Origin of the sequence: Kocuria sp. HSID17590 (assembly GCF_003989485.1) — a bacterium.
Classification (GTDB): domain Bacteria; phylum Actinomycetota; class Actinomycetes; order Actinomycetales; family Micrococcaceae; genus Kocuria; species Kocuria salsicia.
Window position 1 is genome coordinate 1 of the sequence record NZ_RBMB01000025.1, and the last position, 52876, is coordinate 52876.

At 71.4% G+C, this 52876-nt stretch carries 44 protein-coding genes, 3 tRNA genes, 1 pseudogene and 1 riboswitch; of the genes and pseudogenes, 10 read left to right on the forward strand and 38 right to left on the reverse strand.

The annotated features are described in order from the left end of the window. Nucleotides 1-213: hypothetical protein (locus D8M39_RS12685; protein ID WP_162604308.1), on the reverse strand; the 213-nt coding region annotated here is incomplete at its 3' end. Here D8M39_RS12685 and D8M39_RS13245 point away from each other — a divergent pair. Continuing rightward, nucleotides 173-814 (forward strand): annotated as a pseudogene (locus D8M39_RS13245) (recombinase family protein); the annotation flags it as partial. The gene D8M39_RS12685 and the pseudogene D8M39_RS13245 sit on opposite strands and share 41 nt — an antisense overlap. Before the next feature lie 264 nt (nucleotides 815-1078). Here D8M39_RS13245 and D8M39_RS09465 read toward each other — a convergent pair. The 13 genes from D8M39_RS09465 to D8M39_RS09525 form a co-directional block, all read right to left on the reverse strand. Continuing rightward, the gene (locus D8M39_RS09465) at nucleotides 1079-1342 is read right to left on the reverse strand and encodes a hypothetical protein (protein ID WP_126874896.1); all 264 of its coding nucleotides are present in this window, start codon (nucleotides 1340-1342) and stop codon (nucleotides 1079-1081) included. Between the two features lie 91 nt (nucleotides 1343-1433). Then, nucleotides 1434-1509: transfer RNA gene (locus D8M39_RS09470), tRNA-Ala, on the reverse strand. A 159-nt stretch (nucleotides 1510-1668) separates the two neighbouring features. Further along, nucleotides 1669-2073 carry a ribosome silencing factor gene (rsfS, locus tag D8M39_RS09475; protein WP_055083901.1) on the reverse strand — a complete coding sequence of 135 codons (405 nt, stop codon included), beginning with the start codon at nucleotides 2071-2073 and terminating at the stop codon, nucleotides 1669-1671. A 34-nt stretch (nucleotides 2074-2107) separates the two neighbouring features. Further along, complete coding sequence (locus D8M39_RS09480) at nucleotides 2108-3139, reverse strand: hypothetical protein (RefSeq protein WP_094394108.1); 1032 nt, start codon at nucleotides 3137-3139, stop codon at nucleotides 2108-2110. Then, the gene (gene nadD / locus D8M39_RS09485) at nucleotides 3136-3828 is read right to left on the reverse strand and encodes a nicotinate-nucleotide adenylyltransferase (RefSeq protein ID WP_238694039.1); all 693 of its coding nucleotides are present in this window, start codon (nucleotides 3826-3828) and stop codon (nucleotides 3136-3138) included. The genes D8M39_RS09480 and nadD overlap by 4 nt, the downstream gene beginning before the upstream one ends. A 101-nt stretch (nucleotides 3829-3929) precedes the next feature. Next, nucleotides 3930-4187 (reverse strand): hypothetical protein, encoded by a 258-nt coding sequence (locus D8M39_RS09490; protein WP_055083897.1) that lies wholly within the window; start codon nucleotides 4185-4187, stop codon nucleotides 3930-3932. Nucleotides 4188-4266: 79 nt separating this feature from the next. Then, nucleotides 4267-5562, reverse strand: a complete 1296-nt coding sequence (locus tag D8M39_RS09495; RefSeq protein WP_238694037.1) for a glutamate-5-semialdehyde dehydrogenase — start codon at nucleotides 5560-5562, stop codon at nucleotides 4267-4269. 107 nt (nucleotides 5563-5669) lie between these two features. Further along, the gene (proB, locus tag D8M39_RS09500; RefSeq protein WP_232300258.1) at nucleotides 5670-6944 is read right to left on the reverse strand and encodes a glutamate 5-kinase; all 1275 of its coding nucleotides are present in this window, start codon (nucleotides 6942-6944) and stop codon (nucleotides 5670-5672) included. Continuing rightward, a complete protein-coding gene (gene obgE / locus D8M39_RS09505; protein ID WP_055083894.1) occupies nucleotides 6937-8547 on the reverse strand; it encodes a GTPase ObgE in 1611 nt (536 codons plus the stop codon). The genes proB and obgE overlap by 8 nt, the downstream gene beginning before the upstream one ends. Before the next feature lie 152 nt (nucleotides 8548-8699). Beyond that, on the reverse strand, nucleotides 8700-8954 hold the full coding sequence (rpmA, locus tag D8M39_RS09510) for a 50S ribosomal protein L27 (protein WP_012398199.1): 255 nt from the start codon (nucleotides 8952-8954) through the stop codon (nucleotides 8700-8702). Between the two features lie 45 nt (nucleotides 8955-8999). Further along, nucleotides 9000-9311 carry a 50S ribosomal protein L21 gene (gene rplU / locus D8M39_RS09515; RefSeq protein WP_055083891.1) on the reverse strand — a complete coding sequence of 104 codons (312 nt, stop codon included), beginning with the start codon at nucleotides 9309-9311 and terminating at the stop codon, nucleotides 9000-9002. Nucleotides 9312-9554: 243 nt separating this feature from the next. Next, a complete protein-coding gene (locus D8M39_RS09520) occupies nucleotides 9555-11129 on the reverse strand; it encodes a bifunctional hydroxymethylpyrimidine kinase/phosphomethylpyrimidine kinase (protein WP_126874898.1) in 1575 nt (524 codons plus the stop codon). After that, nucleotides 11117-11212: riboswitch (TPP riboswitch) on the reverse strand. It overlaps the preceding gene by 13 nt. 87 nt (nucleotides 11213-11299) lie before the next feature. Next, complete coding sequence (locus D8M39_RS09525) at nucleotides 11300-14818, reverse strand: Rne/Rng family ribonuclease (RefSeq protein WP_126874899.1); 3519 nt, start codon at nucleotides 14816-14818, stop codon at nucleotides 11300-11302. Between the two features lie 445 nt (nucleotides 14819-15263). Between D8M39_RS09525 and D8M39_RS09530 the strand changes: the two genes are divergently transcribed. Continuing rightward, the gene (locus D8M39_RS09530; protein ID WP_232300257.1) at nucleotides 15264-15911 is read left to right on the forward strand and encodes a vitamin K epoxide reductase family protein; all 648 of its coding nucleotides are present in this window, start codon (nucleotides 15264-15266) and stop codon (nucleotides 15909-15911) included. 185 nt (nucleotides 15912-16096) lie between these two features. On the opposite strand, the gene ndk is transcribed toward D8M39_RS09530, so the two are convergent. The 5 genes from ndk to nirD form a co-directional block, all read right to left on the reverse strand. Then, entirely contained in the window at nucleotides 16097-16510 is a 414-nt protein-coding gene (gene ndk / locus D8M39_RS09535; protein ID WP_055083885.1) for a nucleoside-diphosphate kinase, read from the reverse strand. Between the two features lie 174 nt (nucleotides 16511-16684). Beyond that, the gene (locus tag D8M39_RS09540) at nucleotides 16685-17128 is read right to left on the reverse strand and encodes a DUF4233 domain-containing protein (protein ID WP_055083883.1); all 444 of its coding nucleotides are present in this window, start codon (nucleotides 17126-17128) and stop codon (nucleotides 16685-16687) included. Between the two features lie 45 nt (nucleotides 17129-17173). Then, complete coding sequence (locus D8M39_RS09545) at nucleotides 17174-18544, reverse strand: folylpolyglutamate synthase/dihydrofolate synthase family protein (RefSeq protein WP_126874900.1); 1371 nt, start codon at nucleotides 18542-18544, stop codon at nucleotides 17174-17176. Next, the gene (gene ileS, locus D8M39_RS09550) at nucleotides 18541-21852 is read right to left on the reverse strand and encodes an isoleucine--tRNA ligase (protein WP_126874901.1); all 3312 of its coding nucleotides are present in this window, start codon (nucleotides 21850-21852) and stop codon (nucleotides 18541-18543) included. The genes D8M39_RS09545 and ileS overlap by 4 nt, the downstream gene beginning before the upstream one ends. Nucleotides 21853-22162: 310 nt before the next feature. After that, on the reverse strand, nucleotides 22163-22576 hold the full coding sequence (gene nirD / locus D8M39_RS09555) for a nitrite reductase small subunit NirD (protein ID WP_126874902.1): 414 nt from the start codon (nucleotides 22574-22576) through the stop codon (nucleotides 22163-22165). A 118-nt stretch (nucleotides 22577-22694) separates the two neighbouring features. On the opposite strand from nirD, the gene nirB reads away from it, so the two are divergent. Further along, nucleotides 22695-25346 (forward strand): nitrite reductase large subunit NirB, encoded by a 2652-nt coding sequence (nirB, locus tag D8M39_RS09560; protein ID WP_126874903.1) that lies wholly within the window; start codon nucleotides 22695-22697, stop codon nucleotides 25344-25346. A gap of 155 nt (nucleotides 25347-25501) precedes the next feature. On the opposite strand, the gene cobA is transcribed toward nirB, so the two are convergent. The 7 genes from cobA to D8M39_RS09595 form a co-directional block, all read right to left on the reverse strand. After that, the gene (gene cobA / locus D8M39_RS09565) at nucleotides 25502-26731 is read right to left on the reverse strand and encodes a uroporphyrinogen-III C-methyltransferase (protein WP_126874904.1); all 1230 of its coding nucleotides are present in this window, start codon (nucleotides 26729-26731) and stop codon (nucleotides 25502-25504) included. Between the two features lie 359 nt (nucleotides 26732-27090). Continuing rightward, nucleotides 27091-28137 (reverse strand): siderophore-interacting protein, encoded by a 1047-nt coding sequence (locus D8M39_RS09570; protein ID WP_126874905.1) that lies wholly within the window; start codon nucleotides 28135-28137, stop codon nucleotides 27091-27093. Then, nucleotides 28134-29003: an ABC transporter ATP-binding protein gene (locus D8M39_RS09575; protein WP_055083871.1), complete on the reverse strand. Its 870-nt coding sequence runs from the start codon at nucleotides 29001-29003 to the stop codon at nucleotides 28134-28136. Before D8M39_RS09575 ends, D8M39_RS09570 begins: the two co-directional genes overlap by 4 nt. Next, the gene (locus D8M39_RS09580; RefSeq protein ID WP_055083869.1) at nucleotides 29000-30055 is read right to left on the reverse strand and encodes an iron chelate uptake ABC transporter family permease subunit; all 1056 of its coding nucleotides are present in this window, start codon (nucleotides 30053-30055) and stop codon (nucleotides 29000-29002) included. Before D8M39_RS09580 ends, D8M39_RS09575 begins: the two co-directional genes overlap by 4 nt. Further along, nucleotides 30052-31122, reverse strand: a complete 1071-nt coding sequence (locus tag D8M39_RS09585) for an iron ABC transporter permease (protein WP_238694038.1) — start codon at nucleotides 31120-31122, stop codon at nucleotides 30052-30054. The genes D8M39_RS09580 and D8M39_RS09585 overlap by 4 nt, the downstream gene beginning before the upstream one ends. An 11-nt stretch (nucleotides 31123-31133) precedes the next feature. Continuing rightward, nucleotides 31134-32192, reverse strand: a complete 1059-nt coding sequence (locus tag D8M39_RS09590) for an ABC transporter substrate-binding protein (protein ID WP_055083867.1) — start codon at nucleotides 32190-32192, stop codon at nucleotides 31134-31136. 121 nt (nucleotides 32193-32313) lie between these two features. After that, on the reverse strand, nucleotides 32314-33114 hold the full coding sequence (locus D8M39_RS09595) for an SDR family oxidoreductase (RefSeq protein ID WP_094394134.1): 801 nt from the start codon (nucleotides 33112-33114) through the stop codon (nucleotides 32314-32316). Between the two features lie 144 nt (nucleotides 33115-33258). Here D8M39_RS09595 and valS point away from each other — a divergent pair, with 144 nt between their 5' ends. The 3 genes from valS to D8M39_RS09610 all read left to right on the forward strand — a co-directional run bounded on the left by valS (nucleotide 33259) and on the right by D8M39_RS09610 (nucleotide 38232). Then, a complete protein-coding gene (valS, locus tag D8M39_RS09600; protein ID WP_055083863.1) occupies nucleotides 33259-35907 on the forward strand; it encodes a valine--tRNA ligase in 2649 nt (882 codons plus the stop codon). Nucleotides 35908-36062: 155 nt separating this feature from the next. Beyond that, nucleotides 36063-37100 carry a hypothetical protein gene (locus tag D8M39_RS09605; RefSeq protein ID WP_055083861.1) on the forward strand — a complete coding sequence of 346 codons (1038 nt, stop codon included), beginning with the start codon at nucleotides 36063-36065 and terminating at the stop codon, nucleotides 37098-37100. Nucleotides 37101-37200: 100 nt separating this feature from the next. Beyond that, nucleotides 37201-38232, forward strand: a complete 1032-nt coding sequence (locus D8M39_RS09610) for an alpha/beta fold hydrolase (RefSeq protein ID WP_055083859.1) — start codon at nucleotides 37201-37203, stop codon at nucleotides 38230-38232. Nucleotides 38233-38404: 172 nt separating this feature from the next. On the opposite strand, the gene D8M39_RS09615 is transcribed toward D8M39_RS09610, so the two are convergent. The 6 genes from D8M39_RS09615 to D8M39_RS09640 all read right to left on the reverse strand — a co-directional run bounded on the left by D8M39_RS09615 (nucleotide 38405) and on the right by D8M39_RS09640 (nucleotide 43604). Beyond that, the gene (locus D8M39_RS09615) at nucleotides 38405-39007 is read right to left on the reverse strand and encodes a DsbA family protein (protein WP_055083857.1); all 603 of its coding nucleotides are present in this window, start codon (nucleotides 39005-39007) and stop codon (nucleotides 38405-38407) included. Between the two features lie 30 nt (nucleotides 39008-39037). Continuing rightward, complete coding sequence (gene clpX / locus D8M39_RS09620) at nucleotides 39038-40333, reverse strand: ATP-dependent Clp protease ATP-binding subunit ClpX (protein ID WP_126874906.1); 1296 nt, start codon at nucleotides 40331-40333, stop codon at nucleotides 39038-39040. Between the two features lie 149 nt (nucleotides 40334-40482). Beyond that, a complete protein-coding gene (locus D8M39_RS09625) occupies nucleotides 40483-41145 on the reverse strand; it encodes an ATP-dependent Clp protease proteolytic subunit (protein ID WP_055083853.1) in 663 nt (220 codons plus the stop codon). A gap of 50 nt (nucleotides 41146-41195) precedes the next feature. Further along, entirely contained in the window at nucleotides 41196-41798 is a 603-nt protein-coding gene (locus tag D8M39_RS09630; protein ID WP_055083911.1) for an ATP-dependent Clp protease proteolytic subunit, read from the reverse strand. A 297-nt stretch (nucleotides 41799-42095) separates the two neighbouring features. Beyond that, nucleotides 42096-43430, reverse strand: a complete 1335-nt coding sequence (tig, locus tag D8M39_RS09635) for a trigger factor (protein ID WP_161971389.1) — start codon at nucleotides 43428-43430, stop codon at nucleotides 42096-42098. 101 nt (nucleotides 43431-43531) lie between these two features. Continuing rightward, nucleotides 43532-43604: transfer RNA gene (locus D8M39_RS09640), tRNA-Pro, on the reverse strand. A gap of 198 nt (nucleotides 43605-43802) precedes the next feature. On the opposite strand from D8M39_RS09640, the gene D8M39_RS09645 reads away from it, so the two are divergent. Beyond that, nucleotides 43803-43873 (forward strand) — tRNA-Gly (locus tag D8M39_RS09645). 135 nt (nucleotides 43874-44008) lie between these two features. Here the strand turns inward: D8M39_RS09645 and D8M39_RS09650 are convergent. Then, nucleotides 44009-44932, reverse strand: coding sequence for an Fpg/Nei family DNA glycosylase (locus D8M39_RS09650; protein WP_126874907.1), 924 nt, complete (start codon nucleotides 44930-44932; stop codon nucleotides 44009-44011). 10 nt (nucleotides 44933-44942) lie between these two features. Then, complete coding sequence (locus D8M39_RS09655; RefSeq protein WP_055083846.1) at nucleotides 44943-45455, reverse strand: ribose-5-phosphate isomerase; 513 nt, start codon at nucleotides 45453-45455, stop codon at nucleotides 44943-44945. A 241-nt stretch (nucleotides 45456-45696) separates the two neighbouring features. On the opposite strand from D8M39_RS09655, the gene pepN reads away from it, so the two are divergent. Continuing rightward, complete coding sequence (gene pepN, locus D8M39_RS09660; RefSeq protein WP_126874908.1) at nucleotides 45697-48291, forward strand: aminopeptidase N; 2595 nt, start codon at nucleotides 45697-45699, stop codon at nucleotides 48289-48291. Nucleotides 48292-48416: 125 nt separating this feature from the next. Then, nucleotides 48417-48827, forward strand: coding sequence for a globin (locus D8M39_RS09665; RefSeq protein WP_055083909.1), 411 nt, complete (start codon nucleotides 48417-48419; stop codon nucleotides 48825-48827). Nucleotides 48828-48962: 135 nt separating this feature from the next. Here D8M39_RS09665 and D8M39_RS09670 read toward each other — a convergent pair whose 3' ends face one another. Both D8M39_RS09670 and D8M39_RS09675 read right to left on the reverse strand, forming a co-directional pair. Further along, nucleotides 48963-49685: a hypothetical protein gene (locus tag D8M39_RS09670; RefSeq protein WP_126874909.1), complete on the reverse strand. Its 723-nt coding sequence runs from the start codon at nucleotides 49683-49685 to the stop codon at nucleotides 48963-48965. Further along, nucleotides 49682-50149 carry a thioesterase family protein gene (locus D8M39_RS09675; RefSeq protein WP_055083840.1) on the reverse strand — a complete coding sequence of 156 codons (468 nt, stop codon included), beginning with the start codon at nucleotides 50147-50149 and terminating at the stop codon, nucleotides 49682-49684. The genes D8M39_RS09670 and D8M39_RS09675 overlap by 4 nt, the downstream gene beginning before the upstream one ends. Before the next feature lie 44 nt (nucleotides 50150-50193). On the opposite strand from D8M39_RS09675, the gene D8M39_RS09680 reads away from it, so the two are divergent. After that, a complete protein-coding gene (locus D8M39_RS09680) occupies nucleotides 50194-51084 on the forward strand; it encodes an acyl-CoA thioesterase II (RefSeq protein ID WP_126874910.1) in 891 nt (296 codons plus the stop codon). Between the two features lie 66 nt (nucleotides 51085-51150). Here D8M39_RS09680 and D8M39_RS09685 read toward each other — a convergent pair whose 3' ends face one another. Together D8M39_RS09685 and D8M39_RS09690 are read right to left on the reverse strand one after the other, a co-directional pair. Continuing rightward, entirely contained in the window at nucleotides 51151-51906 is a 756-nt protein-coding gene (locus tag D8M39_RS09685) for a 4'-phosphopantetheinyl transferase (protein WP_202975513.1), read from the reverse strand. A gap of 224 nt (nucleotides 51907-52130) precedes the next feature. Further along, nucleotides 52131-52876, reverse strand: a 746-nt coding sequence (locus D8M39_RS09690; protein ID WP_148111760.1) for an ABC transporter ATP-binding protein, incomplete at its 5' end; no start/stop codon positions are given.

Here is a 52876-nt window from a genome sequence, read left to right on the forward strand (position 1 = left end):
TATCACCGCCGCCGTCGACAGGCCCGTCTGGGTCGATTGACCCCCATCGAATACGAGACCATCATGAACCCCGCCGTGAGCCTCGCGGCCTGACACCCCAACTGTCACCTGTTCGTGCGGCAGTCCCATCATCCACGCGACGCTTCGGGATGCGAACATCAGCTTGGTCTCCGTGACGGAGAACATCGACGAGACGCCCTCAAGGATGCTCATGCACGGCATCCTCGCCTCCATGGCCGAGTTCTACTCACTGAACCTCGCTCAAGAAGTCCTCAAAGGAATGACCCAGAAGGCCAGCATGGGCGGCACTCCTGCCAAAGCACCCCTCGGGTACCTGAACGTGCGCACCACCGACGCGAAGGGCCACGAGATCCGAGACGTCACCGTCGATCCCGAGCGGGCCGACCTCATCACGTTTGCCTTCACCGCCTACGCCACCGGCGACTGGACCCTCTCCTCCCTCGCCGCCGAGCTGGAAGCCCGAGGACTCACCACCAGGCCGACGCCGTCCTTCCCGTCGAAGCCCGTGACGACGAAGGCGCTGCACAAAATCCTCACCAACCCCTACTACCAAGGCAGCGTCATGTTCCGCGGCGTCACCTACGACGGCGCTCACGACTCTCTCGTCGACACCGAGACATGGCTACGGGTCCAGACCGAACTGGCTGCCAAGAACCAGCGCGGCGAGAAGCCCCGCACCCACGACCACTACCTCAAGGGAACGCTCTACTGCTCGTGCGGGGCGAAGATGATGATCGAATGCCCCACCGGCAAGTCCGGCATCACCTACGAGTACTTCACCTGCTCCGGGCGCCGCAAGAAGAACGGCTGCACGCGGTCCGCCATCCTCATCGACCGCATCGAGGACCGCATCGACTCCACCTACGGCACCAACGGCCTCACCCCCGCCGAGGTCGATCGTGTCCGCGAAGTGCTCGGAGCCGTCTTCGACCAGCTCGAAGCCACCACCGACCACGAACGTGCACTCCTGACCACCCAGAAGGAGAAACTCGACGCCGAGCGACTCAAGCTCGTCCAAGCCCACTACGCCGACGCCATCCCGCTCGACCTCCTCAAGTCAGAGCAAGAGCGCATCCGCACCACCCTCGACGCCATCGAACACCGACTGGAGAACCTCGCCACCAGCTACGAGGACGCCCGTGAGGGCCTCGACCAGCTCGCCGACATCCTCACCGATCTCGGCGACGTCTACACGCGGTGCGAACCTGCTGAACGCCGCATCCTCAACCGAGCCCTCTTCGACAAGATCATCCTTGACGACGAGGAGACCGTCCGCTACCAGCCCGACCAGGCAGCGTTGGACTGCGTCATCCCTGGTCACGCACCGATCGCCGAGGCCGAAGCATCCGACCCCGAAGACACTTCGAACCCTGCCCGCTTGTCTGCGGGGCAGGGTTCGAAAATGTCACTTTTGGTGGAGCTAAGGGGACTCGAACCCCTGACCCCCTGCATGCCATGCAGGTGCGCTACCAGCTGCGCCATAGCCCCGTGCGACTCGGAAAACTTTACCACGCCCGGCCCGCACGCGTTCACCCGGGAGTCTCTCCCGTGTACCCGCTGTGGTGCTGTGCGCTTCCAGTTCCCCGGAACGACTCGACCATCCTAAACAGTCAGGACGGACAGGCGCAAATTGTCGCGGTGGCCGGTTCAGACGGCCGGCGAGGCGGCGTCATCGGCGGTCACGGGCGCCTCCGGCAGCTGCACGTCGATGGCCGGCGAGTCGCCCCAGAGCCGCTCGAGGGCGTAGAACGCGCGGTCCTCGTCGTGCAGCACGTGGATCACGGCGTCGCCGTAGTCGAGCAGCACCCAGCGGCCCTCGCCCTTGCCCTCACGACGCAGGGGGCGGCGGTCGAAGCGCTCGATCAGCGCGTCCTCCACGGCGTCCACCACGGCGGCCACCTGGCGGTCATTGGGGGCGGAGGCCACCAGGAAGGCCTCGGTGATGGCCAGGCTGTCGCTGACGTCGAAGGCCACGACGTTCTCCGCCTTCTTCTGGTCCGCGGCCTGGGCGGCGGTGCGGACGAGGTCGATGGATTCTGTGGTTGCAGTCACGGAGGCGTGCTGTCCTTTCGCAAGGGTGTGTGTCTTACAGGATGAACATGATCAGGACCACGGCCAGTGCCGCGACCACCAGGAGCAGCAGCACCAGCAGCCACCGCATCCAGCCGCCGCGGCTCTTGTACGCGCCGGGCTCCAGCAGCTCGAGGCCCTCGGCGTCCACGGCGCGGACGGGCCGGCCGGGAGGGGCGTGGTGGGAGTCCTCGACCGACGACGACGCCGCGTCACCGGGCGCGCGCTCCCCCGCCGTGTTCTCGCCCGCTGTCCTTGCACTCGCCGTGCTCCCGGGGGCGGTGTCGGCATCGCTGCCGGACGCGGCGCTGGTGCCCGCCGCAGCCCGCGTACCGTCGTGATCGGAAGTGGCCAGCGTGGGAGCGCGCTCCCCCTCCGAGGACGGCCGTGCCTGGGACACAGGAGACTCCGCGTCCGAGGCCGGTCCGGGCCCGGCTGACGCGGTCGCCCGTCGTTCCGGTGCGGTGTAGATGGGGATCTGGGTGGTGGCCGGGCCCGGCCCGTAGTCCACGGGACTTGCGGGCCACGACGTCGCCGCGGCATCCGGGGCAGCGTCGACCAGCGCCCCGGTTGCGGGATCCGTACCGCGAGGAGCCCCGGCGCGCGGCGTCGCCGTCCCGGGAACCACGGCCCCGGGAGCCGCAGCTCCGGAGGCTTCAGACCCGGAAGCTTCAGGGCTACCGGCGTCTCCGCTCTGCGCCAGCGCGCGCTGGGCGGCATCACGGTCCTGCTGGTTTGCCGCCGCGGCCCGGACCGCGAGGTCCGCGAGCCGCTGCTGTTTGGCGAGCAGGGCGTCGTCGACCCCCGTGCTCCGGTTGGCGCGCTCGGCGTCCTGGATCTCCCGCGCGTGCTCGGCCATCTCGCGCTGCAGGCGCGCGAGCCGGCGGGGACCCAGCGGCTTGACCGGCTCGGAGGACACGGGCGAGTCCAGCTCGATCATGGGCGCGGGCGGGGCGAGCCGTTCGTGCTCGCCCGTGGCGGGATGGGTGGCCCAGGGGCAGTTCTGCGGGGTGCCGGGGCCGTCGTTCTTCTCGGGGGGTGTGCTCACGCGGTGCTCCTGTGTGCCGAGTGGGGGGTCTCGGTGGACTCCGTGGGGGCGGACGCCGGTGAGGAGATGTCCTCCGCGGCGGGCGGCTGCGCGGAACCGGCGGAGGACGCGCCCGCGTCCGCGCGCCCGGAGTTCCGGTAGAGCCCGTACTTGTTGATGTACTGCACCACGCCGTCCGGGACGAGGTACCACACGGGCTTGCCGGCGGCCACGCGGGCCCGGCAGTCCGTGGAGGAGATGGCCATGGCGGGCACGTTGAGCAGGGACACGCTCTCCGAGCCCACGGGAGCCGAGAGGACGTGGCCCGGGCGGGTGACGCCCACGAAACGGGCGAGGCGCCACAGCTCCGCCGCGCCCTTCCAGGTGATGATCTCCGCCATGGCGTCCGCGCCGGTGATGAAGAACAGCTCGGCGTCCGGGCGCAGCCGGTGCAGGTCCCGCAGGGTGTCGATCGTGTAGGTGGGCCCGTTGCGGTCGATGTCCACGCGGGACACCGTGAACCGCGGGTTCGACGCCGTGGCCACCACAGTCATGAGGTAGCGGTGCTCGGCGTCGGAGACGTCCTGACCGGCCTTCTGCCACGGCTCGCCCGTGGGCACGAAGACCACCTCGTCGAGGTCGAAGACGGAGGTCACCTCGGACGCCGCCACCAGGTGACCGTGGTGGATCGGGTCGAAGGTGCCGCCCATCACGCCCAGCCGGAGCCGGCCGGGTGTGCGCGGGGGGATCTTCAGGTCGTCAGGGGGCGTCACCGAGGGGGCGGGGGCGTTCACGCGGGCCGATCGGTCGATCAGTGGCGGACGGGTTCGCCGACGCCGGCCAGCATGGCCCGCTCGTCCGCGGGCAGCTGGGACGGGTCCTCGTACTCCCCGATCTCCGGCGCGGTGCCGCGGGAGGAGAAGGACATGGCCGCCATCAGCATGACGATGAACAGCACGAAAGCAATGCCGCCGAAGACCGGGGCCATCGCGTGGAGGCTCTCGTTGACGGAGTGCCCCTCCTCGGCGGCGAGGACGGTGGCGGTGGACAGCAGGTGCAGCGAGCTCATGCGTTTCCCTTCTCGTGCCGGCGGGGCCGGTCTGTGGCGGTGACGGACCTCCCGGGGGACGTCCGTTCCATGGTACGTCTCAGTTGCGCACGTGGCCGTCACCCTGGACGACCCACTTGGTGGTGGTCAGCTCCTCCAGGCCCATGGGCCCCCGTGCGTGCATCTTCTGCGTGGAGATCCCGATCTCCGCCCCGAGCCCCAGCTGCCCACCGTCCGTGAAGCGGGTGGACGCGTTGACCAGCACGGCCGCGGAGTCCACCTCGGCGGTGAAGCGCTCGGCGTTGGCGAGATCGTTGGTCACGATGGCCTCGGTGTGGCCCGTGGAGTAGCGCCGGATGTGCTCGAGCGCCTCCCCCAGCCCGTCCACGACCTTCACGGCCATGTCCTTGTCCAGGTACTCGGTGGCCCAGTCCTCCTCGGTGGCCTTCAGATGGTTCGAGCCCGGGGGCAGCAGGGCCGCGGCGCGGTCGTCCACGTGCAGCGTGACCCCGGCCTTGTCGAGCGCGGCCAGCACCTCACGGGAGGCCTCCGGGGCGCCGCTGTGCAGCAGCAGCGTCTCGGCGGAGTTGCACGTGGAGGTGCGGTGGGTCTTGGAGTTCACCACCACCTTCACGGCCATCTCCGCGGGGGCGGACTCGTCCACGAACACGTGCACGTTGCCCTCGCCCGTCTCGATCACGGGCACGGTGGCGTTGGTGACCACGGACTGGATCAGGCCGCGGCCGCCGCGGGGAATGAGCACGTCCACCTTGCCGCGCGCACCCATCAGCGCGTTGGCGCCCTCGCGGCCGTAGTCGTCCACGGTCTGTACGCAGTCCACGGGCAGCTTGGCGTCCGCCAGCGCGTCCCGCAGCACACCCACGAGCGCGCGGTTGGAGTCGAAGGCCGCCGAGCCGCCGCGCAGCAGCACGGCGTTGCCGGACTTCACGGCGATCCCGGCGATGTCCACGGTCACGTTGGGCCGCGCCTCGTAGATCACGCCGACGACGCCCATGGGCACCCGAATCTGCCGCATCCGCAGCCCGTTGGCCAGCGTCTGCCCCCGCACCACGGATCCCACGGGATCCGGCAGCGCGGCGAGCTCGCGCAGGGCGTCCGCGAGTCCCCTGATCCGCGCGGGGTCCAGCTTCAGCCGGTCCAGCAGCGCGGCGGAGGTGCCCTCCTGGCGTCCGCGCTCCAGGTCGCGCGCGTTGGCCTCCAGGATGCGGTCCCGGCGGGACTCGATCCGCTCGGCCATCAGGTTCAGGGCGCGGTCCTTCCACGCGCGCGGCGCCCGGGCGAGCGCTCGGGCGGCGGTGCGGGCGTCGTCGGCCATCAGGCCCACGCCCGTCACGGGGTCGTCCCCGAAGGTCTCCTGCGCGGTCAGCACTGACATGTCCTCGGCCACTGTTCCTCCTGCTTGTCGAGGGATTCCTGGGGAGCTGGACGACGTCGTGCCGTCGGCTCGTCGAGCGTGTCGAACGGGTGCGGTGGGCGCCGCGCCTACGGCTTGAGCTTCGTACGGACGGAGCGGCGGCGCAGGTTCACGAGGTTGTCCACGTGCACGAGCTCGCGGGCGTAGTCCTCGCCGAACTCCTCCCCGAGCTCGTCGGTGCGCTTGCCGAGCATCCCGGGGATCTCGTCCGAGCCGTAGTTGACGAGCCCGTGGCCCACCTCGTTGCCCTCGGAGTCCACCATGGACACCGGGTCCCCCGCCGTGAAGGTGCCACTCACGGCCGTGACACCCGCCGCGAGCAGGGACCGGCGGCCGAGGATCGCGTCCACGGCGCCGTCGTCGAGGGTCAGGGTGCCCTTGATGTCCGCGAGGTGGGCGAGCCACAGCAGCCGCACGTTGCGGCGCCCGCCCGTGGTGGAGAACCAGGTCCCCACGTCCTCCCCCGCCAGGGCGCGCTCGATGTTCGCCGCGGACGTCACGAGCGCCGGGATGCCGGACGCCGCCGCGATCCGCGCCGCCTCGACCTTGGTGACCATGCCGCCGGAGCCCACCCCGGCACGGCCGATCGTGCCGATCTCCACACCCTCGAGGTCCGTGATCGGGTCCGTGACCGTGGCGATCCGCTCCCCGCCGTCCTGGGGAGGCTTCGTGTAGAGCGCGTCCACGTCCGAGAGCAGCAGGAGCGCGTCCGCCTTGATCAGGTGCGCCACGAGCGCGGCGATCCTGTCGTTGTCGCCGAACTTGATCTCGTGGGTGGCCACGGCGTCGTTCTCGTTGACGATCGGCAGGATCCCCAGGTCCAGCAGCCGCTCAATCTGACGGTGCGCGTTCTTGTACTGGGAGTGGCGCATCAGGTCCTCTGCCGTGAGCAGCACCTGCCCCACGGTCACGTGGTAGCGCGCGAAGTACTCGGTGTACCGGGAGATCAGCAGCCCCTGGCCCACGGACGCGGCCGCCTGCTTGGTGGACAGGTCCTTGGGCCGCCGGGAGAGCCCCAGCGGCTGCAGCCCGGCCGTGATGGCACCGGAGGAGACGAAGACGATCTCCACGCCCTGCGCCTTGACCCGCCCCAGGGCGTCCACGATGCCGCGCAGCGCGTTCTCGTCGATCGAGTTCTCGATCGAGGTCAGGGAGGACGAGCCCACCTTCACGACGACGCGGCGGGCCTTGGGCAGCTGCTCCCGGCTCGTGATCGCGGAGCGGCGGTTCTTCCCGCGGCTCTCGGTACTGAGCTGGATCGCGGACTTCGAGGCCTGCTGCTCCACGGCGGAGACGTCGATGGTCGCGGTGGGGGTCTTCTCGCGGTGCGGCTGCTCACTCACTGTCGCCCGACTCCTTCGTCTCGCCGGATCCGCCCTCGCGGCGGCGGGACCGCGCCTCGTCCACGGACTCGGTCCAGACCCCGGCGCGGCGCTCCTCCTCGAGCTCGGCGCGCGCCTCGGACTTGGCGTCCATGCGGTCGTAGAACTGCTCGCGCTTCTCGCGGCGGGTGGGCCGGGAGGTCTCCTCCATGCGCAGGTCCGTGCCGCGGGGACCGCCGAGCAGCTCGGCGCCGCCCACCATGGTGGGCTCCCAGTCGAAGACCACGCCGTTCTCCTCCGGCCCGATCAGCACCGCGTTGCCGGGCTTCGCGCCGATCCGGAACAGTTCGTCCTCGATGCCGAGCTTCGCGAAGCGGTCCGCGAGGTAGCCCACGGCCTCGTCGTTGTTGAAGTCCGTCTGCAGCACCCACCGCTCGGGCTTCTCGCCCCGCACGTGGTACAGCGGCTCCTCCGCCCGGTCCTCGCGGGTGATCACGAACTCCTGGCGGTCCCGGCCGCGACGACGTCGCGTCGGCTCCGGCTGCAGGACCGTCACCGTGCGCTGTTCCTCCGCACGCTCCTCCTCCTGCTCCCGCGCCTCGGAGACGAGCGCCGCCATGGCGAAGCCGAGCTCCTTCAGACCTTCGTGGGAGGCGGTGGAGACCTCGAACACGGGGTAGCCGCGCTGCTCGAGCTCCGGACGGATGAAGTCGGCGAGATCCCGGGCGTCCGGCACGTCCACCTTGTTCAGGACCACGAGCCGCGGGCGCTCGGTGAGCGGGATCGCGGTGGGGTCCTCGTCCCGCACGGCCTCCGCGTAGTGGGCGAGCTCCTCCTCCAGGGCGTCCAGGTCCGTGAGGGGGTCCCGGCCGGGCTCCAGCGTGGCGCAGTCGATCACGTGCACGAGAGCGGCGCAGCGCTCCACGTGGCGCAGGAACTCCAGGCCCAGGCCCTTGCCCTCGGACGCGCCGGGGATCAGGCCGGGAACGTCGGCGACCGTGAAGCGGGTGTCCCCCGCCTGCACCACGCCCAGGTTGGGGACGAGCGTGGTGAAGGGGTAGTCGGCGATCTTGGGACGGGCGGCGCTCATGGCGGCGATCAGGCTGGACTTGCCAGCGGAGGGGAAGCCCACGAGGGCGATGTCCGCGATGGACTTCAGCTCGAGCTCGACCTCCTGCTCCTCGCCCGGGGTGCCGAGCAGGGCGAAGCCCGGTGCCTTGCGCTTGGGCGAGGCCAGCGCCGCGTTGCCCCGGCCGCCCATGCCGCCGGCGGCCAGCACGTACTCGCTGCCCTCCCCCAGCAGGTCCGCGAGCACATTGCCCTCGCGGTCCTTGACCACGGTGCCGTCCGGGACGGAGAGCACGAGGTCCTGGCCCTTGAAGCCGTGGCGCATGTCCCCCTTGCCGGGCTCGCCGTTCGGGGCCTTCTGGTGCGGGGCGTGGTGGAAGCCCAGCAGCGTGGTGGACTGCCCGTCCACGCGCAGGATCACCGACCCGCCGTCACCCCCGTTGCCGCCGTCCGGTCCGCCCAGGGGCTTGAACTTCTCGCGCTTGACGGACACGCAGCCGTGGCCGCCGTTGCCGCCGGTGGCGTGCACGACGACTCGATCAACAAAACTGGCCACGTGGCTCCTCGGGATCTGGGCGGCCCGCCGTGTGCGGGACCCGTTGGTCTCTGGTGAAAAGACTAGAGGGTGAGCGCGTAGAGCGCCCACCCTCTAGTGGTCGTCACCGCACGAGTCGGCGACGGGTGGACCCTGGGGTCCGGAAGAACTGACTACTCGGCGGTCTGGATGTTGACCACGCGGCGGCCACGGCGGGTGCCGAACTCGACGACACCGGCGGCCAGGGCGAACAGCGTGTCGTCCTTGCCGCGACCCATGTTCAGGCCGGGGTGGAAGTGCGTTCCGCGCTGGCGGACGATGATCTCGCCGGCGTTGACGGACTGGCCGCCGAAGCGCTTCACGCCCAGGTACTGGGCGTTGGAGTCACGGCCGTTGCGAGTGGAGCTCGCACCCTTCTTGTGTGCCATGGTGTGTGCCTACCTTCGTTGAAAATGTATCGGGGACCGGGAGGATCAGGCGTTGATGCCGGTGATCTTGACGGTGGTCAGTTCGGCGCGGAAGCCCTGACGCTTCTTGTAGCCGGTCTTGTTCTTGTACTTCATGATCGAGATCTTGGGACCGCGCAGGTCCTCGATGATCTCGGCCGTGACCTTGACGTCGGCCAGGGTCTTGGAGTCGGAGGTGACCTTGTCCCCATCGACCAGCAGCAGCGCAGGAAGCTCTACGGTGCTGCCTGCCTCGCCGGCGACGCGGTCAAGGGTCACGAGGTCTCCTACGGAAACCTTCTCCTGGCGGCCGCCTGCGCGGACAATCGCGTACACCACTTGGGAACTCACTTCTCTCGACATCTATGGACTGCGTGTGTGGGTCGGGCGGACTCCTGGATGCTGCGAATGTCGAGTCAGCCCGCTGCGGTGGTCGAGGACCGACCGCGTGCCACGTGGCTGTCGCATCAGAACAGGGTGTTCGCCCGAGTGTGCCGCCCTCGCGTGCGGATCATGGATATGACGCACAGCGATGCCCGGCACCGACAGCCCAGACTACCCGATGCGGGGAAGTCACGCCAATCACCCCTCCGTGCCGCTCCCCCGCGCGGTCTGGGCGAAGAACGCCAGTTCGAGCCGGCACGCCCGCAGGAACGCACGCCGCATCGCGGAGCGGGTCGCGGGGTTGGCCACGGCGGCCGCACGGTCCACGGCGCGGCGCACCGTCTCGGTGGCCGCCTGGAACCCCGAATCGCTGTACGTGGCGAGCCAGTCCGCGTACGGATGCTCTTCCCACCCCACCGCGCGGGCACGCTCCATGAGCTCGGTCCCCACGTGCGCGTAGAGCCAGTAGCACGGCAGGATGGCCGCCGCTCCCACGGCGAAGCCGTCCTGCCCGGTGCGGGCCAGCAGGAAGTCCGCGTAGGCGCTCGTGGTCTCGGACGGCTCGTGGGGTGCCCGCCCACCCAGGCGGGCCCGGTGCAGGGCGGACTCCGCGGTGACCACCGATGCCGAGGCGGACGCGAAGTGCTCCCGGGTGTCCTCGTCCGGTGCGGCCGCCGCGAGCAGGGCCAGTGCGCGCGAGTAGTACTCGAGGTACTGCATGTCCTGGTCCAGGTACCACTCGAACGCCTCGCGCCCCAGGGTGCCGTCGCCCAGGCCCCGCACGAAGTCCAGCTGCGCGATCTGCTCCCTGATATCGGCGCTGTCCGCCCACAGCGCGTCCGTGAACCGCTCGCCCAGGACCGCTGCCGCGTCGTCGTCGGCGGCGTCGTCGTCGGCGCAGGCCGCGGCCAGGAACTGCGGGTCCGTGACCAGGGCCTGGACGTGGTGCATGTGGTGCACCGGGCCGTTGCCGTGGCCCACGTGCAGGGTGTCCGCTGTGCGCAGCGCGCCGCGCAGCCACGCGCGGGCCGCGCCGATGCCCCCGGCCCAGTCCCCCGTGCGGGCCACCACGGTGGCCACGGCGGAGGAGAGCGAGCAGCCCGTGCCGTGGGTGTTGCGGGTGACCACGCGCAGTCCGGTGAACTCGGCCACCGGCTCGTGGACGCCCGGGACCACGAGGGCGTCCGGGGTGAGCTCGCCGCCCAGGTGACCGCCCTTGACGAGCACGCGCGTGCCGAAGGTATCGGCGACGGTGCGGCCCTGCGCGAGCGCCTCGTCCCACGTGGTGGCCACGGGGCGCTCCGCGAGCACCGCCAGCTCCGGGAGGTTCGGGGTGATCAGGTCCGCGGCTGGCAGGAGGCCGCGCAGAGCCTCCTCCGCCTCGGGCTCCAGCAGCCGCCCGCCCGCGGTGGCGACCATCACGGGGTCGACCACGACCACGGGGGCGCGACCGGCCGCGAGCCACTCCCGGACCGTCTCGATGACGTCCACGGAGCCGAGCATCCCCACCTTCACGGCGTCGAGCTCGACGTCGTCCGAGACCGCGTCCAGCTGCGCGCGCAGGACGTCGACGGGAGGGGTGTGCACGCTGCGCACGCCCTGCGTGTTCTGGGCGACCACGGCGGTGACGACGCTGAGACCGTAGCCGCCCATCGCGGCGATCGACTTCAGGTCCGCGGCGTGGCCGGCACCGCCGGTGGGGTCCGTCCCGGCGATCGACAGGACGCGGGGAACGGTGAGGACGGGTGTGCTGGAGACGGGCGTGGTGGCCACGACATTCCCTTCGCTAGTGCGAGCTAGATCAGGTTCGACGGGTGTGTTCTCAGCCGCGTGGCGCGGCACCCCGTGTGTGCTCCACCGATCATGCCACAGGGGCGCCCGGATCCCTCCGGACGCCCCTGTGGCATCGCGTCACCTCCCGCACCCGTGGGGCGCGGCGGCGCTCACTCGCCCTTGCGGGTCATCGTGATGTCCTGGGCCTTCACGCCCACGCCCACCACGGTGGGCTGCCCGTCCGTGGCCACGGCCTTCTTCGAGCCGGTGGCCGCCGCGGTGAAGCGGCTGACGGTGGACTTCTGCGCCTCGTACTCCTGGGTGGTCACGCTCGCGGTGCCGGGAGCCGCCGCCGGTGCCACCGCTCGGCGCGAGCCACGACGACGCCGCGCCGGCGCCGGCGTCTCGGCCGTCGGCTGGGCGGTGGTGGCGGTCCGGTTGCCCGAGGTGCCATTGTCCGAGGCGCCGATGTCCGAACGGCCGCCGGAGGGTGCGGTGGCCGCCGAGGCCTTCGCGTCCGCGTTCCGACGATTGCCCTTGTCGGCGCCGCTCTCCTGCGCACCGTTGCCGCGGCCGCCGGTGCTCCGGTCGGCCGTGTCGCCGCCGGCAGTGTCACGACCGCCGTTGTCCCGACCGGTGTTCTCACGGGACCCGCCGTCGCGTCCTCCACGGCGGCTGCCCTGGCGAGACCCGCCCCGGCTGTTGGACGAGCGGCTGCGGGAGTTGCCCCCGCGCGAACCGGAATCCTCGGAGCCCTTGCCCTCGGAACCGTCGGAGTTCTCGGAGTCCGGCGCACCGGATCCGCCGCGGTTCTTCCCCGACGGCGCGGAGTCACCGGAGGTCTCCTCCGTGAACGCCGCCGTCAGCGAGTCCAGCGAGAGCGATTCCGAGGAGTCTCCGTCCGCGCCGGAGCGGTCTTGGCCGGACTGTTCCTGCGGGAGCTCGATGACCTCGCCGTGGATCGTCACGCTGGAGGAGCTGTCGGCGTCCTCGGAGGAGTTCCCGGCATCCGCCGAGCTGTCCTGCTGGTTGCCGTTCTCCTCGCCCTGGGGCCCGCGGCCCCGGCTGCGCTTGCCGCGGCGCTTCTTCCGGCGGCGGCCGCCCTCGGACTCGCCGTCCGAGGTGCCACGGTGGTCCGAGTTCCCGTGGGTGTCCCCGGAGCCGTGGGCCTCGGACGTACCGTGCGTGTCCGAGTCCTGCCGGTTCTGCCCGCCACCCTGCTGGGTGTCCTCGGCACCGGAACCGTGCTGCGCGGCGTCGTCGTCCTCGTGCGCGGACGCGGAGGCGATGCTCGCGAGCGCGGCGCGGGTGGCCTCGGCGCGGGCCTGGTTCTCCTGCTCCTCGGAGCCGCCGCCGCGGTTCTGGGACCGGGAACGGTCCTGCTGCTGGTTGCCCTGGGGCTTGCCGGAGCGCGAGCGCTTGCGCTCGTTGCGGTTGCCGCGGTGGTCCGCGGGGGCGGCGCTGGAGCGGCCCTTGAGCGGGTGGTCGTGGACGACGACGCCGCGTCCCGCGCACTCCTCGCACGGCTCCGAGAAGACCTCGAGCAGCCCGGTGCCCATGCGCTTGCGCGTCATCTGCACGAGACCCAGCGAGGTCACCTCGGCCACCTGGTGCTTGGTGCGGTCCCGGCCCAGGCACTCCACGAGCCGGCGCAGCACGAGGTCGCGGTTGGACTCGAGCACCATGTCGATGAAGTCGACCACGATGATCCCGCCGATGTCCCGCAGCCGCAGCTGGCGCACGATCTCCTCGGCGGCCTCCAGGTTGTTCTTGGTGACGGTCTCCTCGAGGTTGCCGCCGGAGCCCGTGAACTTGCCCGTGTTGACGTCCACCACGGTCATGGCCTCGGTGCGGTCGATCACCAGGGAGCCGCCGGAGGGCAGGAACACCTTGCGCTCCAGTGCCTTGTGGATCTGCTCCTCCACGCGCATGTGCTCGAAGAGGTCCTCGTCCTCGGTCCAGCGGTGCAGCCGGTCCAGCAGGTCCGGGGCCACGTAGGTCACGTAGGCCTCGATGTTGTCCCACGCCTGCTCGCCCTCGACCACCATGGCGGTGAAGTCCTCGTTGAAGACGTCGCGGACGGTCTTGATGGTCAGGTCCGGCTCCGCGTAGAGCATCTCCGGGGCGAGCGTCTTGGTGGACGCCGCCTTCTCCTGGATCTGCTCCCACTGGGACCGCAGCCGGTTGATGTCGTTGGTCAGCTCGGTCTCGGAGGCGCCCTCCGCGGCGGTGCGCACGATCACGCCCGCGCCCTCGGGCAGCCGGTCCTTGAGGATCTTCTTCAGCCGCTGGCGCTCGACGTCCGGCAGCTTGCGGGAGATGCCGGTCATGGAACCACCGGGCACGTACACGAGGTAGCGGCCGGGCAGCGAGACCTGGCTCGTCAGGCGGGCACCCTTGTGGCCCACCGGGTCCTTGGTGACCTGCACGAGGACGGTGTCCCCGGACTTCAGGGCGTTCTCGATCTTGCGGGGCTTCTTGCCGAGCTCGGCGGCGTCCCAGTCCACCTCACCGGCGTAGAGCACGGCGTTGCGGCCGCGCCCGATGTCCACGAACGCCGCCTCCATGGACGGCAGCACGTTCTGCACCTTGCCCACGTACACGTTGCCGATCAGGGAGTCCTGCTGCGTGTGGGAGACGAAGTGCTCCGCGAGGATGCCGTCCTCCAGCACGCCGATCTGGATCCGGTTCTCCTTCTGGCGCACGAGCATCGTGCGCTCCACGGACTCGCGGCGCGCGAGGAACTCGGCCTCTGTGATCACGTGGCGCTTGCGGCCGAACTGACGGGACTCGCGGCGCCGCTGGCGCTTGGCCTCCAGGCGCGTGGAGCCCTTGACGCCCACGACCTCGTCAGGGCCGGTGCCCTCGGAGCCGCCGCGGGGGGCGCGCACGCGGGTCACGGAGCCGTCGGAGTCGTCCACGAGCTCCATGTCCTCCTCGCCACGGCGCCGACGACGACGCCGCTTGCTGGAGGCGCTGCCCGACTCGTCCTCGTCCTCGTGGTCGCCGCGGGCGGCACGCTCGGCCTCCCGCTGCGCCTCGCGCTCCTGGGCGGCCTCGCGCAGGCGGGCGGCCTGCGCCTCGGCGGCCTTGCGGATCTCGTCCGGGTCCGGGGCGTGGAACATCAGGGACGCACCGGGACCGAAGGCGCCGAAGTCTTCCTGCGTGGGGGGCTCGGTCTCCTCCTCGGACTCCTCCTCAGTGACCTCGACGGTCACGTTCTCGACGACCTCGACCGTCTCGGCCGCCTCACACTGCTGCGCGGACTCCGACGGCGTGGCCTCGCCCTGAGCCGCACCAGCGTCCGTGGGCGTTGCCGCGGGCTCCTGCGACGCGGCACCGAGGGCGGCGGCGGCCTTGGTGTCCCCCGCGGGGACCTCGCCGACCGTGGCCGGGGCGGCGCTCTCCTCGTCGGTGGCCTGCGCCTCGGTGGCCTGCGTTTCGGTGGTCCGCCCTTCGGTGGCCTCGACGGAAGCCGTCTCGACGGCAACCTCAGCGGCGGCGTCATCCGCATCGCTGGGCTCCGGCGCGGTGCCCTCGGGTGCCGGAGCCGAAGGCTCGGCGGCGACCGCGGCGGCGTCGTCCGCCACAGAGGCGGCGGGCTCGGGGCTTGCGGCGGCGTCCTGTTCAACGGGGGTGGAGGCCGCGGCCTCCAGCGGGGACTGGGAGTTTTCCTGCTCAGATTCCATGTGTGGTTGTGCTCCTGCTCGGGGCACCGCCCGCACCCGGGCCCGAGGTGTGCTCGGTCGGTCGAGCCGGTGTTCTCCACGCGGCCGCCGGAAGTCGAGTTCGTACCCGCGGGCGCGGCGTGTGTCACGCGCGCCGTCCACGGGCCGGCGGATGCCCGAGCCGCTGGGTCCTGGGGACCGCGGACTTGACCGGTGCGGACGCGCTCGATCCTCTGAGAGCCGCGGGTCCGCGCCGATGACGATCGGTGCTCCTGCCGGGCCGGGTCCTCATGTGCGGCTGAGGGCCGACCACCTGCAGTATCTCACAGTCGTCCCCGTCACCGCGCATTCCGCGTGGCCCAGCGCACACGTTCGTCCTGGGCGTGATCCCGGCGGCGGGCACTGCCCACCCGGGACCGGCGGTGCGCCGAGGGGACCCCCACGCGGGTGGTCTACCATCGGGCGCGTGAGCTCAACATCCCCCGCACCAGCCGCACACCCCCACGATCCGGTCCGGGACCACGTGCCCGTGCCCGTTCCCCGGGCGGACCGCGCCTGGGCGTGGCTCGCCGTCGTGTGCTCCGTGGTGGGCTTCGCCGCCTCCGCCGTGCTCGTGGCCGAACGGCTGGCGATCTTCCAGGACGCGGGCCACCGCTCGAGCTGCGACTTCAACTCGTGGCTCTCGTGCGGCACCGTGATGCGCACCCCGCAGGCGGAGCTCTTCGGCTTCCCCAACCCGTTCATCGGCATCGTGGCCTACGCCGTGGTGCTCGCGGTGGCCGTGGGGGTGCTCGCCGGCGCCCGGTACGCGCGCTGGTACTGGGTGCTGCTGTGGCTGGGCACCGCGGCGGGCTCCGTGTTCACCCTGTGGCTGTGGTGGCAGACCACCTTCCACATCAACGCCCTGTGCCTCTACTGCATGATCGTGTGGTGCGCCCAGACCCTGCTGCTCGCGCACACCACCGCCCGGATGCGCCAGGCCGGGATCCTCGGCTCCTCCCCGCGCGGGATGGACTCCGGACTCTCCGCGTGGGCGTGGTTCAGCGGCATCGCCGCCCTGGTGGTGGTCTTCGGCGTGATCGCCGTGCGCTTCGCCACGGTCATCTTCGGCTGAGCACCCCGAACACCCGAGCGCTCTCTCGACCTGGGCGCCCTGACCACCTGAGCACCCCCGCTGGACGCCCGACACCGGACGACGACGGCGCGCCGCGAGCTCCCGGAGCATGTCCAGGGGGCCGCGGCGCGCCGTCGTCGTCTCTGCGGACCGGGGTCCGCGTCCTGTCGGCGGGTGAGAGCCGGTCAGCCGAACCAGATGCCGATCTCGCGCTCGGCGGACTCAGGCGAGTCGGAGCCGTGCACGAGGTTCTTCTGAACCTTCTCGCCCCAGTCGCGCCCGAGGTCGCCGCGGATGGTGCCCGGGGCGGCCGTGGTCGGCTCGGTGGCGCCGGCGAGGCTGCGGAAGCCCTCGATCACGCGGTCGCCCTCGACGACCGCGGCCACCACCGGCCCGGACATCATGAACTCCACGAGCGGCTCGAAGAACGGCTTGCCCTGGTGCTCGGCGTAGTGCTGCTCCAGGACCTCGCGGGTGGCCGTCACGCGCTTGAGCTCGGCCAGGGTGTAGCCCTTGGCCTCGATGCGGGCCAAGATCTGGCCGGTGAGTCCGCGCTGGACACCGTCCGGCTTCACGAGGACGAGGGTGCGCTGCGTCATGAGGATCTCCTTGCTGGTCACGGACTCGCGGGGAGTCCACTGCGGTGCACCGCGCTCTGTGCCTCTCAGCTGCAGGGCGCTGTCGGTGCCGGGTGGTCGGGTGCTGTGGCGAGCCTATCCGCCCGGGCCGGGGGTCCGGGAACGCGGCCCGGGACAGGGCTCGCCCCGGGCGGTTCAGGTCTGCGGGTGGGCTTCCTCCCAGCGGCGCTGCTCTTCCGCGCGCTGGGCGTTCTCCCGGTCCATGCTTCCGCCCTTGACCACGGCGTACCACCAGGCCAGGGCGCACATGGCACCGATCACGAACATGGCCGGGACCACGAACCCGGTGGCGATCAGCACGAGCTGCAGCACCCACCCCGCGGCGTAGCCCCACGGCCGGCGCAGCACGGCACACGCCATGACGAACACCGCCGCGAGCACCACGGCCCCGACCATCAGCCAGACCTTCGCGGGAGTGCTCCAGTCCCGTGCCACCAGTCCGAACGCGGCCAGGGCGGCGAAGAAGACGATGAACGCCTCGATGCTCAGCACGCTGGACGCGAACATCGTCTTGACCGAGCCCTTCTTCTTGGGCTGTCCGGGGCGCCACTCGCGCTGCGCCTTGCTCATGCGGGCCATGCGGTTCCTTCCGAGGGTCGGGGGTGGTGGGTTCTGGCGCGGGGGTCACAGCTCGAGCAGCGCACGCGCCTCACCCACCACGGTGATCGACCCGGTGATCAGCACGGCCCCGTCCGAGGCGTGGCGGTCCACGGCGTCCTGGACGGCGGCCGAGCAGGCGTCCTCCAGTCGCGGTGCCACGCGCACGGTGTCCTCGTCGAAGCCCATGTCCACGGCGATCTCGGCGAGCTCCTCCGGGTCCATGGCCCGCGGGGACTGCGAGCGCGTGCACCACAGGGTCACGTCGAACTCGCGGTACTCGTCCGCGAGCACGCGGAACATGGCCTCGGAGTCCTTGTCCTGGAGCACGCCCACCACGAGGTTCAGGGTGGTGAACGTGAACGCCTCGCGCAGGGCGGACGCGGAGGCGAGCAGCCCGTGCGGGTTGTGGGCGGCGTCGAGCAGCACGGGCGGGGCGGTGCGCACGAGCTCGAGCCGGCCCGGCGAGGACGCAGCGCCGAGCCCGGCGGCCACGAGCTCCTGGTTCAGCGGCTTCTCGCCGCCCCCGAGCAGGGCTTCGACGGCGGCCACGGCCACCGCGGCGTTCTGCGCCTGGTGGGCACCGAACAGCGGCAGCATGAGGTCCTCGTAGCGCGCGGCGAGGCCCTGCAGGGTGATCACCTGCCCGCCCACGGCGGTGGTGCGCTGCTCGACCCCGAACTCCACTCCCTCGAAGCGGAACGGGACGGAGAGCTCCGTGGCGCGTTCCAGCAGCACCTGGGCGGCCCCGGGCTGCTGCGCGGCGCTCACGAGGAACCCGCCGGGCTTCACGATCCCGGACTTCTCCCCGGCGATCTCCTCGACGGTCTCGCCGAGCATCCCGGTGTGGTCGAGGTCGATGGGCGTCACCACGGACACCGCGGCGTCCGCGACGTTGGTGGCGTCCCACGAGCCGCCGATGCCCACCTCCAGGACCATCACGTCCACGGGCTCGTCCGCGAAGACCGCGAACGCGAGCACCGTGAGGGTCTCGAAGTAGGTCAGCCGGGGGGCGCCGTCCGCCTCCAGGTGGCGGTCCACGAGGTCCAGGTACGGGGCGATCTCGCCGTAGATCCGCACGAAGGTCTCGTCGGAGACGGGTTCGCCGTCGATGCTGATCCGTTCGGTCACGCGCTCCAGGTGCGGGCTCGTGTAGCGGCCCACGCGCAGGTCGTGGGCCAGCAGCAGGGACTCGACCAGCCGTGCGGTGGAGGTCTTGCCGTTGGTCCCGGTCACGTGCACCACGGGGGCGCTGCGGTGCGGGTCCCCGAGGGCCTCCACGGCCAGCTGCACCGCGTCCAGGCGCGGCGCCATGCGGTCCTCCGGCGCGCGGGAGAGCAGGTGCTGGTAGATGTCCTCCACGGACGCGAAGTTCTCGTGCTCGCTCGCCGCGCTCATGCGGACACCACCTCCACGCTCACGCTCAGGTCCGTTGCGGGGACCAGCTCCAGCTCCTCGGACAGGGTCTCCCCCGCCACGAGCTCGCGGTTGGCCTCCACGGCCGCCACGGTGGTGGCGTCCGCGGCCACGCGGGTGCGGATCCGGTCGGAGACGTTCAGCGCGGCGTCCTTGCGCGCCTGCTGGATGGCTCGCACGACGTCGCGGGCCACGCCCTCGGCGCGCAGCTCGTCCGTGAGCTCGGTGTCCAGCGCCAGGAAGCCGCCGCCGGGCAGCACGGTGACGGCGCGCGCGGAGCTCGCCGCGGCGTCGTCGACCACGGTGACGAGCTCGTACTCGCCCTCCTGCAGCTCGACCCCGCCGGCGACGACGCCGCCCTCCTCGGTCACGGACCAGTCGCCCGTCTTCGTGGCCTTGATGACCTGCTGCACCTGCTTGCCCAGGCGCGGCCCGGCCGCGCGGGCGTTGACCTTCAGCTCCTGGGAGATGCCGTACTCGGCCGCGGAGACCTCGTCCGAGTCCTCCAGGGTCACGGAGCGCAGGTTGAGCTCGTCCGCGACGATCTCCTCGAACGTGCCCTCCAGGGCGTGGGCGCCGGGAACCGCGACCGTCATGCCGGCCAGCGGCTGACGCACGCGCAGGCTGTTGGCCTTGCGCAGCCCCGAGCCCGCCGAGCAGATGGCGCGCGTGCGGTCCATGGCCGTGACCAGGTCCTCGTCCCGCGGGAACAGGGACGCGTCCGGCCAGTCGGTCAGGTGCACGGAGCGCCCGCCCGTGAGACCGCGCCAGATCTCCTCGCTGATCAGCGGCAGCAGGGGCGCGCTCACGCGGCACACCGTCTCCAGGCACGTGTAAAGCACGTCGAACGCCTGGGTGTCCTCCTCGAAGAACCGCTCGCGGGAACGGCGCACGTACCAGTTGGTGAGCGTGTCCATGTAGCTGCGCAGCCGCTCGGCCGCCGCCCAGATGTCGTACTCGTCGAACAGCCGCTTGGTGTCCGTGACCAGGGCACCGGTCTCGGCCAGGATGTAGCGGTCCATCACGTGCTCGGCGTCGTAACGGGGCTGGGCGTCGTAGCCCGCTCCCCCGTTCGCAGCGTTCGTGTAGAGGCCGAAGAAGTGGTAGACGTTCCACAGCGGCAGCAGCATCTGCCGCACGCCGTCGCGGATGCCCTGCTCGGTCACCACCAGGTTGCCGCCGCGCAGGATTGGCGAGGACATCAGGAACCAGCGCATGGCGTCCGAGCCGTCCCGGTCCAGGACCTCGTTGACGTCCGGGTAGTTGCGCAGGGACTTGGACATCTTCTGCCCGTCCGAGCCCAGCACGATGCCGTGGGAGATCACGTTGCGGAACGCCGGGCGGTCGAACAGCGCGGTCGCCAGGATGTGCAGCGTGTAGAACCAGCCGCGGGTCTGGCCGATGTACTCCACGATGAAGTCACCGGGGTTGTGCGTCTCGAACCACTCGCGGTTCTCCATGGGGTAGTGCACCTGGGCGTAGGGCATGGACCCGGAGTCGAACCACACGTCCAGCACCTCGGGGACACGGCGCATCACGGACTGCCCCGTGGGGTCGTCCGGGTTGGGGCGCGTGAGGTCGTCGATCCACGGCCGGTGCAGATCCACCTCCCCGGAGGCGTTGCGCGGCAGCCGGCCGAAGTCCCGCTCCATCTCCGCGAGCGATCCGTAGACGTCGCGGCGCGGGTGGTTGGGGTCGCTGGACTCCCACACGGGGATGGGCGAGCCCCAGTAGCGGTTGCGCGAGATCGACCAGTCGCGGGCGTTCTCGAGCCACTTGCCGAACTGGCCGTCCTTGACGTTGCCCGGGATCCAGTTGATCTCCTGGTTCAGCTCCACCATGCGGTCCTTGAACGCGGTGACGCTCACGAACCACGAGGACACCGCCCGGTAGATCAGCGGGTTCCGGCAGCGCCAGCAGTGCGGGTAGGAGTGCTCGTAGGAGGCCTCGCGGACCAGCACGCCGCGCTCGCGCAGGTCGCGCACCACGGTGCGGGTGACCTCCCTGTCGAACACGTTCAGCCCGGCCAGCGCGGCCAGCGGGGCGCCCTCGGCCAGCGACTCGTCCGTGAGGAACGGGTAGAACCGGCCGCTCTCGTCCACGGAGAGCACCACGGGGATGTCGTGCTCCGCGCACGTGAGCTGGTCGTCCTCGCCGTAGGCCGGGGCCTGGTGCACGATGCCCGTGCCGTCCGTCGTCGTCACGTAGTCCGCCACGAGGACCTGCCACGCGTGCTCGGTGCCGAAGCGCTCGGCGTCCGTGAAGTAGTCCCACAGCGGGGCGTAGCGGATGCCCGCGAGCTGCTCGCCCGTGTAGTGCGCCGTGACCGCGTCCCGCACGGCGGCGGCCGGGTCCTCGGCGTCGCCGTAGCCCAGGTCCTTCGCGTAGCCGGGTGCCAGCTCCGCGGCCACGAGGAAGCGGCGGCCCGCCAGCTCCCCCGCGCCGGGCACCAGCGCGTAGTCGATCGCGGGCCCGACGGCGAGCGCCTCGTTGGTGGGCAGGGTCCAGGGGGTGGTGGTCCAGGCGATGGCCTCGGCGCCGGCGAGCTCCGCGGCCACGGCGGGCTCCGCGGCCCAGGAGGTGTCGTCAGAGAGCCGGAACGCCACGGTCACGGAGGTGTCCTGGCGCATCTTGTAGACGTCGTCGTCCATGCGCAGCTCGTGGTTGGACAGCGGCGTCTCGTCCTTCCAGCAGTACGGCAGCACGCGGTAGCCGGAGTAGACGAGGCCCTTGTCGTCGAGGGCCTTGAACGCGCTGATCACGGACTCCATGTAGTCCGGGTTCAGCGTCTTGTAGTCGTTGTCGAAGTCCACCCAGCGGGCCTGGCGGGTGACGTAGTCCTGCCACTCGCTGGCGTAGGTGAGCACGGAGGAGCGGCAGGCGTCGTTGAACTTGTCGATGCCCATCGACTCGATCTCCTGCTTGTCCGTCATCCCGAGCTGCTTCATGGCCTCGAGCTCGGCGGGCAGACCGTGGGTGTCCCAGCCGAAGCGGCGCTCCACGCGGCGGCCCTGCTGGGTCTGGTAGCGGGCCACGAGGTCCTTGACGTAGCCGGTGAGCAGGTGCCCGTAGTGGGGCAGGCCGTTGGCGAAGGGAGGGCCGTCGTAGAAGACGAACTCGTTGGAGCCGTCCTCGCCGCGCTCACGCTGGTCGATGCTGGCCTGGAAGGTGTTGTCCCGCTTCCAGTACTCGAGCACCCGCTCCTCGATGAGCGGCAGCCGCGGTGCGGGCGGCACGCCCTGCGCGGCGGGGTCGGTGCTCGCCTTGGGATACACGAAAGAGTCGGTCACGGTGCTCCATCCTGAGATGACAACGGTTTCAGGATGCGAGGACGCCCGGGCGCACGGGGCGCCGGTGGCGCGGTACCACCTCGCTTGTCCGCCGCCTCGTCGACTGGTGCCGACGACGCCGCGGGCCGCTCGTTGAGGGCTGTCACGTGCCCGGGACGTCCGGTTCTACTGGGGCCGCTGGCGGCCGGTTCTTCCGGAGGGGCTCCCCGGTGATGGCCGGATCAGCGCCCGCGCGCACGAGGCGCACCCGTCCATGATAGCGCGCCGGGCGGCGTCGTCCTCCCCCGGTGCTCCCCGTGCGTCCAGGCCCTCAGACCGCGGGCTGGAACTGCACGCGGCCCTCCTGCACCCGCACGGGATACACGGGCAGCGTCCAGTCCCCGCCGGCCATGCACTGCCCGGTGGCGAGGTCGTAGGTCTCCTTGTAGAGCGGTGAGGCCACCGTGTGCTGCTCGCCGTGGCGGCCCACGATGCCGCGGGCGATCACGAGCGCACCGGAGCGCGGGTCCCGGTGGTCGGTGACGAACACGCGGTCGTCGTTGGTGCGGAACACCGCGTACTCGTGCCCGGCCACGATCACGGCCTCGCCCCAGTTGACCTCCAGGTCCTCGAACGCGCACACGTCCACCCAGCCTTCCGCGTCCGGGGCGGACGGCCGCCGCGCCCCCTCGCCGTGGGCGGCCGGAGACCCCTGCGTGGTGCCCTGCGACGTCGTGCTGTCCATGGAAAACCTCCCACCGCGCCGCGCGGGCGCCCAGATAATTCGCATTCTCGGCGCTAATCTAGCAGTGTCGCGTCCGTCACGGACGCGGGACGCCAGCCGGACCCCGGAAGGACACCCCATGACAACGCTCTCCGATCGACCCGCGGCCGAGAGGCCCCGGTCCGTCCTCGTCCTCGGTGGAGGCCCCGCCGCGTTCCGCCTGGTCCGCGCACTCACGGAACGGGCGGAGGAGCCGCTGAGCATCACCGTGCTCGCGGAGGAGCCCTACACGCCCTACGACCGCGTGGCGCTCGAGCAACTCTTCGACGACCCGGAGCGGGACCTCACCCTGGGCGACGGCTCCCTGTGGTCCCGGCCGGAGGTCCGCCTGCTCACGGAGACCCGCGCCGTGGCCCTGGACCGCGAGCGCCGGGTGGTCACCGACCAGCGGGGCGAGGAGCACCCCTACGACGACGTCGTGCTCGCCACCGGCTCCCGCGCCGCGGTGATTCCCATTCCCGGCTCGGACCACACCCACGTGTTCCGCGGGGTGGACGACGTCCGCGGCATGGTCGACGAGGTCGCGGAGCTCACCGCGCGGCTGGGGCGCAGGCCCCGGGCCGTCGTGGTGGGCGGCGGACTGCTCGGGCTGGAGGCCGCCCAGGGGCTGCAGCACGTGGGCGCGGACCCCACCATCCTGGACGTGGCCTCGTGGCTGCTGTCCATCGAGCTGGACCAGGCCGGCGGGCACATGGTCAACGACCTCATCCGGGCCACGGGGATCGGCGTGCAGTGCGGCGCGTTCATCTCCTCCGTGAACCTGGACGCCTCCGGCGCGGTGGTCTCGGTGTCCCTGGCCGAGTCCCTCGGGGACGAGTCGCAGGTGCACACGATTGACGCGGACCTCGTGGTGATGGCCGCGGGCATCCGCCCCAACGACGACCTCGCGAAGAACGCGAACCTGCCCGTGGGCCCGCGCGGCGGCGTCGTGGTGGACGAGGGCTGCCGCACCACGGACCCGCACGTGTGGGCCATCGGGGAGGTCGCCCACATCCTCGGGCGCACGTGGGGACTCGTGGCACCGGCGAACGCCATGGCCGAGGCCACGGCCGTGAACCTGCTCGGCGGGGACAGCGCCGTCGCGGACTTCGACGTGGCCACCAAGCTGAAGTTCTCCGGCGTGGACGTCGCCGGCTTCGGCGACCGGCTGGGCAAGACCCCGGACTGCCTCGAGGTCGTCTACGCGGACCCGGCGCGCGGGATCTACCAGAAGATCGTGGTCGCCCAGGACGCCCGCACCCTGCTGGGCGGGGTCTTCGTGGGCGACACCGCGCCCTTCGACTCCCTGCGCCCCCTGCTGGGCCGCGAGCTGCCCGCCGAACCGGGCGTGTACCTCTCCGCCGCCGGCGGGGACGGGCCCGGGGACATCGAGCTGCCCGACGACGCCGTGCTGTGCTCGTGCAACAACGTGGACTTCGGCACGGTGCGCTCCGCGATCGACGCCGGCAACCGGGACGTCGCCTCCCTGAAGGCCTGCACGAGCGCCGGAACCCAGTGCGGCTCGTGCGTGCCCATGCTGGAGAAGACCCTCAAGCAGCGCATGAAGGCCCTCGGGCTCTCGGTGTCCAAGGCCCTGTGCGAGCACTTCGAGCTCTCCCGCCCCGAGCTCTACGAGGCCGTGCGCAGCACCGGGCTGGAGGACTTCGAGTCCGTGCTCGCCCGCTTCGGCACCGGCGAGGACGGCTGCGCGGTGTGCAAGCCCACGGTGGCCTCGATCCTGCACTCCCAGGTCCACGCCTACTCGCTGGACGGCGGGCGCGGCACCCTGCAGGACACCAACGACCGCAACATGGCCAACATGCAGAAGGACGGCACCTACTCGGTCATCCCCCGCATCCCCGGCGGGGAGATCACCCCGCGCAAGCTCGCCGTGCTCGCGGCCGTGGGCGAGAAGTACGGGCTCTACACCAAGATCACCGGAGCGCAGCGGATCGGGCTCTACGGCGCCCGCCTGGAGCAGCTGCCCCGGATCTGGCAGGAGCTCGTGGACGCTGGCTTCGAGTCCGGCTCCGCCTACGGCAAGGCCCTGCGCAACGTGAAGTCCTGCATCGGCAACTCGTGGTGCCGCTTCGGTGTGCAGGACTCCGTGGCGCTCGCCGTGGACCTGGAGAACCGCTACCGCGGGCTGCGCTCGCCCCACAAGTTCAAGTTCGGCGTCTCCGGGTGTAGCCGCGAGTGCGCGGAGGCCCAGGGCAAGGACGTGGGCGTGATCGCCACGACCCACGGCTGGAACCTGTTCCTGGGCGGCAACGGCGGCTCCAACCCCGCGCACGGGCGGCTGCTCGCCAAGGACCTCACGCGCGAGGAGGTCTTCCGCTACGTGGACCGCTACCTCATGTACTACATCCGCACCGCGGACCGGCTGCAGCGCACCGCCCGCTGGTTCGAGGAGCTGGACGAGACCTACGGGGACGGCACCCAGCACGTGCGCAGCGTGATCGTGGACGATTCGCTCGGCATCTGCGCGGACCTCGAGGCCGAGGTGGAGCGGCACCTGGAGGCGTACGAGGACGAGTGGGCCGCCACCCTCGCGGACCCGCAGCGCATGCGCCGCTTCCGGGCCTTCGTCAACGAGCCCGAGGGCGATCCCGCGGACCTGGACGCGCGCATGTACGTGCTCGAACGCGACCAGATCCGCCCCGCCACCCCGCAGGAGGTGGACGAGTCCGAGGCCGGGAACGGCCACCGCGTGCTCGTCTCCGGGGCGAAGATCCCCGTGGGCCAGCCGTGAGCGGGCGTTCTCCGAGCAACTGCGCCTGAGGCTGCCCCTGACCCGCGGTCCTCTGAGCAGTCTCTCCTGAGCAGAGGGGCCCGGGGCCAGTTCGCTGGGAACATTCCCTGGGGACGTCAGCACCGGGAGCCCACACGGGCTCCCGGCTGGGGCCCTCAGCGTTCCCCGGCGGCGTCGTCCTCCCCCAGCGCGGCCACCCGGCCGACCAGGATGACGGCGGGCGCCCGCACCCCCCGCTGCTCCGCGGTGGCGGCAATGCCCGCCAGGTCCCCCACGGTGCACCGCTGCTCGGGGGTCCACCCCCGCTCGACCACGGCCACGGGGGTCTCCGGTGGGTAGCCCGCGGCCACGAGGGTCTCGCAGTGCCGGGCCAGGCCGCGCACGCCCATCATGAGGATGAGGGTGTGGCCGTCCCGGTAGGGCACGTGGTGCAGCTCCTCGTGCGCGGTGATCACCGTGAATCCGTGGGCCAGGTCCCGGTGCGTCACGGGGATCCCGGCCGCCGCGGGCACGGAGATGGCCGAGGTCACCCCGGGCACCACCTCGGTCCGGATGCCGTGGGCGTGGCAGTACTCGACCTCTTCGCCCCCGCGGCCGAACACGAACGGGTCCCCGCCCTTCAGCCGCACGACACGGTGCCCGAGCCGTGCCTCCTCGACGAGCGTCTCGTTGATCCGGTCCTGGGTGACCTTGTGGTACCCGGCGCGCTTGCCCACGTCCACGATCCGCGCGTGCTCGGAGAGCTCCGGAAGCAGAGACGTGGGCCCCAGCCGGTCTGCGACCACGACGTCCGCGCCGGCCAGCAGCCGACGGCCGCGCAGCGTGAGCAGGCCGGGGTCACCGGGTCCGCCGCCCACCAGGGCCACGGTGCCCGGGGCCTGCGCGCCCGGTTCACGCTCCACGCCGTCCTCCGACGCACGGTGGGCGCCCACGGGAATCTCGCCGCTCTCCAGGCGCGCGGCTACCCACGCCGCGATGCGCTTGGCCCGCACCGGGTCACCCGTGGCGTTGACGGCCACAGTGACGCCGTGGGCGCGCGCGGTGGCCGGGACCCAGGCAACCGAGTGCGCCGCGTCGCCACCCTTGACGCAGAAGACACGACGCCGCTCTGCTGCCTCAGCCACGAGGTCCTGCAGCTCCGGGGAGCCCGTGTGGGCGAGCACGAGCCACGCGCCGTCGAGGTCTTCCGGGACAAAGCCACGCTCGTGCCAGGTCAGCTCCCCCACCGTGGCCAGTTCGCGCAGGGCGTCCGTGACGTCCGGGGCCACGAGGTCGACGACGGCGCCCTCGGCCAGCAGCCCCGGCACTCGCCGCGCCGCGACGGGACCGCCGCCGACCACCAGGACGCGGCGTCCGGACAGGTTGAGGCCCAGGGGGTAGGTCATGGCCGGCGGAGCTCCTCGGGCGGGCGACCCGGGTGAGAGGCCGTCCTCGTGCGCTGGTCCGGGCCCGGCGAGGCGGCGCTCGCGGCGGACAGTCGCCACGACGGAACCGGTGCACCGGGGCACGGTGGGATCCCCGCCATGCTACGCACAGCACCGTCCGCGCCCACCCGGCCCGTCACATACGCGTCACGCGTGTCTCATCGGCCATGCGACGTCGCCCCCGCCACGCCAGGCCAGCGCTCCCGGGTACGCCCCGTTACCCCGGCGCCACCGCTCGCACGCCGTCGCTCCGGCATCCCACGTGGGGCGTCGTCCCCCGATGGGGCGCGGTCGTCCCCCGCGCCGTCACGCGAACGAGATCACTCGGTCGCCGCGCCGAGCCTCCAGTAGCCCATGAAGGAGATGTCGCCGCGGGGCACGCCCGCGCTCACGCACATCCGGCGCAGCGACTTCACGCCCGAGGACTCCGCGGCGAGGAACCAGTACGTCCCCCGGCCCTCCGTGCTCGCGGTGTTCCACACGAACTCCGGGTCCTCGGCTGCGGTCCCGTGCGCGCTCCCGGTCTCGGGCTCCGCGCGCCTCCAGCCCCGCCTCGTGCGCTCGCAGAGTCGGGCCCACAGCCACAGCTCCAGCGCCAGGTTTCGCGCCCGGTCCTCCCGGGGCAGCCACGTCCAGGACAACTCGGTGCCGCCCGCCAGCCGCACGCGCAGCGCACGGTCCCCGGGGGACGACGTCGCCCGCTCCAGCGCCCGCGGCCCGGCGGCGGTCGCGGCGTCGCCGCCGGTGGGAACCTCCACGGCCACCTCCAGGCGGCGCGGCGGCGCGCACGTCGTGGCGCCCGCCTGCACCCGCACCCCCTGGTCGAGACCGTCCACGATCGCCGCCACGGCGGGCAGGGCCGTCTCGTCACCGGCGAGCACGACGTCCTGCCCGGCGGCCCGGTGCTCGTCCCACGCGGCCCACCAGGCGGCGTCGCCCGTGGGAACCAGCAGCTGGACGTCCTCGCCCTCCCGCGTGGACTCGCCCCACGCGGCCCCGGGGCCCATGCCGTGCTCGGGGTCCCCGTGCAGCACCACGTCGATCGCGAGCTCGGGGACCTCCCGGCCCGCGAGGTCCACGGTGGTGGCGTCCCGGACCGTGTAGGTGCGGATCCAGCCGCTCTGTTCGGGTGGCGCGGCCATGAACTCGCGACGCCAGCGGGCCACGTCCGAGACGTCCACGTCCAGCAGCTGCCCGCGCCGGGGCGGGACCAGGACCTTGAGGTAGGCGTCCGCACGCGGGCCGGGGCCCTGCTCGCCCCACGGCATCGTCCACAGCTGCTCGCCGGCCACCCGCACCCGCACGAGGTGCTCGCTCAGCCGCTCGGTGCCCGTAACCCGCGCGCTCACGCACGCCAGCTGCGTCACGGCCGCAGCCCTTCCGCGGGGGCGTCCGCGCGCCCGGCGGACAGCGGGATCACCACGCGGGCCCCGGTGACGTCGTCGTGCAGCACGCGCGCCCTCATGTCGAACACCGAGCTCACGGTCTCGTCCGTCATGACCTCGTGCGCGGGTCCACGGGCGGCCACGCCGCCGTCCTTCACGGCCACGAGCACGTCCGCGTACCGGGCGGCGAGCGAGAGCTCGTGCAGCACCATGACCAGCGTGATCCCGCGGGCCCGCTGCAGCTGGCCCAGGATGTCCAGGATCTCCACCTGGCGAGCGATGTCCAGGTACGTGGTGGGCTCGTCGAGCAGCAGCACGTCCGTCTGCTGCGCGAGCGCCAGGGCGATCCACACGCGCTGGCGCTGCCCGCCGGACAGCGCGGTGACCTGCCGGTCCACCAGATCCCCCAGCCCGGTGAGGTCGATGGCCTCGGCCACGGCGGCGTCGTCCTCGGCGCGCCAGCGTCCGAAGGCACCGCGGTGGGGGTGGCGCCCACGGGAGACCAGTTCCTGGACGGTCACGCCCTCGGGCGCCACCGGGTCCTGCGGCAGGAAGCCGACGGTCTGCGCGAAGCGCCGGCGGTGCCACGCGCTCACGTCCTCCCCGCCCACGAGCACCTGCCCGGAGTCCGCGGTGAGCTGCCGGGCGCACGTGCGCAGCAGCGTGGACTTGCCGCAGCCGTTGGCACCGACCAGCGCGCTCACGCGCCCGGCGGGGAACGTGACACTCACGTCCCGCAGGATCGGCGCGCCTCCGTAGCCCACGCTCAGCCCGCGGACCTCGAGCGACGACGAGGCCGTCCGCTCCCGGTCCCCGGTCACGGCCACGTTCTGCTCGGGAGCACTCATGCCTCCGCCTTTCCTCGTCCGATCAGCAGCCACAGCAGCACGGGTGCACCCGCGGCGGCCGTGACGACCCCCACGGGCAGGGCCAGGTTGGGGATGGCCTCGGCCGCCACATAGTCCGAGACCACCATGAGCAGCGCCCCCACCAGCGCGGCGTGGTGGGCCCTGCCCTCACCACCGCCGAGACCGCGCGCGATGGGCGCGGCCATGAAGGACACAAACGCCACCGGGCCGACCGTGGCGGCGGCAACGGCCACCAGCGCGACGGCCAGGCCCAGCGCAGCAAGACGTACCCGCGGCACCCGGACGCCCAGCCCGGCCGCGAGCGCGTCCCCCGTGCCGAGGGCGTCCACGGCGGGGACCAGCAGCGCGCACAGTGGCAGCAGCACGAGCAGGGTGAGCGCCATGCGGGCGATGTCCTGCCACGAGGCCGCGGCGAGCGAGCCGGTGAGCCACTGCATCGCGTCCTGCGCGGCGTAGATGTCAGCGCGGGTGAGCACGGCGTTGATCGCCGCACTCGTGAGCGCTCCCCCGGTCACGCCCGTGAGCACGAGCCGGCCGATGTTCGCGCGGGTTCCCCCGGCGGCCAGGACGACGGCGGCCATCAGGCCGAAGCCGCCCGCGAGCGCGCTGAGGGTGACCGCGACGCCGGAGAGCCCGCCCACGGTGATGGCGAGGACGGCGCCGAGTCCGGCTCCGGAGGAGACGCCCATGATGTCCGGGGAGGCCAGGGGGTTGCGCAGCACCCGCTGGAAGAGGTGGCCCGCCAGACCGAAGGCGATCCCCGTGAGGATTCCCAGCACGGTGCGCGGGAGGGTGATCTGCCAGACGATGTAGTCCGCGGGCCCCGTGTAGTCGTGGGCCAGCACCGCGAGCAGGTCCGGAACCGCCACCACGTACTTGCCCAGGGCGATCCGTGCGAAGCCGGCGACCACGAGGGCGGCCAGCAGTCCGAGGGTGACCCGGCGCACGCGGCGGCGGGTGAGGGAACGGGAGGCGCGCACCGCGGTGACGGTCTCGGAGCGCTGCGACGGGCGGGCGGTCAGCGTGCTCACCAGGTCACCGCCTTCCCGCGCAGCACGGCCACGAGGGCCGGTGCGCCGAGCACCACGAGGGCAATGCCCACCTGGATCTCGCGGTCCGGGACGAGCACCCGCGCCACAACGTCGGCAAGCAGCACGACGCTGGGCCCGGCGAGGATGCACGCCGGAACCACCCGGCGGTAGGACACCCCGGCGACGACGCGCACCGCGTGCGGCACGAGCAGCCCGCAGAACACGAGCGGCCCCACCAGCGCGGTGGACGTTCCGGCCAGCAGCACCACGGCCAGTCCGGCCAGCGTGCGGGTGAGCGCCGGGTGCGTGCCCAGGCCACGTCCGAGGGCGTCGCCCAGGGTCAGGGTGTCCAGCGAGCGCGCGACGGCCCACCCCAGCAGCAGTCCCACCAGGATCACCGGGGTGGCGAGCAGCAGGAACGAGCCGTCCGGGCGGGTGAGCTCCCCCACCTGCCAGCGCCGGAACGTGTCGAACGTGGCCTGGTGGCTCAGCAGGACGGAGCTGGTGAGCGCGGTCAGTCCCGCGGAGACGGCGGCACCCGTGAGGGCCAGGGTCACGGGGCGTGCCCCGCCCCGGGCGGCAGAGGCGAGCGCGTAGACGGCGGCCATCGCGACCGCGGAGCCGACCGCTGCGAGCCAGAGCTGGTCCACCGTTGCGGTGAGGCCCAGGAAGGCCCCGCCCGTGACCACGGCGAAGGCCGCCCCCGCGGTGAGGCCCAGGATCCCGGGGTCACCCAGCGGGTTGCGCGTGGCACCCTGCAGCAGCGCGCCGGCCACGGACAGCGCGGCGCCCGTGAGCACACCGGCCGCCGTGCGCCACACGCGGGTCTGGACCACCGCACCGTCGATGGCCGTGACTCCGGGGACGTTCTCCGGGTCCCCGAAGAGCACCTGCGGCACGGTGCGCCACGTGGCGTCCAGCGCGATGGGACGTGCACCGCACGAGACGGAGAGCACCACCGCCGCGGCCAGCACCCCGAGCAGGACGAGCCACAGAACGGGCCCGCGTGCGCTCCGACGGGCGCGGGTGGAGCCCCGGGCTCCGGGGCGGGCGGCGGTGGTGCTCACGCTCACGGAGGTCAGGCCCCCAGGGCGTTCTTGATCGCCGGGATGTGCGCGTCCAAGGCGTGGGGCATGGACAGCGGCGAGGACGAGTAGCCCGAGAGCACGTCCGGCTGGGACGTGAGGAACAGGCTGTGGCCGTCCTTGATCGCGGGGATCGTCTTGAGCACGGAGTCCGTGCGGAACTTCTCCGCCTGGGCGTCGTCCTCCGCCGCGGCCACGAAGAGGTCGCTCTGCAGCTCGTCCGCGCGCTCCTTGGGCCACTCGCGCCAGAACTCGTCCCCGGAGATGTTCTTGGAGACCACCGGGGCCAGGCTCAGGCCCAGCGCGGTGAGGAAGCGGGGGCGCCCGTCCGTGGGGCCGTAGAAGCCCAGGCTCTGGGTGACGTCCCCGTAGATGAAGGTCTTGCCCTTGGCGTCCCCGAGGTCCTCCGAGCGCTTGCTGATGAGCTCCTCGGTCTGCGAGACGAGGTCGTCACCGGCCTGCGAGCGGCCCAGGGCCTTGGCGGTGAGCTTCTGCATGTCCTGCCACGAGTTCACCCACGGGCCCGTGGGGTAGGCCACCACGGGGGCGATCTCGGTGAGGCGCTTGTACTCGTCCTGGGTCACCCCGGAGTTCACGGCGATGATCAGGTCCGGGCTCAGCTGCGCGATCTCCGTGAAGTTCACGCCGTCCGACTCGTCGATGGTCTTGGGGCTCTGCCCGCCCAGTTCGGTGACCTTGGCGTCGAACCAGTCGGTGGAGCCCTTGTCGTTGCCGCCCCACGAGACCTTGGTCATCCCCACGGGGACCACCCCGAGGGCCGCCACGAAGTCCTGGGTGTTGCTCGCACCCACGCACACCACGCGCTCGGGGGCCTTCTCCACGGTGGTGCTGCCGAGCTTGTGCTCGACCGTCACGGGGAACGTGTCGGTGGGCGTGGAGGAGGCGGTCGCACCCGGGGTGGCGGCGCCGCCGCCGTCGCGGGATCCGGTGGAGCACGCGGCGAGGCCCACGATGGAGGCCAGGGCCAGGCCGGAGCCGAGGACGGCGCGGCGGCTGAGCTGGTGACGGGGCTGGGGCAGGTCGCGGGGCATGGGCTCTCCTGGAGCGAATGATTTGATAAGGCTCGCCTAACCTAATTCCTCGTCCCGGCGCTGGCAAGCGGAGACCGCCCCGGCCCGAGCCCCTCCCCCGCTGCCGCGTGGGCGCCCGGCTTCAGCTCGTGGTGCGGATCACCTTGTGCGGTGCCGCCTGGGCCACGGGCTTGAGCGTGAGGGTGTCGATGTCCACGTGGTGCGGCAACTCCACCGCGAACGCGCAGACCTCGGCCACGTCCCGGCCCGTGAGCGGCTTCTCGACGCCCTCGTAGACCTTCTCCGCGCTCCGCTCGTCCCCGCCCAGGCGGCGCAGCGAGAACTCCGGGGTGTGCACCAGCCCGGGCGCGATCTCGACCACGCGCACTTTGTGCTCGGCCTCCTCCAGGCGCAGCGCCTCGGTCATGGCGCGCTCCGCGTACTTCGCGGCGTTGTACCCGGAGCCGCCCTCGTAGGCCCGCATGGCGGCGAGCGAGGTCAGGTTCAGCACCGTGCCCTCCCCATTGGCGCGCAGGGCGGGCAGGAACGCGCGGGTCACCCGCAGGGTCCCGAGCACGTTGACCTCGTACATCCACTGCCACCGGTCCACGTCCGCGTCAGCCACCGAGTCCGTGCCGCGCGCCCCGCCCGAGATGTTGAGCAGGGCGTCCACCGTGCCGGCCTCCCCCAGCACGCGGTCCCGCAGCGCGTCCACCTGCGCCTGGTCGGTGATGTCCGTGGGCACCGGCACCGCCCCGGTGCGCTCGGCCAGCTCGGCGAGCCGGTCCTCGCGGCGGGCCACCGCGTAGACGGTCCACCCGCTCGCGCGCAGCCGCTCCACGGTGGCCTCCCCGATGCCCGTGGAGGCGCCCGAGACCACGGCCACCTTGCCGTCGCCGAGCGGGGCGGGAGCGGGATACGTCGATTCCGTGCTGTTCGTCATGCTCCCGATTCTACGGACGACGACGCCGCGCGCACCCGGCCCCGTGCGTGCCGGGCCGTGCGCCGCGAACCGGCGCGGGCGACGTCGTCGTCGACCCCTCCGGACGGGCCCGGAGCCCTGGACCGCCGTGAGAGACTGGGAGGCATGGCACAAGAGACGACGGGTACAGACACGCCCACGAACACCGACAGCACAACCCCCGCCGCAGTGGTGGTTCCCGAGAAGCCGGCCCTGGAGGGTCTGGAGGACAAGTACGCCGCGCAGTGGCGCGAGAACGGGACGTACGCGTTCCGAGAGGACACCGACCGCGCATCCGTGTACTCGATCGACACTCCCCCGCCCACGGCCTCGGGCTCCCTGCACGTGGGACACATGTTCTCCTACACGCAGACGGACGTCATCGCCCGCTACCAGCGCATGAGCGGCAAGAACGTGTTCTACCCGCTGGGATGGGACGACAACGGCCTGCCCACCGAGCGCCGCGTGCAGAACTACTACGGGGTGCGCTGCGAGCCCGGCCGGCCCTACGTGGAGGGCTACCGGCCCCCGGAGAAGCCCGCGAAGAACCAGCGCGACTGGGACGTCGTGTCCCGGCAGAACTTCATCGAACTGTGCGAGGAGCTCGCCGTCGAGGACGAGAAGGTCTTCGAGCACCTGTTCTCCACACTGGGCCTGTCCGTGGACTGGAACCGCACCTACCGCACCATCGACGCCCACTCCCGCAAGGTCTCCCAGCTCGCGTTCCTCAAGGACCTCGAGGCCGGCAACGCCTACATGGCCGAGGCCCCCACCATGTGGGACGTCACCTTCCGCACCGCCGTGGCCCAGGCCGAGCTCGAGGACCGCGAGCGCGAGGGCGCCTACCACCGCATCTCGTTCCACCAGCACGACGGCGGGAAGGTCTTCATCGAGACCACGCGCCCCGAGCTGCTGCCCGCGTGCGTGGCCCTGGTGGCCCACCCGGACGACGAGCGCTACCAGCACCTCTTCGGCACCACCGTGCGCTCGCCGCTGTTCGACGTGGAGGTCGAGGTGCGCGCCCACCCGTTGGCGAAGCCGGACAAGGGCTCGGGCATCGCCATGATCTGCACCTTCGGCGACCTCACGGACGTCACCTGGTGGCGTGAGCTGAACCTGCCCACGCGCGCCCTGATCGGCCGCGACGGCCGCTTCACCGCCGAGCAGCCCGCGTGGATCGCGGACGGCGCCCCGGCCGAGCACTACGCGGAGGTGGCCGGCAAGACCGTGTTCTCCGCGCAGAAGGCCGTGGTGGAGATGCTCACCGCCTCGGGCGATCTCGAGGGCGAGCCGAAGAAGATCATGCACCCCGTGAACTTCTACGAGAAGGGCGACAAGCCCCTCGAGGTGGTCACCTCCCGCCAGTGGTACATCCGCAACGGCGGACGGGACCCCGAGCGCCGCGAGGACCTGATCCAGCGCGGCCGTGAGATGGCCTGGCACCCCTCGTTCATGCGCTCGCGCTACGAGAACTGGATCGAGGGTCTGAACGGGGACTGGCTGATCTCCCGCCAGCGCTTCTTCGGCGTGCCGTTCCCGGTCTGGTACCCCCTGGACGCCTCCGGTGACCCGGACTACGAGCACCCCGTGCTGCCGTCCCACGAGCAGCTGCCCGTGGATCCCGCGACGGACACCGCTCCCGGCTACACCGAGGAGCAGCGGGACCAGCCGGGCGGGTTCATGGCGGACCCTGACGTGCTGGACACCTGGGCCACCTCCTCGCTGACCCCGCAGATCGCGACCGGGTGGGGCGTGGACGAGGAGCTGCACGCCAAGACGTTCCCCATGGACCTGCGACCCCAGGGCCACGACATCATCCGCACCTGGCTGTTCTCCACCGTGGTCCGCGCGGAGACCCTGGCCGGGACCGTGCCGTGGACCAACACGGCGCTGTCCGGGTGGATCCTGGACCCGGACCGCAAGAAGATGTCCAAGTCCAAGGGCAACGTGGTGGTCCCCAACGACGTCCTCGAGAAGTACGGGGCCGACGCCGTGCGCTACTGGGCCGCCTCGGCCCGCCTGGGCGCGGACACCGCGTACGACGAGGGGCAGATGAAGATCGGGCGCCGCCTGGCCATCAAGCTGCTCAACGCCTCCAAGTTCGTGCTCGCGCAGGGTGTCACCGAGGCCTCCGTGCTGGGCTCGGGGACGGACGCGTCCGTGGTCGGCAACGACCTGGACCGTGCCCTGCTAGCGCAGCTGGCCGACGTCGTGGAGCGTTCGACCACCGCGTTCCGCGAGTACGAGTACGCCCGCGCGCTGCAGCTGATCGAGTCCTTCTTCTGGACGTTCACGGACGACTACGTGGAGCTCGTGAAGGACCGGGCGTACGGCTCCCGCGGTGCCGAGGCCCAGGCCTCGGTGCACGCCGCGCTGGCCACGACCCTGGACACGCTGCTGCGGCTATTCGCGCCGTTCATCCCCTTCGCCACCGAAGAGGTCTGGTCCTGGTGGCGCGCAGGCTCGGTGCACCGCGCCTCGTGGCCCGTCACGGACGGCTACGCGGGGCTCGCGCGCGACGGCGATCCCGAGGTCCTCACGGTGGTGGGCGAGGCCCTGTCCGGGCTGCGCAAGTCCAAGTCCGAGGCCAAGGTCAAGCAGCGCACCGCCGTGGAGTCGGCCACCATCTCCGCCCCGGCGGACGTCCTCGCCCGCCTGCGCGGCGGCCTGGACGACCTCAAGGCGGCCGGCAACGCCGCGGACGTCACCCTCACGGAGGCGGACGGCGAGCTGGCCGTGAGCGACGTCGTGCTGGAGCAGACCGAGCAGGCCTGATCCACCGACGAGCGGAGTCCGTGTCGACGGACAACGCGTCGGAGAGCGCCCCGGTGACCTCGACGGGTCACCGGGGCGCTCTCAGCATGAACCACCGGCTCCTCCCCTCGCGGGGCGGGGCACCCCCCTCCCCACACACCAGAAAGCTCGATCCCATGAAGAAGTCCCTCTCCCTCGCCACCCTGGCCCTCCTCGCGCTCACCGGCTGCTCTGCCGGTCAGAACGGCTCCGACTCCTCGCAGGAGGCCTCAGACCACGGCACGTACGAGGGCGTGACGAACTGGGAGGGCTCCAACGACGACGGCGCGGCGTTCAGGGCCACAGCGGACGTGGCAGCCCCGGCCGGGGTCGAGGAAGCACGCAAGCTCATGAAGAAGTCCGAGACGCCCCTGCACTTCCTCGCCGTGACAGTGGACAACATCCACGGCACGCAACCGGTCAGCGCCACCGCTGCCTCGTTCACCACGCCCGAGGGCGAGCTCGTCGAGTACACGACGGTCGGCGACTACCTCAACGACTACGAGGCCGCCGAGAGCGAGAGCGGCGACGCCGAGAACCGTGTCATCGAAGTGCACAACGCGTTCACCAACGACGACTACGACGTGGTCGCGGGTCAGAAGAAGACCGTCGTGCTCGCGTCGGACCACGAGTACCCGCACAACGTCACGCACGCCACCGTCAACGGGACGACGTCGCTCGCGCCGTCCGAGACCTCCGCCGAGACCGACAAGGCGACGGGGGCTCCCGAGCCAAGCGAGGCCGTGGGCAGCAACGACAAACTGGCAGACCTCAACGGCACCACGTTGAAGGGCAACGACATCAACTTCCGAATCTTCAGCCCCAACGCGCAGAAGGACCTCAACGCCGCGATGCCCGCCCAGCTGAAGGGCGCGTGGGGCGCGCTGTGCTCCAACGCCGCCACGGAGGAGCAGCTGAAGGAGACAGGGGCCACCGCGAACGGGCACCACTGGCGGCCGTTCCAGTACGCGGTCTCGGAGAGCGGTGTGGGAGCTCTCAGTGGCAACGCGGACTACAAGGAGTACGAAGCGGCCTCCCTGGCAGAGATGTCCCACGGCGGGGTCTGCGCCGTGATCCAGTCCCCCGACGAGTCCGCCGCCGCGGAAACCCGCTCGGCGACCGTCGGCCACTACCTGGGCAACGCCACGCTGGAGAGCACCGTCGAGGTGAAGTGATTGCCGCAGCGCGGGCTGAGGGAGACCTGTCCGTACCCACGGCGGTCCACGCCGCTCCGGCGCGGTAGGTGTTCCCGCCCCCGTGCACCATGATGAACGGGTGACTCCGCCCTCCACACCTCCTCCGTCCCGCGGCCGCCGGTTCCTGCGGCGCACCGGCCGTCTTCTGCGCCGGGCGGTGCTGGTGGGCGTCGTCGGACTCGTGCTGCTCACGCTGCTCAGCGTGGTGGGCAACGCCGTGACCACCCCGCCCGACACCCTCGAACCGGACGCCGGCGCATTCACGGACGTGGGCGGCCTCGCCGTCCACTACGAGCACTGGGCCGCCAGCGGGAAGCACTCCTCCGGCGACGCCGCGCCCGTGGTCCTGCTCCCGGGCTTCGCCGAGTCGACGGTCGCCTTCCGCGCCGCCGCACCCCTGATCGCCGCGCAGGGCCGGGACGTCTACGCGTTCGACCTCCCCGGCTTCGGCTACACCCGCGGCGGGGACACCGAGGACGTGCGCTCCCAGGCAGACCTCGTCGCGGGCACGATCCGGACGCTGGGCATCGACCACCCCGTGGTCGTCGGCCACTCCCTGGGCGCGGCCGTCGCCGGCGGAACCGCGCTGTGGCACCCGGAGGACGTGGGCGGCGTCGTCTTCGCGGACGGCGACGCCCAGGACCTGGACTTCGGGGACGGCACCTGGCGCGCCCGCATCGCCCGCCTGCCGTACACCACGAGCGTCTACCGGATCTTCACCCGCTCCACCTGGCTCAACAGGGCGGCCCTCGCCGGCTCGTGCGGCTCCGCGTGCACCGCGTTCGACGGCGACGACGGCGCCCGCCTCGCCCGGCAGTGGATGCGCCCGCTCACGCAGGGGGACGTGGAGCACTCCCTCCTGGGCAGCGCCGGGCACAGCGGCATCCTGCACCTGGAGGAGGACCAGACCCGCGCGATCACCGTTCCCCGAGCCATCATCTGGGGTGCGGAGGACACCCGTTCCGGCGGCTCGCTCCAGGACACCCGGGACCGGCTCGGCCACCCGCAGGAGCGGATCGTCGACGGGGCCGCCCACGACGTCATGAACGCACAGCCCGGGGCCTTCGCCGACGCCCTCGGGGCCCTCACGGACGGCATGGACCGGCGCTGATCCCTCCCGTGGGCGGTGACGGGCACCGGTCTCCCCTCGGGTAGCCACACGAGAGGATGGGCCCCACCTCCGGGACTCCCGCGAGAAACCTGCCGGGGATGACAGAACCCCGCCCCGGTGACCTTCTCAGGCCGCCGGGGCGGGATCCTTCAGACGAGGTGGAGCGGCGGACTCAGCTGAAGTCCGGGCCCTTCTCGCGCCCGCGCTTGAGCTCGTAGAAGCCGGGGTAGGACGCCAGCGCCAGGGCGCCGTCCCAGACCTTGCCGGCCTCCTCGCCCTTGGGCGCCGGGGTGAACACGGGGCCGAAGAAGCCCACGCCGTTCACCGCGATGCACGGGGTGCCGATGTCCTGACCCGCCACGGCACGGGCCTCGTCCGTGGAAGCCCGGATGGCGTCGTCGTACTCGGTGGAGTCCTTGGCCGCGGCGAGGTCCGCGGGCAGCCCGACCTCCGCGAGAGACTCCGTGATGATCGCCTCGAGGTCCTTCATGCCACCGGGGTGCCGACGGGAGCCCATGGCGTCGTAGAGCTTCTTGTAGTACTCGCCGCCGTGCTGCTCGGCCGCGGCCTGGATCACGCGCACGAGCCACATGGACTCGTCGTGGCCGTGGTGGTGGTTCTCCGGGTTGTCCTCGTTGAGGATGCCCAGGGAGATGATCTTCCAGTCCACGTCCACGTCCCGGATGCGCACGACCTCCTCCATCCAGCGGGAGGTCATCCACGCCCACGGGCACAGGGGGTCGAACCAGAAATCGACGTGCTGCTTCTCAGACATGCTGGGTCCTTTCGTGGATTCGCCGCGTTCTCACGCGGACTTGTGACGACGCCGCTCGGCCTCGATCATCTCGTGCGTGAAGATCTCGGGGTCCGCGATCTTCGCCACGGCGTCCTCGGTCACGAGCACGGCGGCGATGTCGTCGCGGCCCGGGAGGTCGAACATGACCGGCATGAGGATGTCCTCGAGGATCGCGCGCAGACCGCGCGCACCGGTCCCCCGCTCGATCGCGAGCTCCGCGATGGCCTCCAGCGCCTGGGGGTCGAAGGTGAGCTCCACGCCGTCGAGCTGGAAGAGCTTGCGGTACTGCTTGACCAGGGCGTTGCGCGGCTCCGTGAGGATCTGCACCATGTCCGGGACCGAGAGCTTGGACAGCGTGGTCACCACGGGCAGCCGACCGATGAACTCGGGGATCAGCCCGAACTTCAGCAGGTCCTCCGGCTGCACCTGGCCCGTGAGGTCCACCTCGGAGGTGTCCTTGATGGGCGCCCCGAAGCCGATGCCCTTCTTGCCCGTCCGCTGCTGGACGATCTCCTCCAGTCCCGCGAACGCACCGGCCACGATGAACAGCACATTGGTGGTGTCCAGATGCAGGAACTCCTGCTGCGGGTGCTTGCGGCCACCCTGCGGAGGAACCGAGGCCACGGTGCCCTCGAGGATCTTCAGGAGCGCCTGCTGGACCCCTTCGCCCGATACGTCACGCGTGATCGAGGGGTTCTCCGATTTACGCGAAATCTTGTCGATCTCGTCAATGTAAATAATCCCCTGCTCCGCCTTCTTGATATCGAAATTAGCGGCCTGGATGAGTTTGAGAAGAATGTTCTCAACGTCTTCACCGACATAACCTGCTTCCGTGAGGCTCGTGGCGTCCGCCACTGCGAACGGCACGTCCAGCTTCTTGGCGAGCGACTGCGCGAGGTACGTCTTGCCGGAGCCCGTGGGGCCCACCAGGAGGATGTTGGACTTGGCGACCTCGATGGCCTCCTCGTCCCCCTCGGAGCCCGCGATCGACAGGGTGTGCCCGGAGACACCGGCGCGGATGCGCTTGTAGTGGTTGTAGACCGCCACTGCCAGGGCACGCTTGGCGGGCTCCTGCCCGATCACGTACTCCTGCAGGTGGTCGTAGATCTGCTGCGGGCGGGGAAGCTCCGTCTGGTCCGTCTCCGTGACCTCGGTGAGCTCCTCCTCGATGATCTCGTTGCACAGCTCGATGCACTCGTCGCAGATGTACACGCGCGGGCCGGCGATGAGTTTGCGCACCTGCTTCTGGCTCTTGCCGCAGAAGGAGCACTTGAGCAGGTCGACGCTCTCTCCGATGCGCGCCATGTATCAGCCTCACACTTCGTCTCGACGGATGCTGGAACCACTCTAGGCGAGCCGTTCCGGCCGCGCCCAATCATCCACGGACGCATGACGGTCACGACGCCCCGTGACGGGTGCGCCGTGACCGTGCGGTGCGTCGTGGCCCTGGGCCCTCAGGCCTGGGTGACCGTGGAGGGCTTGTTGATCTTGCGGGAGTCGAGCACCTGGTCGATGATCCCGTACTCCTGGGCCTCCTTGGCCGTGAGGATCTTGTCGCGCTCGATGTCGCGGTTGATCTCCTGCACGTCCTTGTTCGTGTGCAGCGCCATGGTCTCCTCGAGCCACGTGCGCATGCGCATGATCTCGTTGGCCTGGATCTCGATGTCCGAGGCCTGGCCGCCGCCCTGGCCCTCCATGGCGGGCTGGTGGATCAGCACGCGCGCGTTGGGCAGCGCGAGGCGCTTGCCCGGGGTGCCGCCGGCGAGCAGCACGGAGGCGGCCGACGCCGCCTGGCCCAGGCACACGGTCTGGATCTCCGGGCGGATGTACTGCATGGTGTCGTAGATGGCCGTCATGGCCGTGAACGAGCCGCCCGGGGAGTTGATGTACATGGTGATGTCCCGGTCCGGGTCCTGGGACTCGAGCACGAGCAGCTGCGCCATGATGTCGTCCGCGGAGGTGTCGTCCACCTGGACGCCCAGGAAGATGATGCGGTCCTCGAACAGCTTGGTGTACGGGTTCTGGCGGCGGTAGCCGTACGGGGTGCGTTCCTCGAAGTCGGGGATCACGTAGCGGCTGCTGGGCAGCTGCGGTGCGGTGGCGTGGGGCAGGTTCATTGGTCCGTCCTGAAAAGTCTGTGGATGGTTCGTGGCAGCGCGGGAGCGGACTACTGCGAGTCCTTCATGGTCCCGCCGCCGCCGGTCACGTTGCCGGCGGACTGCGCGATCTGGTCGAAGAAGCCGTACTCCAGGGCGCGCTGGGCGTCGAACCAGTTGTCGCGGTCGTTGTCGCGCAGGATGGTCTCGAGGCTCTGGCCGGTCTGCTCGGCGGTGAGCTCCGCGAGGCGCTGCTTCATGGACAGGATCAGCTCCGCCTGCACGCGGATGTCCGACGCGGTGCCGCCCATGCCGCCCGAGGGCTGGTGCATGAGGATCCGGGCGTTGGGCGTGGCGTAGCGCTTGCCCTTGGTCCCGGAGGAGAGCAGGAACTGACCCATGGACGCGGCGAGGCCTGTGGCCACGGTGACGACGTCGTTCGGGATCAGCTGCATGGTGTCGTAGATGGCCATGCCGGCGGTCACCGAGCCGCCCGGGGAGTTGATGTAGAGGTAGATGTCCGCCTCGGGGTCCTCCGCCGAGAGCAGGAGCATCTGGGAGCAGATCAGGTTCGCGTTGGTGTCGCGCACCTCGGAGCCCAGCCAGATGATGCGCTCCTTGAGGAGCCGGTTGTAGACGTAGTCGTCCTGACCGCCCGGTGCCATGTCCTCCATGCGCGGAGTGGCCGGTGCGGCACCGTACGGCTGGATGGGAGTGGAGGTCATGAATGCCCTCTTTCTTCTGGACGGGTCCCTGCTGCCCGAACGGCAGGCGCGGACCCACGATCACTTGCTGTCTCAGAAGCGTAGTAGCCGCCCCGCGGCCTGTGGCCCGGTGGTCCGGGCTGTTCGCTGGTGGCGCATGGTGGCACGCGGACAGCGAAACGCCACGGCCGCCCCGCGTGCGTGCGGGGTGCCGTGGCGGCTCGTGGGGCCGTCGCGCCGGGTCGTCCCGGCACGACGGCGGGTGGATCACTCGGCCTCGGAGGCCTCGGTGTTCTCGGCGTCGTCGGCGGTGCCCACGAAGGAGGACAGGTCCACGGTCTCGCCGTTGGAGTCCTTCACGGTGGCGGTCTCCAGGACCTTGGCCAGCGCCTTGCGGCGGCGCACCTCGCCCACCATCATCCCGGCCTGGCCGGAACCGTCGAGCATCTGCGCGAACTGGTTCGGGTCCATGCCGTACTGCTGGGACATGTTGATGATGTAGTCGATCAGCTCGGACTGCTCCACGCCGACCTCTTCGGCCTCGGCCACGGCGTCCAGGATGATCTCGTTGCGGAACGCGGTCTCGGCGTTCTTGCGGACCTCCGCGCGGTGCTCCTCGGTGTCGTGACCGGGCTCCGCGGAGGCCTGGGCCTGCTCGGAGTCGAAGTGCTGGGCGATCTGGTCCTCGATGACCTTCTCCGGCACGGGGACCTCGATGAGCTCCACGAGCTTGTCGAGGACCTTGTCGCGGGCCTCGATGCCCTGCTCGACCACGGCGGACTCGGCGGCCTGCTTCTTCAGGTCCTCCTTGAGCTCCTCGATCGTGTCGAACTCGGAGGCCAGCTGGGCGAACTCGTCGTCGGCCTCGGGCAGCTCGCGCTCCTTGACGGCGGTGACCTTGACCTTCACGGTCGCCTGCTCGCCGGAGTGCTCGCCACCGGCCAGGGTGGTCTCGAAGGTGGCGTCCTCGCCGGCCGAGAGACCGGTCACGGCCTCGTCGATGCCCTCGAGCATGGTGCCGGAGCCCACCTCGTAGGAGAGGTCGTTCGCGGCGTCGACCTCGTCGCCGTCCACGAGCGCCTGCAGGTCGAGGGTCACGTGGTCACCCTCGGCGGCGGGGCGGTCCACGGACTTCAGGGTGCCGAAGCGGGCACGCAGCTCGTCGAGGGCCTTCTGCTCGTCCTCGGCGGTGGCCTCACGCGCCTCGACCTCGATCTCGAGGCCCTTGTAGTCGGGCAGCTCGATCTCGGGGCGGATGGCCACGGAGATCTCCACCTTGGTGTCGGCCTCGCGGTCGTCCTGCTCCGGCTTGGAGAGGACCTCGACCTGCGGCTGCGACAGCGGGGTGAGCTCGTTCTCCGCGAGCGCCTGCTGGTAGAAGGCGTTGAGGCCCTCGTTCAGGGCGTTCTCCACCACGAAGTCGAAGCCCACGCGCTGGTCGATGAGCTTGGAGGGCACCTTGCCCTTGCGGAAACCGGGGATCTGGATCTGGTTGCCCAGCTCCTTGTAGGTCTCCTGGAGGAAAGGCTTCAGATCCGCGTAGGCGATCTCCATGGTGATCTTCGCCTCGGTGGGATTGAGTTTCTCGACGGCGCTCTTCACTTCCGCTGTACTCCTGGGGTCGTAGGGTGACTGCCTGCAACGGACCGGGGTCGGTCCGGTGGGTCCACGGGCGGCACGGCACGGGCCGTTCCGCCCAGACGTCGGGGTGACAGGACTCGAACCTGCGATCTCCTGCTCCCAAAGCAGGCGCGCTAGCCACTGCGCTACACCCCGTGGCCGCGTGCCGGGCACGCGGGGTCCTCCCGCGCGCACCACTGCTGGACGCGCGTGAACCGGGTGTCGGCGCGCCCGCGGGCGGCCGACATCACGACAGTCTATCGTGCCGAGCGCCCGGGCCCGGAAATCCGGCCCCGGGCGGAGTGCCGCGGGTGGCACGGCCGGCGGTGCTCGTGTACTGTCTTCAACGTTCCCGGGGGCGTAGCTCAATGGTAGAGCCCCAGTCTTCCAAACTGGCTACGCGGGTTCGATTCCCGTCGCCCCCTCGTATTTCAGGAAAACCCCGCAGTCACGGACTGCGGGGGTTTTTCGCATTCCGGTTCGCATGTCAGCGAGCAATGCGCTGTTTCCGTGCCGAGGAAGCCGTAACGACGACGACGCCCCACCGGCTTTCCCGGGTCTCAGGCCTGGCACACGGGGCACCAGTACAGGCCCCGGCCGTTGAGGTCCCTCTTGAGCACGGTGGCCCCGCAGTGCAGGCAGTCCTGGCCGTGGCGGTGGTAGACGTAGTTCGCGTGCACGGGCCAGGCCTCGGACTCGGGGACTCCCGGGCGGTCCGCCGGATCGGTGGTGATGATCCGTCCCACCCGCACCCCCACGGCCATGAGCTCCACGTTCTCCTCCCACAGCCCCAGCAGCTCCTCGCGGGTCAGGGAGTTGCCGGGGCGCAGCGGGTCCACGCCGCGGCGGAAGAGGGACTCCGCGCGGAAGATGTTGCCGATCCCGGAGACCACGTTCTGCTCCATCAGCAGCACGCCGATTGCCCGCCTGCTGCGACCGGCCGCCGCGAGGAACGGCTCGGGATCTGCCTGCGGGTCCAGCGGGTCGGGTCCGAGCTTCGCCTCGGCGGCCCGGGCCTCCTCCGGCGTCTCCACCGTGCACAGCGCGGGGCCGCGCAGGTCCGCCCAGCCGTGCTCGCCCACGAGCCGGGCCCGCACGGCACCCACCGGGGCCTCGGGGACGACCCGTCCGGCGTCGTCGTAGGCCACGGCCTCCGCCTCCGCGCTGCCGGTCTCCCGCTCCCCCACGCGGCGCGGCGCGCCGATCGAGGACGCCGCCGCGAACGTCTCGTCCCCCGCGAAGCTCCACGCCCCGTAGATTCCGAGGTGCGAGCGCAGCACGAGCACGTCCGCCGGGTCCTCCGGCGCGGTGAAGTCCAGGTAGAGGTGCTTGCCGTGGGCGCGGGCGCGCGTGAGCACGCGGCCGTCGAGCAGCGCGGCACCGGCGGCGAAGCGGCCCTGCGGGCTGCTCACGCCCGGCTGCTGGCCCTCGAAGAGGTCACCGAGCTGGCGGGCGAGACGGTGGATCGAGTGTCCCTCGGGCACGCGGGAGCCCTCAGCCGCGGGTGAACGGGCGGGGCGTGATCGCGGCCAGCTTGCCCGCGATGTCCCCGGTGCGCTCGTACTCGGCGAGCTGCTCGATGCGGCGCACGTGGCGCTCCTCGTCCAAGAACGGCTCCTGCAGGAAGGCGAGGACGAGCTGCAGCGCCTCCTCCTTCTCGTGCTGGCGTCCGCCCAGGGAGACCACCTGCGCGTTGTTGTGCTCACGGGCCAGGCGCGCGGTGTCCAGGTTCCAGGCCAGGGCCGCGCGGATCCCGGCCACCTTGTTGGCGGCCATCTGCTCGCCGTTGCCGGAGCCGCCGAGCACGATGCCCAGGGAGTCGAGACCGTTCTCGCGGTCCTCGCGCACGCCGAGTGCCGCGCTGATGCAGAACGCGGGGTAGTCGTCCGCGGCGTCGTACTCCTCCGGACCGTGGTCGATCAGCTCGTAGCCCTGCTCCGTGAGCTGCTCCATGAGGTAGTGGGACAGCTCGAGGCCGGCGTGGTCGGTGGCGATGTGCACGCGCATGGGTCTTCTGCAACTCCTAGGTGGTTTCCCGCAGACGTCCCCGCCGCGCCGCACGGGCCGCGGACCGGGGAACAGGACGTGCCCAGCCTATCGCCGCGGCCGGGCCCCGCGCCGTCGCCCCACGGACGCCGGGCCAACGGGCCGTTCGCCCGCCGTCGACCCACGGCCCTTGCGGTGACTGTCATAATGGCCCAATGCCCCGCGTGGGCATGGAAGTGTCGTCGAGGAGAGGAACGCCGTCGTGCCCGGAACCAATCTGACCCGAGCGGAGGCCGCCCAGCGCGCGCGGACCATCTCGGTGGAGTCCTACCGCGTGGCCCTGGACCTCACCCGGGGGGCGGAGACCTTCCCGGCGCGCACCACCGTGGTGTTCACGGCCGAGCCCGGGTCCGAGACGTTCATCGACGCGATCACGGCCTCCGTGGAGTCGGTGACCCTCAACGGCGAGTCCCTGGACCCCGCGGAGGTCAGCGACGGCGAGCGCATCCAGCTCCCCGGCCTCGCCGAGCACAACGAGCTCGTGGTCGAGTCGACCATGTTCTACATGAACACCGGCGAGGGCCTGCACCGCTTCGTGGACCCCGCGGACGGCGAGGTGTACCTCTACTCGCAGTTCGAGGTCGCGGACACCCGGCGGATGTTCCCCGTGTTCGAGCAGCCGGACCTCAAGGCCACGTTCGAGTTCTCGGTGACCGCGTCGCAGAACTGGCAGGTGGTCTCCAACCAGCCCTCCCCCGAGCCCGTGGCCGTGTCCGACGGCGTGGCCCGCTGGGACTTCTCCCCCACGCCGGTGATGTCCTGCTACGTGACCGCGCTGGTCGCCGGGCCGTACCTGAAGACCACCGACAGCCTGGTCTCCGCGGACGGGCGCACCATCGACCTCGGTCTCTTCGCCCGCCGCTCCCTGTTCGAGCACATGGACGCGGATGAGATGTTCGAGATCACCAAGCAGGGCTTCGAGTTCTACGAGTCCCAGTTCGGGGTGCCCTACCCGTTCGAGAAGTACGACCAGCTCTTCGTGCCCCAGTTCAACGCCGGCGCCATGGAGAACGCGGGCGCCGTGACGTTCGTGGAGTCCTACATCTTCCGCTCCAAGCCGGCCCAGGCCCGCGTGGAGCGCCGCGCGATCACCGTGCTGCACGAGCTGGCCCACATGTGGTTCGGGGACCTGGTGACCATGCGCTGGTGGAACGACCTGTGGCTCAACGAGTCCTTCGCGGAGTACATGTCCACCCTCGCGTGCGCTCAGAACACCCGGTACACCAACGCGTGGACCACGTTCGCCGCCGGGGAGAAGTCCTGGGGCTACGCGCAGGACCAGCTGCCCACCACGCACCCCATCAAGGCGGAGATCCCGGACCTCGAGGCCGTCCTGGTGAACTTCGACGGGATCACGTACGCCAAGGGCGCGTCCGTGCTCAAGCAGCTCGTGGCGTGGGTGGGCCAGAAGGAGTTCATGGCGGGGCTCAACCGCTACTTCGGCAAGCACGCGTGGTCCAACACCGAGCTCTCCGACCTCATGGTGGAGCTGGAGGCGGCCAGCGGGCGCGACCTCAAGCAGTGGTCCGAGCGCTGGCTCGAGACCGCGGGAGTGAACACCCTGATCCCCCGCATGACCGCGGACGCAGACGGCGTCATCACGTCCTTCGCGATCGAGCAGATCGGCCAGGAGGGCCACCCCACGCTGCGCCCGCACCGCGTGGCCGTGGGCTTCTACGACCACCGCGAGGACACCGGGCGGCTGAGCCGCACCCTGCGCGTGGAGCTGGACGTGGACGGCGAGCTCACCCAGGTCCCGGACCTGGTGGGCCGCGAGCGCCCAGACCTGGTGCTGCTCAACGACGACGACCTCGCGTACGCCAAGATCCGCCTGGACGAGTGCTCCCTGGCCACCGCGATGAACCACCTGGGCGACTTCGACGAGTCCCTGCCGCGCTCCCTGGTGTGGGCGGCCGCCTGGGACTCCGTGCACGACGGCGTGAGCCCCGCGAGCGACTACGTGCGCCTGGTACTCGCCAACGTGGGCCACGAGACGGACTCCACGACCGTGCAGGTGCAGCTGCGCCAGCTGGACACCGCCCTGGACCACTACCTCGCCCCCGAGCACGCGCAGCAGGTCCGGGAGGACGCCGCGGAGAGCCTGTGGCGCCTGGTCGAGGAGTCCGAAGCGGGTTCCGACCACCAGTGGCAGTTCTTCCGCGCGTTCCTGCGCCGGGCGTGCACGGACGCCCAGATCGAGCGTGTGGCGGGCTTCTCCCGCGGCGAGGGCGTCCCCGAGGGCCTGGAGCTGGACACCGACACCCGCTGGTCCGTGCTGATCGCCCTCGTGGCGGCCGGGCGCAAGGGCGCGGAGGACATTGCCGCCGCCCTGCGCGAGGACAACACGGAGACGGGTGCGATTGCGGCCGCGACCGCGTCCGCCGCGATCCCCACGCCGGAGGCCAAGGCGGACACGTGGCGCCTCGTGGTGGAGCAGGGTGCGCTGCCCAACTCCCAGCAGCAGGCGGCGATCGCGGGCTTCTTCCGCGGGCACGACGACGCCCTGGTGGCGCCATACGCGGCCCGGTACTTCCAGGACGTCACCGGGGTGTGGCGCGAGCGCACCCACGAGCTCGCCCAGCAGATCGCGGTGGGGCTGTTCCCCCGCGCCTTCTCCCAGGACGTCGTGGACGACGCCCAGCGATTCCTGGACTCCCTCGACCCCGAGCTGAGCGGGCTGCGGCGCATCGTGCTCGAACGCCAGGACTCGGCCCGCCGTGCGGTCCGCGCGCAGCAGGTCGACGCCTCGGCCATGGGCGAGTCCACCACCTCCGACGGCGAGGGAACCGCCCGGTGAGCGACGCCCCCGATCCGGACCGTCTGTCCGCCGACGCCGCTGCCCCCACCGGGCGCCGCACGTTCACCCTCGGTGCCGTGGGCTCCCGCTCGGCGGGCGGGTCCGTGACGCAGCCCCAGCAGCAGGTGGGGGATGCGCGCGAGGCCGCCGAGGCGGCGTCGTCGGACTCGTTCTACGCGCAGGTGGGCGGGCACGAGACGTTCGTGAAGCTCACGCACGAGTTCTACGCGCGCGTGGCCGAGGACCCGGACTTCAAGGCGCTGTACCCGGAGGAGGACCTGGGCCCGGCCGAGGAGCGGCTGCGGATGTTCCTGGAGCAGTACTGGGGCGGACCCACCACGTACTCCGAGCAGCGCGGGCACCCCCGGCTGCGGATGCGCCATGCGCCCTTCCCCGTGGACACGTGGGCGCGCGAGACGTGGCTCGCGCACATGCGGGCGGCCATGGACGCCGTGCAGCTCTCCCCGCTGCACGACGGCATCATGTGGGACTACTTCGAACGGGCCGCCCACGCCATGGTGAACCGGCCGGGCTGAGCCCCGTCGGTGCGGAGGCGGTTCCCAACGGTGCCCGTGGTTCCAGCGGCCGCGGCGCCGCGGGAGCTCCCGGTTCCGCCGACGGCACACGGGTGACTCCCGCGCCGTCGGCCACGGTGGTGCGGTCGAGCCGCCTCAGCGCCGCAGCTTGACCAGCACGTGGCCCGCGACGGTGCTCAGGCGCAGCCACTGCCCGGTCTGCTCCGCCGCCACGTGCACGTCCGAGTCCGGAGACGGGATGAAGCCGAGGACGTCCAGGGCGAACGCGGCGCCGTCCGGGATCTCGGGGCCGTCGAGCGGACCCCACCCGGAGGAGGCACCCCACACCCGCGAGCGGACCTTCTGCACGATCGCGGCTCCCGAGTCCGCGGGGACGGCGTCCGAGACGGCCTGCACCCCGCGGCGGGCGACGTCCCGCACGTGGTGCGCGGCCACCGTGCCCAGGGCGCTCCAGCCCGTGCGCGGTGCGACGATCCCGGCCCACGGCGCGTTGACCTGCTGCGGCGGGGCACTGAGCCACACGGCGTCGTCGCCCGCGGGAACCGCCTGCGTGCTCACGCGCGCCAGGCGGTCGGTGATGGCCGAGGCGGCCACCGTGATGTCCAGGTCCGAGGACTCCGCGAGCGCCATGGTGCGCAGCCCGAGGACCACCGGGGCGGCGTCGAGCAGACCCGCCGGGTGGATCACCGAGACCCACACGGCGAGCACACGGTCCATGCCCTGAAGCCGCACGGCGGCCTGGGGGTCCACGGAACGGGCCCGGCTCACGTAGGTGGCGAGGTCCGCGGCGTCGCGCTGGTCCAGCAGCGCGAAGCCCTCGGCGGGGTTCTCGGCGGCGTTCTCGTGGGGGGTGCTCATCGTGCGTGGTCGTACTTCACGTCGTCCTCGAGCGAGGCGAGCAGCGCCTTGTGGTCCTCGGAGAGCTTGACGCTCTTGCCCGTCTCCGGGTCCATGACCACGATCACGGACTCGCCCTGCGCGTAGACGTGCGAGCCGTCCTCCTCCTGCAGGCTGTAGGAGATGGTGAAGGACGAGCCGCCGATGCGGGAGATCCACGTGCGCACGCACACCGGGTCCATGCGGAAGAACAGCTGCTCCTTGTAGTCCACGCTCTGGTGGGCGACGACGGTGCGCAGCTCCCCCACGGACTCGCGGAACGTGGTGTCCTCGGGAATGCCGTGGTCCGGGTCCTTGGCGATGGGCGAGGCGGTCAGGCGCACGCGGGCGTCCTCGAAGTAGCGCAGCATGGTCACGTTGTTGATGTGGCCGTACTGGTCCTGGTCGAAGAAGCGCATCTGGATGGGGACGTTGAGCGAAGTCATGGTTCTATCAGACCACACTCGTCAGCCGGTTTAGAGTGGGGGCCATGACTGTCGATCCCACCCAGGAACCCGTGGCCGCGCTGATCCGGATGCTCGACCTCGCGGACGGCGGTGGCGCCCGCACCACGGAGGACATCTTCGTGGGCCGCACCATCACCACACCCCGGGCGCGGGTGTACGGCGGGCAGGTGCTCGCCCAGGCCGCGATGGCGGCCATGCGCACCGTGGACCCGGGCCGGGCCATCCACTCCCTGCACGCGTACTTCCTGCGGGGCGGGGACATCGAGCTGCCCATCACCTTTGGCGTGGAGCGCGTGCGGGACGGCCGCTCCTTCTCTGCACGCAGGATCCACGCGTACCAGGAGGGCAAGACCATCCTGTCGGTGATCGCGTCCTTCCAGGAGCCCGCCGAGGGTCTGGAGCACCAGGACGAGATGCCCGAGGGCGTCCCGGACCCGGAGTCGCTGCCCGCCCTGCGGGAGACCCTCGGGGCGCTGGACATCCCCGAGGCCCGCGCCCAGGCCTTCGAGCGGCCCTTCGACATGCGCTACATCACGCAGCCGCTCTTCCTCCCGTGGCAGGGCGCCCAGGACTCGTACAACGCCGTGTGGATCAAGGCGCTCTCGCCCCTGCCGGACGATCCCGCGATCCACCGCGCCGCGCTGGCGTACGTGTCCGACTACACGATGATGGAGCCCATCCTGCGCCGCCACGGCCGCTCCTGGGGAGACCGGGGCATGAACGTCGCCTCCCTGGACCACGCCATGTGGTGGCACCGCTTCGCGCGGGCGGACGAGTGGATCCTCTACACGCAGACCTCCCCCAGCGCGTCCTCGGCGCGCGGGCTGTCGATCGGCAAGATGTTCACGCGGGACGGCACCATGATCGCCACCACGGTGCAGGAGGGCATGATGCGCCTTCCGGAGTTCCGCTGAGCACCATTCACGAGGGATCGCGCTGGGGCGGCCCGCGCAGGAACGTCCTCTGACGCGGCGCAGTGCCTAGAGACGCGGCTGCTCGGCACAGCCCAGCGCCGCCGTCGTCAGCACGAATCCGCCCGTGACGGCCCAGCGCCCGTGCACCGTCATCACCCGCTGGTCACCGACGCCCAGCGGGCGCGGCAGTGCCACGGCGAACGTGCCGTCCGGGTTGACCACCGTGTCCACCTCCTCGAAGCCGAGCCACTCGTGGCGCAACGGGTACCAGAGCTTGTAGACGGCCTCCTTGAGGCTGAAGACCACGCGTCCCCACGCCACGTCCGGGACCGTGCGGTGCAGTTCCGCCAGACGACGCCGCTCGGGCGGTGTCAGCGTGAGGTCCACGACGCCCTCGGGCAGCGGGAGGTGGGGTTCGGCGTCGATCCCCAGGCTGGCGACGTCGCCCGCCCGGGCCACCGCGGCCGCCCGCAGCCCCTCGCAGTGGGTAATGCTTCCCACCACCCCGCCCGGCCACAGGGGCTCGCCGCGTCCGCCCCGGCCGATCGTCGCGGTGGGCACTCCCATCAGCTCCAGCGCGTGGTGCGCGCACGAGCGCCCCGTGGTGAACTCCGCGACCCGCGACGGCACGGCCCGGGCGAGCGAGTCTCCCTCACCGGGGCGCAGTGCCCCCGCGACGTCCTCGGTCGCCGAAACCACCACCGCGCCCGAGGGCAGCAGGGCCGCGAGCGCACGGGCCAGCGCCGAGTTCCCGGACGGGCCGGACGTGCTCTCCTCTGGCGCGCTGGCCATCCCACCGTTGCTGGCGGCTGTCGGGCTCATGGGCACCTCCGGACTGGTCTGCGGGGCCCGGGCTTTATCGGGCGGTGACGTGGCTGGTCCCCACCATGCCAGGACGGGAGCACGCCCCACCACAGGGCGAGGAACGGGCTGCTCCCGGGCAATGACGTGGCTGGTCCCCACCATGCCAAAACAGGGGCGCACCCCGCTACGAAAGCACGGAACCGGCAGCTCCCCGCCTGAACGTGCCGGGTGTCGCGGCGGGTTCAGCCTGCCCTGTGCTCGTCCGCGTGCGAGGCGGCCCAGAGCTCCGCGTAGCGCCCGCCGCCGTGCAGCAGCTGCTCGTGGGCGCCGTCCTCGACGACCGCGCCCCGCTCCATCACGAGGATCCTGTCGCACAGCGCCGCCTGGTCCAGGTGGTGGATCACGGTGATGGCCGTGCGCTCCCGGCACACGGCGGCGACGGCGCGGGCCAGGATCTCCGCCTCGCCGCGCGCGGCCCGGGAGACGGGCTCGTCCAGCACGACGACCTCCGGGGCCAGCAGCGCGACCCGCGCCAGGGCGAGCAGCTGGCGCCGCAGGTCCCCGAGGCCCTCCTGGGAGACGCGGGTGTCCAGGCCGCCGGACAGTTGCCCGGCCCACTCCGCGAGGCTGACCGCGCTCAGGGCCTCCCACACGGCGTCATCTGTGGCACTCGGGGCCGCCAGCGTCAGGTTCTCGCGCAGCGTTCCCGCGAAGACGTGGTTCTCCTGCGAGACGAGCGCGACCACGCGGGCCCGCTCGGCGGGCGGCAGGGCGTGCGGGTCCTGCCCCGCAACCCGCACCGAGCCGCGCGTGGGAGTGCGCACCCCGGCCACGACCGCCGCCATGGTGGACTTGCCCGCACCGGAGGCACCCACGAGCGCCACGTTCGTCCCGCGTGCCACCTCGAAGCTCACCCCGGCGACAGCGCGGCGCGGTCCGTAGTGCACGTCGAGCTCGCGGACCACGACGGCGGGTACCTCGGATGGCG

Excerpts from the sequence above, each read along its gene's own strand:
- nadD (WP_238694039.1), bottom strand. The coding sequence starts at position 3,828 with ATGGGCGGCACCTTCGACCCGATCCACCACGGTCACCTGGTGGCGGCG.
- D8M39_RS09490 (WP_055083897.1), bottom strand. The coding sequence starts at position 4,187 with ATGAGCTCGCTGCACCTGCTGTCCACCGCCACCGTCCTCGCCGCCGAG.
- D8M39_RS09495 (WP_238694037.1), bottom strand. The coding sequence starts at position 5,562 with ATGTCAGTGCTGACCGCGCAGGAGACCTTCGGGGACGACCCCGTGACG.
- rpmA (WP_012398199.1), bottom strand. The coding sequence starts at position 8,954 with ATGGCACACAAGAAGGGTGCGAGCTCCACTCGCAACGGCCGTGACTCC.
- D8M39_RS09525 (WP_126874899.1), bottom strand. The coding sequence starts at position 14,818 with ATGGAATCTGAGCAGGAAAACTCCCAGTCCCCGCTGGAGGCCGCGGCC.
- ndk (WP_055083885.1), bottom strand. The coding sequence starts at position 16,510 with ATGACGCAGCGCACCCTCGTCCTCGTGAAGCCGGACGGTGTCCAGCGC.
- D8M39_RS09540 (WP_055083883.1), bottom strand. The coding sequence starts at position 17,128 with ATGGCCCGCATGAGCAAGGCGCAGCGCGAGTGGCGCCCCGGACAGCCC.
- D8M39_RS09545 (WP_126874900.1), bottom strand. The coding sequence starts at position 18,544 with ATGAGCGCGGCGAGCGAGCACGAGAACTTCGCGTCCGTGGAGGACATC.
- nirD (WP_126874902.1), bottom strand. The coding sequence starts at position 22,576 with ATGGACAGCACGACGTCGCAGGGCACCACGCAGGGGTCTCCGGCCGCC.
- nirB (WP_126874903.1), top strand. The coding sequence starts at position 22,695 with ATGACAACGCTCTCCGATCGACCCGCGGCCGAGAGGCCCCGGTCCGTC.
- cobA (WP_126874904.1), bottom strand. The coding sequence starts at position 26,731 with ATGACCTACCCCCTGGGCCTCAACCTGTCCGGACGCCGCGTCCTGGTG.
- D8M39_RS09575 (WP_055083871.1), bottom strand. The coding sequence starts at position 29,003 with ATGAGTGCTCCCGAGCAGAACGTGGCCGTGACCGGGGACCGGGAGCGG.
- D8M39_RS09590 (WP_055083867.1), bottom strand. The coding sequence starts at position 32,192 with ATGCCCCGCGACCTGCCCCAGCCCCGTCACCAGCTCAGCCGCCGCGCC.
- D8M39_RS09595 (WP_094394134.1), bottom strand. The coding sequence starts at position 33,114 with ATGACGAACAGCACGGAATCGACGTATCCCGCTCCCGCCCCGCTCGGC.
- valS (WP_055083863.1), top strand. The coding sequence starts at position 33,259 with ATGGCACAAGAGACGACGGGTACAGACACGCCCACGAACACCGACAGC.
- D8M39_RS09605 (WP_055083861.1), top strand. The coding sequence starts at position 36,063 with ATGAAGAAGTCCCTCTCCCTCGCCACCCTGGCCCTCCTCGCGCTCACC.
- D8M39_RS09615 (WP_055083857.1), bottom strand. The coding sequence starts at position 39,007 with ATGTCTGAGAAGCAGCACGTCGATTTCTGGTTCGACCCCCTGTGCCCG.
- clpX (WP_126874906.1), bottom strand. The coding sequence starts at position 40,333 with ATGGCGCGCATCGGAGAGAGCGTCGACCTGCTCAAGTGCTCCTTCTGC.
- D8M39_RS09625 (WP_055083853.1), bottom strand. The coding sequence starts at position 41,145 with ATGAACCTGCCCCACGCCACCGCACCGCAGCTGCCCAGCAGCCGCTAC.
- D8M39_RS09630 (WP_055083911.1), bottom strand. The coding sequence starts at position 41,798 with ATGGAGGACATGGCACCGGGCGGTCAGGACGACTACGTCTACAACCGG.
- D8M39_RS09655 (WP_055083846.1), bottom strand. The coding sequence starts at position 45,455 with ATGCGCGTGCACATCGCCACCGACCACGCCGGCCTCGAGCTGTCCCAC.
- D8M39_RS09670 (WP_126874909.1), bottom strand. The coding sequence starts at position 49,685 with ATGAGCACCCCCCACGAGAACGCCGCCGAGAACCCCGCCGAGGGCTTC.
- D8M39_RS09675 (WP_055083840.1), bottom strand. The coding sequence starts at position 50,149 with ATGACTTCGCTCAACGTCCCCATCCAGATGCGCTTCTTCGACCAGGAC.
- D8M39_RS09680 (WP_126874910.1), top strand. The coding sequence starts at position 50,194 with ATGACTGTCGATCCCACCCAGGAACCCGTGGCCGCGCTGATCCGGATG.
- D8M39_RS09685 (WP_202975513.1), bottom strand. The coding sequence starts at position 51,906 with ATGAGCCCGACAGCCGCCAGCAACGGTGGGATGGCCAGCGCGCCAGAG.